This is a genomic window from Natronorubrum texcoconense (assembly GCF_900100335.1).
In the GTDB taxonomy this organism is placed as follows: Archaea; Halobacteriota; Halobacteria; order Halobacteriales; family Natrialbaceae; genus Natronorubrum; species Natronorubrum texcoconense.
On sequence record NZ_FNFE01000001.1, the window covers coordinates 339,090 to 396,170 of the forward strand.

Genomic DNA, 57,081 nt, shown 5'->3' on the forward strand with positions numbered 1-57,081 from the left:
CGCCGTCGCTCAGCGCCTCCATTCGATCGGTGTCCGGGCCCCCGAGCGTCCGTACCATACGTGGATGTCTACTCGAGGCGACGAATACGCTGTCCCGCTTCGCTCGCAGTGAGGGTTCGATCACGGTGGAGGCTCAGACGCGAGGGCTCGGGTTCGCTGCCGATCGACGGCCGGTCGGTGGTCGCGCCCCGCTCGAGATCACTCAGATCTTCACCCGGCACGTGACCCAGAAGCTGAGGCGCGTGACGCAGAATCTAACCTATTAAATGCACACGGGCGGAAGGGCGAGTATGCAGGTCAAGTCCCGACACCACCTCCGGAGTGACGCCGTCTCGGACGTAGAGACCACGCTCGAGGAGCAACTCGGCGTCTCGCCCGACGGTGACGCCTACGAACGCGTCGAGTTCGAGGAGACCGACTGGGAGGTCGTCCTCATCGACGGCGAGCCACAGGTCGCCTACTTCGACGACGAGCCGTTTCTGACGGTTCGAGGGGCGAACGTCTACGAGCCCGAGAAGCAACTGGTGACGGTCGATTCCGGCGCCATCTCGTTCGTCAGCGACGGCGCGGACGTGATGCGCCCGGGGATTACGGAGGCCACGGACGACATCGAACCCGACGATCTGGTCGTCATCGCCGAGGAGTCCCACGGAAAAGTGCTGGCGGTCGGTCGCGCTCGCGTCGCGGGCTCGGATATGGTCGGAAGCGAGGGGAAGGTCATCGACTCGCTGCACCACGTCGGCGACGATCTCTACGAGTTCAGCGGCTAGTCATCGATCGCGGATTTCTTCGTGGAGTCGTCGGTTGCTCTTTCGGACTGAATCAAAACCGAGCCACTTGCTCGTCTATTGTCCCGGTCTCGGTATCGTAGTGAGTACCGTAACGGGAGTGTCCTGCTCGTACTGGCGGCGATGATTTCCACGTCCTCCCCAGCCGATTTCTGCTCACGGGTGCGAAGCACCCGTTTGCATGGTTCGCGGGACCTTTGGTCCCGCGCTAACGCTCGTTCGCTCCACTCACTCACTCATCCACAGGAAGACGCTTTGCGTCTTCCAAGCCGTCACTCGCTACCGCTCGCGACGACCTCGCACGAATTGTGTGTCACGTCTCGCTCGCCGCTCGCCGCGACACAGCGCGCGCCACAGCACGTGGCGAAGACGGCAGGGCGTGAGCCGTTCGGTAACACGGAAGCGATACCCCGACTCGAGCGCCCACTCACTCGCCGACTTCGGCCAGCGAATCCGACTCGAAGACGTCGCTGTAGCGCTCGAGGGTGTCCTCGTAGCCGGTCATCGCGAGGTCGTACGTCTCGCGCAGGTCGTCGATCGGCGTCTCGGTCGCGTCGACTCGCAGATCGTTGTACGGCGGCTCCCACTCGTGGGATTCCGTCGAATCGACGACCACAGCGGCGCTCTGAACCGCCAGCCCCTCGCGTTTGTCGCCACCTTCGAGGTCGCCCGCGGCGAGCGCGTCGATCAACCGCTTCGCGAGCGGCTCGGTTTCGGCGTCCGCCACGACGGCACCGGGTCCGGTCGACCGATCCGTCGTCTCGTGGACGGCGTTCGCTTCGTAGTCCGCCGCGGTCGCCTCGAGGACGTCCTCCCCGGTCAGCATGTTTCCCGCGACGGTGAACGTCTCGCGTTCGAGGTGGCCGAACCAGTCGACGCACTCCTCGCCGGAGAAGGCGAAGGTGCCCTCGCTATCGACGCCGTGGAGCTGGCGCTGCGGCGCGCCGTCGTCGGCGTTGAGTAGGGCCTCGAGCGCGTCGTCGACCGCTAGCCCGTCCTCGACGTACTCGAGTCCGCGTTCGCCCAGCTCGACGTTGACGAGGCTCTGGGTCGCGATCGCGCCGCGTTCGCTGACGAACGGACAGAGGGTGCCGACGCCGGGCAAGCGCGTCGTGACGGCGACGCCGAATCGCCGGTGAGAGTCGCCGTCGTCGGTCTCGTACGCCTCGCGGACGCAGATGCTGAAGGTCATCGATCGACGGTTGGTCTCAACGGACGAAAAATCTCCCGTCCGTCGAGCAGTGCACGACCGAATGCCACGAACTCGCGTCTGCCGGTCGCTTCGGTCCGGCACTCGCTGATTTGCCGTCCGCTCGAGACCGTGTCTGACGTAAGAACTATACTGACGGCGGCGGTGGGTTACGCCAATGGGACTTATGAGCAAAATTCTCGGCGGCGGCGGTTCCCGAGCGGCCGAGGATTACGTCGAACTGGATCTCGACGATGTATCGGCGGACTCGGCCGACGCAGCGATGCAGGTACACATCGCCGAAGTCAGCGGCCAGGCCGACGCCATCGACATCAAAGATACCGTCTACGACGGCGACATCGTTATCGCGGACATCACGCGTCTGCGAACCAACGACAGCACGGTCGAACACATCGTCGACGAACTCCGGCAGGTCGCCCAGGAGGTCGACGGCGACATCGTCCGGAAGGGTGACGATCAGATGATCATCACGCCGACCGGCGTCCGAATCAGCCGCGAAAAGCTGGGCCAGCGGGCCTGAACAAGCCGTCGATCGTCCGTTCGGATTCTCCGCTCTGTGAGTCGCGGGCCAGACTGCCGAGGCTCGAGTTCACCAGTACGAGGAGTGGTGCTGATCCGGAGCGCGGCCGAAATTCGGTATCGACGCCGGTCAGTTACCCTGCCGGGCGTTGTTTTCACCCGGCGGGAATTCCGGTGTCGGGTTATTACGTGCGGCGTGTAACTCGTTCGCATGACTGGATTCCGAGCAACGGTCGTCGTCCGGGAGCCCGCGGACTGTCCGATCGCGGACGTTTCAGCGACCACCGACGATCCGATCACGAGCGTCACGCGCTCTCGAGTCGCGACCGACGGGACGGTCGTCGAGGAGTTCGGCGTTACGGCCGGCTCGTCCGTCGAGACGGTCGATACGAGCACGCAGGCCGAGTTGACGTCCGTCCAAGCTACCGATCGAGAGGAGATCTACCGATTCGAACGCGAGTCGGCCGCCGACTGCGCCTGTGAGGTCATCGAACGCACTGGCACGCCGCTCTCGTCGGTCCGAGCCCAGAACGGCTCGCTCCTGTTGACGTTCCGAACCCTCGAACTCGAAGAGATCGCAAACATCGTCGACAGCCTCCGTGCCCGGTTCGACGGTGTCCTCGTCGAGGAACTCACGCAGGACCACGAGGACGACTCCTCGGACCGGGTGATCGTCGATCGAGACCTGCTCACGACGCGCCAGCGAGAGATCCTCGAGACGGCCCACGAACTGGGCTACTTCGAGTACCCGAAGGGGGCGAACGCGACGGACGTCGCCGAAGAGCTCGGCATCGCGCGATCGACGTTCACCGAGCATCTGGCGGCCGCACAGACGAAGCTTCTCGACGCGCTTCTCGAGGAGTGACCGCCGCCGATTTCCGGGGTCGATTGACAGGCGCGTACCGGTCGTTAGCCGCCTTCGTCTCCCGATCGGTTAGTTCGCGACGATCACGGGCCGATCCGCTTCGAGGATCACCGACTGCGTCACGCTCCCGAAGACCGCCTTTCCGACGGGCGACCGCTTCCGCGTTCCGAGCACGATCGCATCGGCACCCTCGTCCTGTGCGATCTGACGGATCCCTTCGGCAGGTTGGCCGACCATGACCTGTCTGATCGTTTCGACACCCGCGTCCTCGAGTCGTCGTTCGACGGCGTCGACCGAGTCAGGAACGTCCTGTAGTTCGGAAAGCGACTCGTTCACGTCGTCGATAACCGTCGCTCCGGCCTCGTCCGGCATCGTGTCGATCTCCTCGATGATGTGGAGGACCGTGACCGAGATCTCGTCAGTGTCGCCGGGCAGTGACAGCACCGCGTCAACTTGTTCGTTCGCCCGGTCGTCGTTTTCGTCGACCGGTAGGAGTACGTTGTACATAGTTCACACACTCTCTCGAAGCACAATATACGTGATGGGTAGATAGTCGGTAGTGAGAACTGGAGTCGGTCCCGGCGACCCGGCCAACCGACCCTGTTCAACCGCGGTCGACGCGGAGGAGGACGAGCGCGACCGTCGCCCCTACCGCAGCGATTACCGCGAGGACGACGAACAGCGCCTGTGCGGAAGCGTACGTGAGGACCCCGCCTGCGACCGCGGCGCCGAGCGCGCCGATCCCGAAGATCGCGAGGAACGTGTAGCCGAAGGAGAGCCCCCGCGTCCCGGGCGGCGAGTGTTTCGCCACCGCCGCCTGCTGAAGCGGCTGGATCGTAAAGAGGACGATCCCGAGCAGGAGCGAGACGGCGACGAACGTGCCGGTCGTCGCGGTGGCCGGGACGAACAGGAGCGCGAGGAGACAGAGCGTCCCGAGAACGTAGCTCAGCGCCCGTTCGATCGTCATCCGGTCGGCCAGATAGCCGCCGAGGTACTGCCCGAAGACGCCGAAGACGAGAATACCGACGTAGAAGTACCGCGCGAGGTCGAACTCCTCGGCGTACGGGCCGTCGGGATCGACCAGTTCGACGGTGACGAGCGGTTCGAGGAAGCTACTCAACAGATCCGGCAGGAAGGTCAGAAACGCCCGGTAGTAGAGCCCGCTGGCCATCACGATGACGATGACGAGCCCGAACGTGAGCGTTGCGAGCGTGCGACTGTCGTTGACGATGGATTCGATCGAAACCTGGCCCTTCGTGTCGCTTCCGGGTTCTTCGCCGCCGTCAGTCGTCGCCGGTGTGTCTGCCTTCGCGGGTGCCACGTTGACGAACAGGCCGAGGGCGAACAGGGCGAGCGCCGGCACCGCGAGTGCGACGGCGACGACGCGCCAGTCGAACCAGAGCAGCAGTACGACGGTCGCCAGCGGGCCGAGCGCGATGCCGAGATTGCCGCCGATCCCGTGGTAGCCGAGCGCGATGCCGGTTCGCTCGACGCGGGTCGAGAGCAGCGCCAGCCCGGCGGGGTGGTAGACGCTGGCCATGACGCCCCAGCCGGCGATCGCGAACGCCAGCATGAGGATCGATCCCGACAGCCCGACCAGCACGAACGAGGCGGCCATCCCGGCGAGACACGCCATGATGAGCGGTTTCGATCCGTACCGATCGACGAGGACGCCGCCCGGTAACGCACCGACGCCGAACAGCCCGTATCCGACCGTGACGATCAGTCCGAGCGTCGCCGCGGTCGTCGAAAACTCCGCGAGCCAGACCGTCATCAGGATCGGGATCGACAGCTCGTAGGTGTGTACGAGTCCGTGTGCCGCCGAAGTAAACAGTACGATTCGACGATCAGAGTCGTCCATTCTTTCGACTCCATTCTTCGCGGGTGGGTTAAGCGGTGGAGATGTCTGCCGAGTTTGCCGATATGTCTCGTGGTACCATTTGACATTTTCGGATCGGAACCAGCCGTCGACCGAACGGACCTCGCGGTTCGGCGGTCGTGTGCGTCCGCAGCACGGACGATTCTCACGGCGGTTACCGTCCCCTCCACAGCCTGCGGCGTCACCACCCCCTCTACAGACCGTCGGGTAAGTTAGCGTGTTCAGTTCGTCCCCGTTCGTTCCGCGCGATGACGGCGGGTCGACGCTGCCGATCACAGCCGCGGAGAGCCGTCGGCTGAAACGACAGGAAACGACTATCTCCCGCCCATTGACTGGTAACAGCGAACAAACGACAATACTTTTCCATCAGGGTGCGAAATCTCCACTATGGCTGACGATCTCAAGAAAGGGCTGGAGGGAGTCCTTGTTGCAGAGTCCGGACTCAGCTCGATCGACGGTGACGAAGGTCGACTGATCTATCGAGGGTACCCGATCGAGGATCTCGCCCGCGGAGCGAGTTACGAGGAAGTCGTCTATCTCCTCTGGCACGGTCACCTCCCGAACGCGGACGAGCTCGAGGAGTTCACCACGGCGCTCGACGAGGAGCGCGACGTCTCCGAGGACGTCCTCGAGACGATGAAACGCCTCGCGGCAGCCGACGAGCAGCCGATGGCCGCACTCCGGACTGCGGTCTCGATGTTCTCGGCGTCCGAACCCGAAGACGACGCCGAACCCGAGGATCTCGAGGCGACGCTCCGAAAGGGTCGTCGCATCACGGCCAAGATCCCGACCGCGCTCGCGGCGTTCGAGCGCTATCGGCTGGACGAAGAGCCGATCGATCCCCACCCTGACCTGGGACTCGCCGCGAACTTCCTCTACATGTTGACCGGCGAGGAGCCGAGCGACACCCACGCCGAAACGTTCGATCAGGCGCTCATCTTACACGCAGACCACGGCCTGAACGCCTCCACGTTCACGTCGATGGTGATCGGTTCGACGATGGCCGACATCTACAGCGCCGTGACCGGCGGTGTGAGCGCCCTCTCCGGCCCGCTTCACGGCGGTGCGAATCAGGACGTCATGGAAGTCCTCTTCGAGATCGACGAGAGCGACCTCGACCACCGCGCGTGGGTCGAGCAAGCGAACGAGGAGGGGCGGCGCATCCCCGGCTTCGGCCACCGCGTCTACAACGTCAAGGACCCGCGTGCCAAGATTCTCCAGGAGCGCAGCGAGGAGCTCGCAAAAGAAGGCGACGACAAGTGGTACAACTACACCACGACCATCGAGCAGTACCTCTCCGAGGAACAGGGGCTCGCCGAGAAGGGGATCGCCCCGAACGTCGACTTCTACTCCGGCTCCGTCTACTACCAGCTCGGCATCCCGATCGACATGTACACGCCTATCTTCGCCATGAGCCGCGCCGGCGGCTGGGTCGGTCACGTCCTCGAGTACCAGGAGGACAACCGACTCATCCGCCCGCTCTCGCGGTACACCGGGCCGGAGGATCAGGAGTTCGTCCCGCTCGAGGACCGATAACGACGCGTCGCCGTTCGACTCGATTTTCGACGCTTGGTGTCCGGTCACCAGCGGTCGCACCGTTCGTCGCTCGTCGACGAGCTTAGCGCTCGGAGAGCTCCGAGACCAACAGCGAGACGCCGATCAGCGAAGCCAGCAGGACGACGAGGTTGAACGCGGCGCGCATCAGCGGCTGGTACTTCGGATCGACCCAGAGATCGATCGCGTCGGTGGCGCTGCCGTAGAACTGGATCAACGCGAAGACGGCGAGCAGCGAACAGACGCCGAGTGCACCCCAGGCGAGATATCGTTTGATTCGCTCTGAATCCGGATCGAGCACCGCATCGGTACCGGCTGCTGATTCGGGGCCCGGCGTGCGTGCAGCCGTCTGCTGGTCGGGCTGGTCGGTCACCTGTTCGGCGTCCGTCTCGAGCGGCGTCTCGGGTTTCGTCGGTGTATCAGTCATTGGAACCTCCGTGCGAATGCGATCGTCGCGAGAAGCGCGGCGACGGCGATTGCCGCGCCGAAGCCGGGCGTTCCGTCGTTGTCCTGGTCGCGGTCGTCGTTGTCCCGGTCGTCGTGACCGTCGTCTGCGACGTCCGCGTCGTCCGCTCCGACGCCGGAGCCGCCGGTGAACTCGCTCACTTCGAGTCCGCCGTCGCCGTCCGTCTCGTCGACCGACAGCGACCCCTCGCCGAGGTTGGCGACGGCGCGGTCCGTCTCGACGATGGTGCCGTCCCGCCAGAGCACCGCGTCGAGGTAGTAGTCGTACTCCGTTGGGACCTCGAGATCGACCGTCGGCGATGCGGTTTCGCCGGGATCGACCGTCGACAGATCGACGGTCGCGGAGTCGGCGACGACTTCGGAGCCGGACTGGCGGGCTTTCACCTCGAGTTCGAGGTCGTCCTCGGCGTCGTCGCCGGTGTTCGTGAGGTAGCTCGCGACCTCGAGCGTCGCTCGGTCGTCGGTCGTCGACTCGATGGCGTACTCGATCGCGGGCACGTCCGCGAAGCTCCCGCCGCCGAAGCGGTGGAACTCGACGTCGGTGTCGGCGTATGCGGGCGTCAACGCGTCGACACCCTCGATCGAGTGGCTGGCCGACTCGAGTCGCGCGCCGTCCCGGTAGACGAACGTCTCGATCTCGTAGCTACTCTCCCGCGGAACGGCGACCGAATCCGTGACCACGGTTTCCGATCGGTCGCTCGAACCCTCGCCCAGCACGTCGACCTCGCGTTCGGTCGTGTTCTCGACGAGTCCGCTGTTCGTGTCGGTCACGCGATGGACCACGGTGACGTTGTCGACCGGATCACCCCGATGCTCGAGGTGGCTGTCGACGGCGATCGTGGCGGTTCCGCCGGTCACGTGCTCGGAACTGATCGTGATCTCCGCCAGCGATACGTCACCGTCGGTTTCCACCTCGGTAGCCGCCTCGGAGGCCTCCGGGTCGGACACTGCGCCGGTAAGCGCGAGCGTCGAGAGCGCTCCGATCACGACCACGAGCGCGGCGATAGCCAACACGTACTCGCGGTTCATGACAGCGGCTTTCGATCAATTGTATAAGTGCTTTGTGTGGTCAGCGAGCGAACAATATCGGCGTCATTGAACGTGAGACTCCACTCGTTCAGACGACAGTTCCGGGCCGACGAACGGCTTCCGAGCGCGGCGTCGAGCGCCACGAACAAGGGCGAAGAGCCCGAACGTTCGGTCGTGCAGGTCTTCGTCTACGGAACGCTGACCGATTCGGAGCAGGTCGAGTCGCTCCTCGGCGACGGCCCCGGAACGTACGAGAGCCTCGGCCCGGCGACGCTCGAGGGGTTCCACCGCGTCGACGGCGCGTACCCGACACTGCTTCCGGGTGGCACCGTCGACGGTGAGTTGCTCGCGGTCGACGACCGCGCGCTCGAGCGACTCGATCGGTACGAGGGCGTCGACCGGGGGCTGTACGTTCGGGTTACGGTACCGAGAGCGGACGGCGGATCGGCCCAACTCTACGTCGGCGACCCGGACAAACTCGGCGTCGCGGTCGACGGCGTGTGGACTGACGACCGTCCGTTCGCCGATGCCGTTCGAGCGTATATTGTGCGAGAAGATACCGTGGTACTAAATCACGAATGACGGTCGGCAGACGAACGTCTGACACTGTCGCTTTCGCCGCTCTGTCTGGCGATTTCACTTTCACTGCGGAGCCATGAGCTTTATATGCACTGCGTTCTCTTCTTTACTCGCACGTCACACGCCGTGCATTCCCTGTATTCCCTGTCGTGTTGCCAGTACGGCAGCACATTCGTGTCGGGATCGACGCGAGGCTGGTTCGACCGGCCGACCGATCCCCGACAGTCTTACAACACACGCCGAGTAGTCGAGCGTATGCTCGAACTCGCCGATATTCTCGAGGCACACGAGCGGGTCCGCGAAACGTCCAGACACACGCCGCTCGAGCACTCGCACACCTATTCGTCGATGACCGGCGCCGACGTCCGGCTGAAACTGGAGAACTTCCAGCGGACGGGTGCGTTCAAGATCCGCGGGGCGACCAACCGGATCGCGACGCTCTCGGAAGAACAGAAAGACGCCGGCGTCGTCACCGCGAGCGCGGGCAACCACGCCCAAGGCGTCGCGCTCGCGGCCACGCGGTCGGGCGTCGACGCGAAGATCGTCATGCCCGAACACGCGCCGATCTCGAAGGTCAAGGCGACGAAGAACTACGGCGCGGAGATCGTCCTCTCGGGTCGAGACTACAACGAGGCCGCCGAGCGCGCCCACGAGATCGAACGCGAGGAGGGCCGTACCTACGTCCACGCCTTCGACGACGAGGACATCATGGCCGGACAGGGCACCATCGGACTCGAAATCCTGGAGGATTGTCCGGACGTCGATACGGTCGTCGTCCCCATCGGGGGCGGCGGCCTCATCAGCGGCATCGCGACCGCGATCAAGGAGCAGAAACCCGACACGCGCGTGATCGGCGTGCAGGCCGACGGGGCCTCGAGCGCCGCCGCCTCGCTCGAGAAGGGCGAACGGATCGCCCTCGACGGCGTCGACACCATCGCGGACGGGATCGCGACCCGCAGCGTCGGCGAACGGACCTTTCCGCACATCCAGAAGTACGTCGACGAGGTCGTCACCGTCTCGGATCCCGAGATTGCCGTGGCGCTGGTCTACCTCCTCGAGCGCTCGAAGACCCTCGTCGAGGGCGCGGGTGCGGTGCCGCTGGCCGCGGTGCTCTTCGAAGCGTTCGACTACGACGAGGACGAGGTCATCGTTCCAGCCCTCTGTGGCGGCAACATAGATCTGAACACGCTGACCAACGTCGTCGTCCGCGGACTCGTCGAGACCGGTCGGTATCTGAAGATCCGAACCGTGCTGAAGGATCGTCCCGGCGCGCTCGAGGACCTGCTCGAGATCTTCACCGCCCACCGCGCGAACATCTACGCCATCCACCACGACCGCACCTCCCGTGACGTCGAGATGAGCGATACGGAAGTCGAGATCGAACTCGAGATGCGCGGTCCCGACCACGTCGACGCCTTCCTCGCCGCGCTGCGGGACGCGGGGTACGAAGTCGATATTCTAGCCTAACTCGAGCGGGTGCGTCACTCGACGTGGAGCGCCGGCGCAGTCTCAGTGGTCACGCGGTCGGCAGCGTAAACGAGAACGTCGTTCCGTCCTCGGGCGTCGACTCCACCCAGATCTCGCCGCCGTGGCGTTCGACGATGCGCCGGCAGAGCGCGAGGCCGATACCTGTCCCGCTGTGTTCCTCGTAGGTGTGCAGCCGCTGGAACACCTCGAAAATCCGATCGGTATCGTCCGGATCGATCCCGACGCCCTCGTCGCGAACTGAGACGATCCAGTCACACCCCGCTCGCTCCGCGGTAATTTCGATCCGCGGCGGCTCGTCACCGCTGTACTCGATGGCGTTTTGCAGGAGATTCTGGAAGAGTTGACGCAACTGGCTCGCGTCGCCGTCGACGCGCGGGAGTTCGTCGGTCGAGATCTCGGCGTCGGTCTCCTCGATCCGCATCTGTAGGTCCTCGCGGACGTCTTCGAGCACGGCGTCCAACTCGACCGGCTCGAACGGATCGCCCTGCGTGTCGACCCGCGAGTACTCGAGGAGTGCGTCGATCATCTCGCGCATTCGCTCGGCCCCGTCGACCGCGAACTCGAGGAACTCCTCGCCGTCGTCGTCGAAGGCGTCACTGTATCGCTGCTCGAGCAACTGGAGATAGCTCGTGACCATGCGAAGCGGCTCCTGGAGATCGTGGGAGGCGGCGTACGCGAACTGCTCGAGGCGGTCGTTCGACTCCTCGAGCTTTCGCTGATACGCTCGGCGGTCGGTGATGTCGGTCAGCGTCACCACCGCACGACTCACGTTCCCGCGCTCGTCTCGGACCGGTTTGCCGTGTTCCATGATGATCCGCCGTTCACCGTCGAAGGCCTCGATCTCGTAGATGTTTGGCTCCCTGACCTCCTCGCCCTGAAGCACCTGGTACATCGTCCAGTCTTCGGGGCCGACGGGCTCACCCGAACCCGCCCACGTCGCCGAGAACTTGCCGTACTCCTCGACGGACTCCGAATCGAAGACGTCACCGCCCCAGATACTCTTCGCCGTCTCGTTCGCTCTGCGCAGCGAGCCGTCCGCGTTCGCAACCACGGCACCGACGGGTAAGACCTGAAACAGCGTCTCGAGCTGCCGCGATTGTTTTTCGAGCTCGAGTTCCGCTCGCTTCCGTTCGGTGATATCGGTGAGTGCGCCCGGGAATTTGACGGCGTTTCCGTCCTCGTCACGCTCGACGTGGCCCCTGGCGACGACCCACCGGAGTTCGCCGTCGGCGTTCCAGACGCGATACTCGAGTTCGCACTCGTCGCAGTGGTCGACCGTCTCTTCGATCTCCCTCGCGACTCGGTCTCGGTCGTCCTCGTGGACCGACGACAGGAACCGATCGAGCGGGACACCCTCCCGAGCGGCGTCGGGATCGACGTCGAACGTGTTGGCGAACGATTCGCCGGTAACGAACTTATCGTCGGGGATGTGCCACTCCCAGGTCCCGATGGCTCCGGCCTCGGTCGCCGCCTCGAGCTGTGTCTTTGCATCCGTCAGGTACTGCTCGCGCGCTTTTTGCTCGGTGATGTCCTGGGCCATCGTCATCCCGGCGAAGATATCACCCTGTTCGTCGGTGATCGGCACCGCGTGGATAACCCACGCCCGGCCCGCGTACTCGAGTTCCACCGAGGCTTCTTCGCCTGCGAGCGCCGACTGAAACACCGGCTCGAGATCGGCGACGGCGTCGTCGGGCCAGACCTCGTGAAACGGTTTCCCGTCGAGATCCTGGGGGTCGAGAGGGATCCGGTCGAACCCCTTCCCGGCTGCCAGCGTGTACTCGAGATCGTGATCGAACAACGTGACGAGTCCGTTCGGGAAGTACTCCGCGAGCGTCCGGTACCGTCGCTCGGACTCCTCGAGCGCCTGTTCGCGCTCCTTTCGCTCGGTGATGTCCCGAACGATCCCCACTGCACGAACCGGCGTTCCCTCGTCGTCGAAGGAGAACTCGCCCTGGGCTGCGATCCACCGTTTCTCGCCGTCGGCTCGAACGATCCGACACTCGAACTCCCACGTACCGGTCTCTTTGGCGGCCTCGAACCGCTCTCTCACCCGCTCACGGTCGCCCGAATGGACGTGATCGAGAAAGATCTCCAATCCCCAGTCTTCGACCGGGGACTCGTACCCGAAGATCCGGTCGTGCTGTGGCGACCTGACCGGCGACTCCTCGGACTGCAGATCGAGTTCCCACGTGCCCATGCCGCCGGCCTCGAGTGCGAGTCGGAGTCGCTCCTCGCTCTCTCGTAAGTCCCGCAGTAATTCGATGCGGTCGGATTCGCGCTCCTTGCGGTCGGTAACATCCCGAAAGTAGACCGAAACGCCGGTTTTGGAGGGGTAGAGGTTCGCCTCGACCCAGAAATCGAGCGTGTCGTAGTAGAGTTCGTAGCTGGTCGCCTCCTGTGCGTCCATCGCCGTCTGGAACGCGTCCCAGACCTCGTCGATCTCCGCGGCGGACGGAAACACGTCCCAGAGACAGTTGCCGAGCAGTTCCGACTCGGTGCGTTGGAGGAGCTCTTCGGCACGCTCGTTGACGTGCGTGAAGCGAAACTCCTCGTCGAGCGCGTAGAAGGCGTCGCTCACCCGACCGAGGATCTCCTCGAGTTCGCGTTCGGCCTGCTGTCGCTCGGTTACGTCTTCGAACACGAAAACGCCGCCGTCGATCTCGTCGGTTTCGTCCCGCTGTGGCGCGCCGTCGACCGACAGCCACACGCGCTCGCCGGAGGGGCGGCGAAGCCCGATAATCCGGTCGGCAATTTCCTCACCCCGATCGATAACGCAATCGAACGGCGTCTCGTCGGTCTCGAGTGGGTCTCCGGCGTCGTCGACGAGGTCCCAAGAAGAGCCATCGGCAGAGCGTCCGGCGAGGTCGTCGAGCGGCCGTCCGAGAAGTTCCGCGGCGCGTTCGTTTGCAAACGTCAGTTCTCCCTCGGCGTTTACCACTGCAATCCCGTCGCCAACCGCGGTTATCAGTGCCCGACACCGTTGGTGGGTCTCGGTGTCGTCCCCCTCCCAGAAGGTCCAGTTGTGTTCCCCTACTCGCTCACTCATACAGCCGAAAAAGCCATCGAGTCGCATAAGCCCCGCGGCGGTTGTCGGAGCCACCGCGAATCGCTGCACACCTGACTGGACGACTGCGGTATGATCGCTGTGTCACTCGTTTCCACTGTCACTTCCGTCTCTACTGGACACCGATTTCGCCTTCCTTTAAGCCTCTCCGCCCAGAGTAGTAGCGTATGAAACGCATCATCAAGACCGACGACGCACCCGCTGCGGTCGGCGCGTACAGTCAGGCGACCAGCAACGGCTCGCTGCTATTCACCGCCGGCCAGATCCCGCTGACGACCGAAGGGGAACTGCTCGCGGACGAGTCCATCGAGGCCCAGACCGAGCAAGCCCTCTACAACCTCGACGGCGTCCTCGACGAGGCCGGGGCGACGTCCGCGGACGTCCTCAAGGTCACCGTCTTCCTCGACGACATCGACGACTTCGAGGCGATGAACGAGACCTACGCCGACTACTTCGACGACGAGCCGCCGGCCCGCAGCGCCGTCGAGGTCGCCGCCCTGCCCAAGGGCGTCGGCGTCGAAATCGAAGCCGTGGCGAGCCTCGAGTGAGGTGACTCGAGGCGTGTTCGGAGTCGATCGCCGCGTCGTCTCCGCCCTGCTCTGGGGTGCCGTCGGCTTCATGGCCTTTCTGGTGCTCGTCCAGGGCTACGCCCTGTTCGTCGAGTCGCTGGTCTCGATCACCCAGGGCGCGTTTGTGGCGGTGATCGTTGGGAGCGGGACAGCGATCGGTGCGTACCTGCTCGAGCACCGAGTCGCCGCGTGGTCGGCGCGTCGCGTGTCGCGTGAAACCGAGTCACACGGCAGCGACGGTAAAAGTAAGAGTTAAACGACGGACCCGGTTAGGTTGACTCGAGCCAGGATGGCCGAACGGTAAGGCGCACGCCTGGAAAGCGTGTTCCCTTTGGGATTCAGGGTTCAAATCCCTGTCCTGGCGTTTTTCTCGGAAGAAAATACACAAGTGTAAACTAGGGAATTTTATTAGATATTCTATCAGGCTCCTCGAGCCTGATTGAAGCTACTCGGTTCCCATCCGTGACGAGAACATTGCCGATTCCGTCTTCATTTTATATCGGTTCTCTACCGAAGCCCATTGACTCTGAGAACTGTCAATTAAAATCGGTTAACTAATGTAGTTCTAATATCAACTCCTTTCCGTGGCAGGTGACTACCTGAGACGGACTGCAATCACCCGCCCTATCCTTACTCCTGAGCAACAGCGAGCGCTTGATGAGACACTTGACGAATGGCAATACGCTTGTAACATCAGTACTCGCATCGGCTGGACAGTTGGGGAGACACGGAAAATGCAACTGCAACAACTCGCGTATGACGAAATACGTGAACAAACGCGTCTCGGAAGCCAACACGCGATTCTCGCTACGCACAAAGCTGCAGCCGCACTCTCCGGCATCGAAGAGATCGACGACTTGGACGAGGATTACAAGACGTCTCGGCCGACCTTCACGAGCGATACCCTCGTATACGACGCGCGGTCGATGACGCTGTTTTCCGATGGTTCCGTCTCGCTAGCGACACTCACCGAACGGATTCGCTGTGATCTCGCGCTTCCCGACGATGAAACGGGTTATCAGCGACAGTATCTCGAGGACAACGAGTGGGAACTAACCGAATCGACGATATCGAAGCGGGATGGTGACTGGTATTTACATCTGGGTTTCCGTAAGCCAAAGCCCGAACCGACGACCGGGAGGCAGGACGACACCGGGGACAGGACAGTTCTCGGTGTCGATCTCGGTATCGTCAACATCGCCACTACCAGTACGGCATACTTTGCTTCGGGGAGGGAACTGCGCCATAGACATCGCGAGTTTGAACGAATACGCTCCAACCTTCAAGAAGTCGGAACGCAGTCAGCACATCGCACCATTCAGCGGATAGGTGGACGAGAGACACGATACGTGCGTGAAACGTTGCATCACGTCGCCAACGATATTCTTGAGGAAGCAGTAACCCACGACTGCGATCATATTGTATTCGAAAATCTCAAACATATTCGGGAGCGTGCACCCCCTGTCAAAGAGTTCCATCAGTGGGCACACCGCCAACTCGTTGACCTGGTCGAGTACAAAGCAACGGCTGCGGGAATTCGTGTCGAGTTCGTTTCACCAGAGAACACGAGCCGGCAGTGTCCGGAATGTGGATATACGAGCGAAAAGAACCGCATTCGACAGGCAGCGTTCGAGTGTCGGGAGTGTGGAACTACTGCCAATGCTGATTACGTCGGTGCAAAGAACGTCGGATTACGGTTCGTCCGTCGAGGCCTACAGTCGTCTCGGCGGACGGGCGACGGTCAACTCGCCCTAAAGTCAGGAACGGTGAGGCCGAACCAAGGTTTCGTACCGACCCCGCTATCGGGATAACGGCCGAGTTCACTGACAAGCCCCGTGTCCTGTGCGGGGCAGTTGATATCCCAGTCTTGGCGTTTTCCGAACGATGATCTACACGCGTCATGAGCAGTGGGAAACTGCAGCGATTTGCTTCCACACTACAGTGACGGAACATCACCTGCTATCACGGAAATGAACCGGCTACCGCCTGATCTCTGCCGGCAAATCGGTCGTGATCCACCGATCCTCGTTCTCCGGGTTCCGAATCTCTAGCAGGCCGTCTTTGCATAGCAGCATCTCGTATCGATCGGTCATCGTGCTCTCGTCTAACGCTCCGACGGAACCGAGTATGGTAACAGGCAGCCTACCATCCCGCCCGTCGCGGGTACGCCCTCGATACTACTCGAGTAGCCGCCGAATACCGACTGACCGACTACCGGACAACCATATATCCGCCGCGGTCGACTACGTGAGTATGTGCGGTCGCTACACACTGATGATCGAGCGGGCGGCCCTCGAGGAGCGATTCGACGCCCGATTCGCGGATTCGAGCGAGGAGTTCACGCCGCGGTACAACATGTCCCCGGGCCAGCGGCTTCCGGTGATCACGAACGACGCGCCCGAGACGATCCAGACGCTCGAGTGGGGACTGGTGCCGTCGTGGGCCGACGACGACAAAAACGGACTCATCAACGCCCGCGCGGAGACGGTCGACGAGAAACCGAGTTTTCGGGCGGCGTACGAACGACGCCGGTGCATCGTTCCCGCGGACGGCTTCTACGAGTGGGTCGACACTGAGAACGGAAAACAGCCCTACAGAGTCGCTTTCGACGACGACCGCGTCTTCGCGATGGCCGGACTCTGGGAGCGCTGGGAGCGCGACGACGAGACGACGCAGGCGGGCCTCGACGCCTTCGGCGGCGGCGTCGCGGACGACGATAGCGAGGACGGCCCGCTCGAGACGTTCACCATCGTCACGACGGAGCCGAACGACCTCGTCTCGGATCTCCATCACCGGATGGCGGTCATCCTCGAGCCCGGTCACGAACGCGAGTGGTTGACGAGTGACGATCCGAAATCGCTTCTCGAGCCCTATCCGGCCGACGAACTCCGCGCGTATCCGGTCTCGCGTGCGGTCAACGATCCGTCCGCGGACGAGGCGTCGCTGGTCGAACCGGTCGAGTCCTAGGTATCGAGCTCTCGAGCGGCGGCAGGACTCCCTCGAACTGCGAGCGATGCTCGATGCGGTATAAATGTGGCGGATACGGTCGTCGTCTCGAGCGACGAGCTGATTGGTAACGTATGTCAAATACGGGTGCACGCCCCCTCGCCATCCGGTGGTTTTCTCGCCTTACGTTCGGCGGCCGCTGACCATCACGAATGACGAAAAACACCAATTTTATATAGAAGGACAAACAATGAATCAGCTGACTATGAGCCAGCGAATGCAGCAAGGGCAGCCGATGATCGTGATGAGCGAGGATTCCCAGCGCGTAAAGGACAAGGACGCGCAGGATTACAACATCAGCGCGGCCCGTGCGGTCGCCGAGGCTGTTCGCTCGACGCTCGGTCCGAAAGGGATGGACAAGATGCTCGTCGACTCGATGGGATCGGTAACGATCACCAACGACGGCGTCACCATCCTCCAGGAGATGGACATCGACAACCCGACGGCCGAGATGATCATCGAGGTCGCCGAGACACAGGAAGACGAGGCTGGCGACGGCACCACGACGGCTGTCGCGATCGCCGGAGAACTCCTCAAGAACGCCGAGGACCTTCTCGAGCAGGACATCCACCCGACGGCCATCATCAAGGGCTTCCACATGGCCGCGGAGCAGGCTCGTGACGAGATCGACGACATTGCAACCGAGATAGACACCAGCGACGAGGAACTCCTCCGGAAGACCGCCGAAACCTCGATGACCGGCAAGGGCACCGAGGTCAACAAGGAGCACCTCGCCCAGCTGATCGTCGACGCCGTCCGTCAGGTCACCGTCGAGACCGAAGAGGGCGACAACGTCGTCGACCTCGAGTTCCTCAACATCGAGACCCAGACCGGCCGCGCAGTCGGCGAATCCGACCTCCTCGTCGGTGGCATCATCGACAAGGACCCCGTCCACGACAACATGCCCACCGAGGCGACGGACGCCGACATCCTGCTGCTGAACGAGCCGATCGAGGTCGAGGAGACCGACGTCGACACCGAAGTCTCCGTTACCGACCCCGACCAGCTCCAGAAGTTCCTCGACCGCGAGGAGAAACAGCTCAAGGACAAGGTCCAGCGCATCGTCGACACCGGCGCCGACGTCGTCTTCTGCCAGAAGGGCATCGACGACCTCGCCCAGCACTACCTCGCCAAGGAAGGCATCCTCGCTGTCCGCCGCGCCAAGAAGTCCGACCTCGAGTTCCTCTCGGAGGTCGTCAACGCGAACGTCGTCTCCGACCTCGAGAGCGTCACCGAGGACGACCTCGGCTTCGGCGACGTCACCCGCGACGACGATGACGAACTGTTCTACGTCGAGGGCGACGACGCACACGGCGTCACCCTCCTGCTTCGCGGCTCGACCGACCACGTCGTCGACGAACTCGAGCGCGGCGTCAACGACGCACTCGACGTCGTCGCACAGACCGTCTCCGACGGCCGCGTGCTCGCCGGCGGCGGTGCGACCGAAGTCGAACTCGCCTCGCGACTGCGCGACTACGCCGACTCCGTCTCCGGCCGCGAACAGCTCGCCGTCGAGGCCTTCGCCGACTCGCTCGAGCTCGTCCCGCGCGTGCTCGCCGAGAACGCGGGTCTCGACTCCATCGACACGCTCGTCGACCTGCGTGCGGCACACGACGACGGTGACGTCACGGCCGGCCTGAACGTCTTTTCGGGCGACGTCGAGGACACCTTTGAGGCCGGTGTCGTCGAACCGGCCCACGCCAAGGAGCAGGCCGTCACCTCCGCTTCCGAAGCAGCCAACCTCGTGCTCAAAATCGACGACATCATCTCCGCTGGTGACCTGTCGACCGACAAGGGCGGCGACGAGGAAGGCGGCGCGCCCGGCGGCGGCATGGGCGGCATGGGCGGCGGTATGGGCGGCATGATGTAGGCGAGGTTCGGAACGAGCGAAGCGAGTGAGAACCTCGTAAAAACGAGCGGGGAGCGCGAGCGACCCGCGAAGTCGAACTAAATTTTTCTGCAGGCCGTTTTCCCCGGATCTCGGCAAAACTCAGTACAAAAGCACCGGAAGGCGCGGAGCGCCTTCCGAGCTCTCGTTCACTGCATTCACGAGAACACTCCTCCTTCCGTTTCGTTCGCGTTGCTCACTCCACATCAGTCGTCGGCCCGAGCACGGCGCTCCGCTCCGCGCCGTGCTCGGTGAACGGCGTCACTCGGGTTCTTCGAACCGCTCGTTCGCCGATAGAAGTTATCGAACGCCACTCAGGTACCGTTTCGCTCTGTGGTACATTCCACAGATTCGGCGCCGGTCCCAGTTCTACTTTCTGGCAAGCCGGTGATCTTTTGTGCTGGACCTCGAACGGCCCCCATGACCTATCAAACGACTATCGGCTGGTCGCTGTTCTCCTCCGGCATCGTCACGCTCATCCTGAAACTCATGCCCGGCGATTCGCTCTGGTGGGGGCTCTTGCTCCTCGCGCTCGGCGCAATGATTCTCTACATTCGGTAGGCGTCGGGCGAGACGATTTCGTTCGGGGCGACCGAACTCGCTCGCGGGAACGCCGATTCCTCAACCAGTCAATAACACGAACATTCTTTAGATCGCAATATGACTCTCGAGTATGAAACGGATCTGGATCGGGGTTGCGCTGGTCGTTGCGATCGTGTTACTCGGGGGCTGTGCGGCGTCCGAGGAGACGGCCGAGTTCTCCGTGTCGATCGACGACAGTGCTGACGAAACGCTCGTGAACACGTCCTACGAGGCGACGGCGACCGTTTCCAACGACGGTGATGCCGACGGTGAGCGCTCTGTCGACTTCGTCGTGGATGGTGAAACGATCGCGACGGAAAACGTGAGTCTCGAGCCAAACGAGACGGGATCCGTCACCTTCGAGCACACGTTCGAGGAGCCCGGCGAGTACGAGGTGGCGATCGGCGAGGCCGAAACGTCCGTGACCGTCCTCGAGAGTCCGCTGTCGGACGTCGCCGAGGCGATGGCCGACCTCGAGACGTACGAGACCCAAGAGCGAACGGTGATGGATCTGACGACGCAGTCGGCGTACGGACAGGACGCCGAGCTACTGATGGACGGAACGGCGACCGGACAGTACGATCTGGCGGCCGAAACGGCCGCCATCGACTGGGAGGTCGATATAAACTACCTCGGGTTCGAGTTCCACACGCTCGAAGCGGAGTGGTACGAGGACGGAACGCTCTACACCAGAGAGCGAGACCGATCGGACACCGAGTACGAGTACGAGACAGAGTCCACGACGTTCGACGACGTCGCCATCGACTACGCGTTCCCACTGGCGGCGGTCGACGACGACCCCGTCGAGGTGAACAACGGAACGGTCGTCTACAACGCCACGATTGAGGATTTCGACCGACTCGAGGCGCTCCTCGACGACGATGACGTGACGCCGGGAGAGCAGGACGAGGAGTCGGACGAGATGGAAGATGCTATCGAACGGGTCACCATCGAACTCGGAATCGATCTCTCGACCGCGCGTATCGACTACATGTCCGCGACCTACGATATCGACGGGATGGAGTTCGACGATATGACCGGTGACGGCGAAATCACCATGGATGCCGAATTCGTCGCATTCGACGAGTCCGTCGACACGACGGTCCCGACCGAGGTCGTCGACGCAACTGCAGATCGATAGTCGAGCGTCGATTGCTATGTTCCGGTAATCGAGTCCTGAACGCGTCGGCCAGCAGGTTCGGAGCGGTTCGGACTCCGCTCGCGAAAACCGAGGCAGATTTCTGTTTCGAACCGAAACACGTCCACCAGTGAGTTCCCACGACGACGAGACCCCATTCGACGTCTACCGCGAGGACGTCGACCGCCCGCTCTCGAGGCTCTTCCGCGAGTACGCACCCGGCCGGTTAGGCTGGTTTTCAGTTGGCATGCTCGCGAACTTCGTCGCCCGAATGGCGAGTCTCGTGCCGCCGCTGTTGCTCGGTGTGGCGATCGACGCCGTCTTTATCGGTGAGAGTCCGTACGCGCTCCCGCTGGTCCCCGACGCCTGGCTGCCGACCGAAACGATGGATCAGTTCTGGTTCACCATCGCCGCGATCGCGATCTCGTTTCTCGTCGTGGCACTTTTCACCTGGATCTACGGCGTCACCGCCAACCTGTTCGCCCACGACGTGATGCACGCGGTGCGGGTCGACTGTTTTCAGAAGATGCAACGGCTGGACACGGCCTTCTTCGACGAGAAACAGACCGGCGAGGTCATGGCCGTCCTCAACAACGACACGCAGAACCTCGAGATGTTCCTCGACAACGCGCTGATGAACTCGGCGCGGCTGCTCGTGATGGTCGGGGGGATTACGGCCGTGCTCTTCTACCTCAACTGGCAGTTGGCGTTCGTGACGCTCTTTGCGGTGCCGGCGATGGTCCTCTTTACCCTCTGGTTCATGCGGGTCGTCGAACCGCGGTACGTTCGCCAGCGCTCCGCGGTCGGTCGGATGAACACCCGCCTCGAGAACGCCATCTCGGGCATCGGGCTCACCAAGACGACCTCGAGCGAGTCCTACGAGACCGAGCGCGTCCGCGACTCCTCGCGAAATCTCTTCGAGCGGACGATGGCTGTGTTGAAGCTGAGCTACCTCTACCGGCCGGGGATGGAACTGCTCGCGGGTCTCGCGTTCGCCGCGACCTTCCTCGTCGGCGGGCTCTGGCTCGCGACCGACACCGCCCCGGGACCGCTCACCGGCACCCTTTCGGTCGGCGATTTCGTCGTCTTTCTGATGCTCACCCAGCGGATCGTCGACCCGCTCGCGGAGGTCTCGAACATCGTCGACCAGTATCAGAACGCCAAGGCCTCGAGCGAGCGCGTCTTCGGGCTGATGGACATCCCCGTCCACGTCGACGATCCGGAGGATCCCGTCGACATCGTCCCCGTCGAGGGTCGCGTCACCTACGACGACGTGACGTTTAGCTACGACGACACCGCGGCCCGCCGAAACGCGACGGCCACCGAGACGGCGTTCGAGGAGACCGTCCTCGAGAACATCTCCTTCGAGGCCGCCCCGGGCGAGACGGTCGCGTTCGTCGGGCCGACCGGCGCCGGAAAATCGACGGTTCTCAAGTTACTGCTCCGACTGTACGACGCCCAGGAGGGAACGGTCCGAATCGACGGCCACGACGTCCGTGAGGTTGCGCTCGCGGACCTCCGCTCGGCCGTCGGCTACGTCAGCCAGGACACGTTCCTCTTCGACGGCACCATCGCGGACAACGTCCGCTACGGGCACTTCGAGGCCGACGACGAGACGGTCCGTGAGGCCGCCGAAGCGGCCCAGGCCCACGAGTTCATCGTCGACCTACCCGAGGGGTACGACACCCGCGTCGGCGAGCGCGGCGTCAAGCTTTCCGGCGGGCAGCGCCAGCGGATCGCGCTCGCTCGAGCGGTGCTCGCGGACCCCGAGATCCTCATTTTGGACGAGGCGACCAGCGCCGTCGACACGAAGACGGAGCTCCAGATCCAGCGGTCGATCGATCGCCTCACCGAGGATCGCACGACGCTGACGATCGCCCACCGACTCTCGACGGTCAAAGACGCGGATACGATCCTCGTCCTCGAGGACGGCGAAATCGTCGAGCGAGGAACGCACGAGGGCCTCCTGGCGGCACAGGATCGGTACGCGACGCTGTGGGCGGCACAGGCCGGCGATCGAGAGTCGGCGGCCGAGACGCTCATTGACGGCGACGACTGATCGTCGCTCTCGTCGGCTCGTCAGATGTGTTTTCTCACAGCGATCGTCACTGACCGCACGATACCGCAGAAAACAGTCGGCTATTGGGTGGCGAACGCGCTCAGGCGTCGTCGATGTCGAGTTCGAACTGCTCGTTCTCGGAGACGGCGTTCAGGACGACGCTCGTGTTCGAAGCCTTGATATCGGGGTCGGTGAGCAGCGCCTTGATCTGGTCGTTCATGCCGTCGGTGTCTTTGAACTTGCCGATGGCGATCACGTCGTAGTCGCCGGTAACCTCGTAGACGCTGGTCATCTGACGGTGATCTCGCAGGGTGTCGGTGACGTCGGGCAGCGCGTTTCCTTCGACCTGCAGCTGGATGACGGCCGTAACGTCGTAACCGACCGCATCGTAGTCGACCCGCGGCGTGTAGCCTTCGATAACCCCCTCCTCCTCGAGATCAGAGAGGTGGTTCGAAACGGTAGTGACGGAGACGTCGAGTTCCTCGGCGAGACTCCGGAGGCTCGCCCGGCCGTCGCCGAGAAGTGCATTCACTAGTTTTGCATCGAGATTTTCGTACGTCATCACATCCACCCTCTCACTGTAGCCTTTAGAACTTTACGAATATGCAGTTTCCTGCGGAGGAGAGAAGATTTGCTTGGAGCAGTAGGGTTTTAGTAGCAGAGTTACTTGGGTAGAACGACGAGAAGATGACAAGCGGAAACATCACTGAATCCGAACAGGCCGTATTAGACGAGATCGAAGCGGAAGGCGTCGACTTCCTTCGTCTCCAGTTTACTGACATTCTCGGCACCGTAAAGAACGTCTCCGTCCCGGCACGCCAGGCCGAGAAGGCGTTTACCGACGGAATCTACTTCGATGGCTCCTCGATCGAGGGCTTCGTGCGCATCCAAGAATCGGACATGCGTCTGGTTCCGGACCCCGATACGTTCGCTATCCTCCCGTGGCGCCAGAAGGAGGAGAGCGCCGCGGCCCGAATGATCTGTGACGTGTATAACACGTCGACCGGCGAACCGTTCGAGGGCGACCCACGACGCGTGCTCAAGAACGCGCTGGACCGCGCCGACGAGATGGGCTACGACGTCAACGCCGCGCCGGAACCGGAGTTCTTCCTCTTCGAGGAGGACGAAGAGGGCCGCGCGACGACCAAAACCGGCGACCAGGGCGGCTACTTCGACCTCGCCCCGAAAGATCTCGCCAGCGACGTCCGCCGCGACATCATTTACGGTCTCGAGAGCATGGGCTTCGAGATCGAAGCCAGCCACCACGAAGTCGCCAAGGGACAACACGAGATCAACTTCGAGTACGACGACGCGCTGACGACGGCGGACAACGTCGGCACCTTCCGCACCGTCGTTCGGGCGATCGCCGCACAGCACGACCAGCACGCGACGTTCATGCCGAAACCGATCCCGAAGATCAACGGCTCGGGAATGCACACACACCTCTCTCTGTTCAAAGACGGCGAGAACGCGTTCCACGACGACGACGACGAGTTCAACCTGAGCGACACCGCTCACTCGTTCCTCGCGGGCGTCCTCGAGCACGCGCCCGCAATTACGGCTATCGCGAACCCCACGGTCAACAGCTACAAACGCCTCGTCCCCGGCTACGAGGCGCCCGTCTACGTCGCCTGGTCCGACCGCAACCGCTCGGCCCTGATCCGCAAACCGGCGGCCCGCGTCCCGGCCGCTTCGCGCGTCGAACTGCGCTCGCCGGACCCGTCGTGTAACCCCTACCTCGCAATCGCCGTCATGATCCACGCCGGTCTCGACGGCATCGAACAGGGGCTCGAGGCGCCCGACCCGGTTCGGGAGAACATCTACGAGTTCGACGAGGAAAAGCGCGAAGAGTACGGTATCGATACCCTCCCGGCGAACCTCGGCGAGGCGGTCGACGCCCTCGAGGAAGACGAAGCGATCTACAACGCACTCGGCGAACACATCGCGTCGAAGTTCGTCGAAGCCAAGCGCCAGGAGTTCGAGGAGTACCTCGTCGACGTCTCCGACTGGGAACTCGACCGCTACCTCGAGACGTTCTAAGCGTCTACGGCCGACGGCGGTCGACGCCGTTACGCACTCACTGGTGGTTTCTCTTTCCGCTTTTCCGTTCGGTGTTCTGGAGCAGTTTCGCTCGTTTCGATTGTCGTCTGGCTCTATTGGTCGACTCTGTCACACGGTCTCGTGCCCGAACTCGAGACCGTCGACCGACCGTCAACTGGTGAATTCCGTCTGGACTCGCGAGACGGCGGTTCGGCTGACCAGCCGTGGCAATCCGACGACGAGCAGGCCGCCTACGAGACCGATGGCCAGCCAGACGAGGAGGCTCTCGACGACGAGCAACACGAGTGCAACGAGTGCGAGTGCGGCGATGCCGACCGTCGCGTGAATCCCGACCTGCAGCGTCATCGACCACGGCTCCCGCGACGGCGTCGCGTACTGCCAGGCGAGCAGACACCCGAGACAGCCACCGAACAGCGCCATCGTATCCGGTCGGCCGCTGGTCCAGAAGGCCGCGAGCGCGAGCACCGCGGCGATCGTCACCGTCGCACTCGCCGCAGCGTGGTCGCCGCGTCGGGCGCGTACTCGATGCCGAACCGTCAGCACGAACAACAGGTAGCAGATGCCAGCGACCGTCCCGACGAGGACGTCGATCGGAAAGTGGACGCCCGCTCCGACTCGAGCGAATCCGACGAGGACCACCATTGTGGCGGCCCCGAAACGTCGCTGTCGTTGCGTTCCGATGTCGGACTCGAGGGCGAACATCGTCCAGATTACCGTGGCAGCGACCGCGTGGCCGCTCGGAAAACTCGTCGAAGAGACCTCGACGGCTGGTGCGTAGAGCAGTGCGATCACCGTCGGCAGGGATTCGGGGGCGATGGCGGGGCCGACGTCCGGCCGCGGCGTCTCGAAGATTCCCTTCAGTCCGAGCATGACAGCGTAGCCGCCGATGACGATCCCCAGCCACGAGGCGAACCGATGCCGATCCCGAAACCAGCAGGCCAGTACGACAGCGGGCGCGACGAACCAGACGCTCCCGAGATAGGAGAGGAAGGCGAACAGAAACGCCGCCCACTCCGGGAACGTCTCTCGAACGAGTTCGACCTGCGCCGACTCGAACCACATCGGTACTGTCATTTGACAAACTAGATGTTATACGTGTCGGTTTGTAATATAGTCAACAAGTGCGGCACTGTAAAACGGGAGATCGCCGATCGACAGACAACGGTTAACGGTCGGCGTGGCTGTATCTATCGAAGAAGGAACCGGTATGCGTCGATCAGGTCGCGTTAGGCTTCTGCCTGTTGGATCCACTCCTCGGCGTCGCTGGTCGAGACCTCGGCAGCCTCGGAAACGGACTCAGCGTCGGCGCGCACGAGGTCGTCGATCGTCGCGATACCGGCGTCCGAGAGCTGTTCGCGGGTTTCGGCGTCGATACCCTCGATCGACTCGAGCGTGTGCTCCGCGTCGGTGTCGATCTTCGTCTGCGCCTCGGGCTGCTGGCTCCGGAGCTGCTGGGTGACCTCTTCGGCCTGCTCTTCGAGTTGCTGCTGGAACTGCTCGACCTGTTCGGCCTGGCGCTCGAGCAGGTCCGCGACGTCGCCGGTCTGGCGCTCGAGTTGGTCCTCGAGTTCGTCCTGAAGCTGCTGGGTCTGTTCGAGTTGCTCGTGGAGCTGTCCCGAAAGTTCGCTTACGTTCTCGACCGTCTGATCCTCGATCGAGTGGGACATCTCGAGGAGCTGTTCGGTTTGTTCGTCGAGCGCTTCGACGAACTCGCTGGAGAATTCGGTCGCGGAATCGACGTCTCGCTCGAGTTCCTGTTCGATGGCGTCGTAGAACTCGGCGTGGGTCGATTTTAGCTGTGCAAACGTCTCATCGATGGTTCGGTGGGCGTCCGAGGGCTCGTCGCTCGGGAACAGCGCGGCCGTCGTATTGACGTAGCCGTGGGTGGCCGCTTGGGCGAGCTCGAGCTGCTGGCGCTGGAGTGACTCCTGACCTTTGAGGCCGGTGAGCGCCATCATGTCGACGGTGCGCTGGGTGGCCAGTCCCTGCTTGAACAGCTGCTGGCTCTGTTTAACTGCGGTTCGCTGCACGTCGAACATCGCTCGAATGGGGGATTGTGATTGACTCATGTTCTCGAGTGGAGATGGGCTCCGACTGGGGATAAGTGGCGGGCTTGCATACCCTCGAATGTATCTGAACGGTATTAGATGGAAAATCCAAACTGTCGCAGACTCCGCACTCTGTTGGCGCGAGCTTCACTCGATACTGACTGTCAGGACGATTCTGATTGAGTATTATGAGCTGAATCGTCGTTCAATCGCCTATGGTCGATAGCCGGACCTACGAGTTCGAGGGGGACCAACCGACGATCGACGACGCGTCAGTGAGTCGAGAGGCGACGCTGGTCGGCGACGTGCGGATCGAGAGCGGAGCGAGCGTCTGGCCGGGCGTCGTGCTTCGTGGCGATATCGGTCCCGTCCGCGTCGGTCGGCAGTCACACGTCGGCGACAACGCCACCATCCACGCCTCGGCGCTGAGCGCGAACGGAGTGAGCGCGATGTTCGGGTGATCACCGTTCTCCGTTACTCGAGGAGCGCGTCATGGTCGGACACGGGGCCGTCCTCAACGAGGCGACCGTCGAAGCGCGTGCGCTGGTGGGGTTCAACGCGACGGTCAACACCGGGGTAACGATCGGGGCGGGCAGCGTCGTCGCCGCCGGCACGGTAGTCCCCGACGAGTACGACATCCCGCCGGAGTCGTTCGCTCGCGGGGCTCCCGCCAGGATCTCGCCGCTCGAGGAGACGGGAATCGACGCGGAGGCGATCTTCGAGGACTTCGCATCGGGCGAGTACACGAATCTCGCCGGGCGACACGAGGAACTGTTCGAGTGAGCGACGTAACGGAATGCGCACTAGCGAGACGCTCGGGGAATTTCCCGGACGGAGCCGACGAGCGGACGCTGAAAAGACGACGAGCGGGGACCGACGCGCGGCGACGCGCTCGCTACTCGCTGACCGGAATGCCGGCGCTATCCTCGGCGTCGATTCGAATCGGGTCGTCCTGCCAATCGATGTCGAGCCGCCGTCGCGAGAGGTACGGCGAGAGCGTCGACATCGAGACGAGTCCGCAGTAGGTCTCCCCCTCGACGACGGGCAGGTGTTTCACGCCGTCCGTCCGCATCGTTTCGGCGGCGGTCGTGATCGATTCGCTCGGTGAGATCGTCGTCACGGGTGCGGACATGATGGTCTCGACCGGATGGGATTCGAGTGTTTCGGCCACGAACGCGACGATATCCGATTCGGTGACGATGCCCGCGACGACTTCGTCCTCGAGGACGACCAGCGCCGGGACGTCCGGATCGCGCAGTCGCTGGGCGGCCTCGCTCACGGGCGTCTCCGGCCGGAGCGTTCGAGCGGAACGAGTCAGCACGTGTTCGATTGGTACGTCGATCATCGGTTGTCTAGTGGTACCGATCCACACTACATAATCGCTGTGGACATACGCCCTAGATTCCCTAATATGGTTGCTAAATGGTGATTAAAATCCAAATCAAGGGCACGAACGTCCACTGCTCGGCGAAACGGACGAGCACACGACTCCTGAACTCGTGCCGACGGTCAACCGGGCGTCCAGTCGTACTGACGCGACGGACCAACGCGGATTGAGACGTGGGAGGATGATTCGGGATCTCAGCTTCCGGTCCGACCCCGTATCGCCTCGCTGTCGAACGCAGCGACCCGTTGCAGTCAGGGCAGTTCGCGCGATACGGTGGCCGATCGTTGCACGGCACGATGGGGTTGTCCGTCACCGAACGACGCCGGACTCGAGGAGTAACTCGATTTCCTCCTCGTCGTACCCCGCGTCGGCGAGATACTGGCGCGTGTGTTCGCCCTGTGACGGAACGGCCTCGTCGGTCGCTTCCGACCCGGTGGCGTGGCGTGCGGGGTAGCCGATCCGGGGCGGCGCGTCGTCCGATCGCTCCAAAAGCCCTCGGTCCTTAAACTGGGGATGATCGACCATCTCGGCGGGCGAGTAGACGCCCGCGAACGCCGCGTCGACGTCCGCGAGCTGGGTTTCCCACTCGTCTCGCGTGCGCTCGCGGAAGAGGTCGCGGAGTTCGTCCTCGAGCGCGGCCAGCACGTCCGGATCCTCGGATCCGTGTTCGTCGACGAGATCGGTTCGGCCGACGGCCTCACAGAAGGCGTCCCAGAACTGCGGCTCGAGGGCGGCCAGCGTCACCCACGTTCCGTCGGCCGTTTCGTAGCTGTCGTACCACGGGACGCCACCCGTCAGCGACGTCGCGCCGGGCCGCGGTTCCGCGGGGTCGCCCGTGAGAGCCTGGTAGGCGACGGGTTGGGCGAACGACGCCACGACGTCGGCCATCGCGATGTCGATGTATTCGCCGCCGCTATTGCCGAGTTCGCGCGCGAGCACCGCCTCGACGACGGCGAACGCGGTGAACAGACCGCCGGCCATATCGCCGATGGGGTAGCCGGGCATCTGCGGTTTTTCGTCCGACGACTCTCGAGTCATGTCGAGCAGGCCGGCTAGCGCGACGTAGTTGAGGTCGTGGCCGGCGCGATCCGCCCAGGGACCCTCCTGTCCGTACCCCGTGAGCGAGCAGTAGATCAGTTCGTCGTTGTACTCGGTGAGCGTCTCGTAGTCGACCCCCAGTCGGTCGACGACGCCGGGGCGAAAGCCCTCGAGGACGACGTCGGCGTCCTCGACGAGCCGGTAGAACGCGTCTCGGCCGTCCTCGCTTTTCAGGTCGATCGCGACGCTACGCTTGCCCCGATTCACCATATCGAAGATGACGCCGAAGCCGCGAGCCGTCTCCGGACCCATGAAGCGAGCGTAGTCGCCCGCGCCGGTGTCCTCTATCTTCACGACTTCGGCACCCGAATCGGCCAGGAGCTGCGTCGCGTACGGACCGGGCAACAGCCGCGAGAGATCGAGCACGCGAACGCCGTCGAGTCTCATAGCCGAGTTCTCGATGTACCGATACTTTATCGTATGGGCTGGGTTCGACCACCGACCGACGGTGCGCGTGTCGTTCTCTCCCAAAGAATTACCTCCGTCGGCGGAATACGCAGCGATCTATGGACTTCGGACTGCAGGACAGAACCGCCGTCGTCACCGGCGGTGCCGGACGAATCGGAAGCGCCGACTGTCGACTACTCGCGAACGAAGGGGCGGACGTCGTCGTCCTCGACGTCGACGCCGACGGGGCGAGCGAGGTCGCCGACGAGATCGACGAGACGGCGGATGCGGGCGACGCGATGGCCCTCGAGTGCGATCTGACCGATGCGGACGACGTCCAGCACTCGATGGCCGCGGTGCGCGACGAGTTCGGCGGCGTCGATATCCTTGTCAACAACGCCGCGATGGTCGACGCCCGCTCGCGCGTCGGCGACTACGACGACGACGTCTGGAACCGCGACGTCGAGATCAATCTGACCGGAACGTACAACATCAGCAAGGAAGTCTTCCCGGAGATGTGCGAGCGCGGCTGGGGACGGGTCGTCAACATGTCCTCGATGGCCGGCTGGTACGGCGGGTTCGGCCAACTCTCCTACTCGGCCACGAAGGCCGCGATGATCGGGTTAGGGAGAACGATGGCGCTCGAGGGCGCCCAGTCGGGCGTCACGTCGAACGTCATCGCGCCCAATATCGTCGTCGGCGACTGGGCCGACATGGACCCCGACGAACTCCGCGAGAACGTCGACGAGTACTACGCGCGAATCGCCGAAGCGACCCCGATGCGCCACCTCGGGACCGAAGAGGACGTCGCCAACATGGTCACCTACCTCTGTTCGGAGCAGGCCTCCTACGTGACCGGTCAGGTGATCGGCGTTACGGGCGGCGTCGACCTCTTTAGTTTCTGAGATTACTGTTTTGTTTTTATTACTTATGGCTGTGGGCACGGTGGATTTGTGCAAGGTTCTTCTTCCGGTATCTCATCCTGGTAAAGGACGAGAACATTTCCATTTTCGTCACTATTCATTTGCTCTTGACTAACGCTCCCTGTAGCAGATATCGAAACAGATGGTGGAATTCCGATACTAAGACTTGGCGAAAACCCAACGAGTTGGTATGCGTGAGTGTAGCGCGCATAAACGGCTCGCTCGCTTTCTGGGAACGACCCTTGAGGTTCCAATATTACACTTATTGACCCTCCATATCGATTAGCGGTATAGGTTGTAGTATCGTCATCCCAACAATCGAAATCGTCACGAATAGAATTTTCCCAGTTTGTATAGGTCTCTTCATCATCGAATCGGAATCCTGCAGTTCCCTCTGAAGCAGATGATTCGTTCTCGTCGAATTCAGTGCGAGTTGTTGTAATAATATCATTATTGTAATTATTAGTAGCAAGCTTCCAATGATTATCTGGGCTTTTATAAAATAACCCTGCACCATCTCTAGGGGAAGCGCCATAGCTTACGCGATCAGGCCCACAAGACCCCCAATCTAGATTATGCATAATAAACTCAAAATTATAATTAACTGTTAGGGTGAACGTGTGCATGTCAGAATTATAGTCTTTGATTCCTGTGAAGTTGAATTCTATCCCACCCGAAGATGGGTCCTCTATTGATTCAGGATTTATTTTTGTGTCCTTATCGCTATCAACTCCACTTCCTAAATTCAATTCATCCACCTTGACCTCTTTTGAGTGGGATGTATACCCTTTCTCTTTTAGGAATTGTTTAGCTATACCTTCACCATCTTTCTCTTGAATTTCCATATATTCTTTTATATCATCTCTAATTCTCATGATGTCCTTATTGGATGTTGAAGCGTTTGCGTTCCCAGTGATTCCGGCTACTGATGCTATTCCCACACTAGTCGATTTGAGTAGTTGTCTACGGTTCACACATGAAAATTGAACTATAGTACGATAAATTTACCAATTAGAAATTACAAATTATATAAAACTCCCACACATATATTTATGTATTGGTATGGTACTATATGCGAATGCAAACTTTACCTATATTTAAATATCAAATATCCAAACTAAATGTATTAATATATTATCGATTAAAATCTTAACTCTAACCACTATAAGGGAAAATTTTTATTCGATACTATCCTATCCCACTACATGGAGAAAATACATATTAGTCTTATTGGACTACACATCTCGTTAGTAGGTGGGTTACTGACAATCGAAGAGCACCTGAGCGGTGTAGAGCAAAGTGCCATCCCATTTCTGATGATTTTGGGCGGGCTACTCTTAACGCTTGGAACGCTTCTTGGATACGTATCTTTTAATAGAAACGGTGGGGCTCAATAGGTCTTTCTATAGTGATAACTGAAATGATTTACTCACAGATCGCATAGCAGTCGTTCGATCAGGTGTGCATTGACTTTCAGCGGCTACTACATAGATAGTCGTTGCAGCAACACTTACCCGGCGAGTGAGATGTCGACGGACCGGTGAACGCGTCCCTGATTGAACCACTGAACTGCTACTGGCCGATCACTCCGTAATTCCCATCGACTTCGCGATCGTGTTGAGCTGAATCTCGTCGGTGCCCTCGACGATCCGCAGGATCCGCGCCTGGTGGAGCAGATCCATGTACGGGTTCTCTTCTGCAAGGCCGTTCGCGCCGTTGACCTGCACCGCGGCATCGGCGACCTCCCACATGACGTTCGTGGCGAACCACTTCAGCACGGACGAGTCCATCACCGTCCGCTTGTCCTGGGCCATCTTCCAGGCCAGTTTGAGCCCCGCCGCGTCCGCGGCGTACGTCTTCGCCTTCCCGCGAGCGAGTTTCGCCGAGACCTGCTGGAAGTTGCCGATCGACCGACCAAACGCCTCGCGCTCGGTGACGTACTCGGCGACCTCCTCGAGCAAGAACTCGCTGTAGCCGACGGCTTCAGCGCCCAATTCGAGCCGACCGAGCGAGAGGAAGTCCATCGCCGCGTAGAAGGCCCCGTCGACCTCGCCGAGTACGCGGTTTTCGGGAATCCGGACGTCGTCCAGAACGATCTCGGCCTGCGAGCCGACGGAGCCGACGGCGTTGTTGAACGAGCCGAGTTCGTACTCCTCGCGTTCAACGATGAAACACGTAATTCCGCCGTAGCGACCCGCCTCCTCCTGTGGCGTCGTCCGCGCGAAGAGTTGGACGAAGTCCGCGTACGGCGCGTTGGTGATCCACTGTTTTCGGCCGTTTAATACCCATTCGTCGCCCTCCTTTCTGGCCGTCGTCTCCATGTTCGGCGAGTCCGAGCCCGCGCCGGGTTCGGTCTGGGCGAACGCCGTCGACTTCTCGGCGCGGACGGTCGGCTCGAGGTAGCGCTCCACCTGCTCACCTTCGGCCTGCAACAGGAGCGGCTTCGGTCCCTCGGGGCCGGCGAGGACGTAGCGAGCCATCCCGGGACCGTAGGAGGCGAGGTGCTTTTTCGCCCGGTACCAGGTGACCGGCGAGACGTCCTCGCCGCCAACGCCCTCGGGAAGGTTCATCGCGTAGAAGCCGGCCTCCGCGGAGCGACGGCGAATTTCGTCGCGGGCCTCGAGCAACTCGTCGGTCCACCGGCCGTCCTCGCGGTGGCCCTTTCGCGGGTTCGTATAGACGTCACCCAACTCGTCGACGATCGGCTCGACTTCCTGGGCGACGAACTCGTCGAGGCTGTCGAGGATCAGTCCCGTCTCGTCGTCGACGGCGAAGCTCACGCCACCACTGCCGTTCGTTGACATACCACAACGACCGTGCGATCGGACTTAACGTTCAGCCTCCTCCCCGTCGTCTGCCTCGAGCACGATATCGAACCGATCCCGCAGCCGTTTCTTGTCGAACTTGCCCGTCGAAGTCTTCGGAATCTCCTCGATGAACTCGTAGGCGTCGGGGAGCCACCAGTCCGGGAACGTCTCGGCGAGGTGGCTCTCGAGGTCGTCCTCGGTGAGATCGGCTCCCGAAGTCGGGACGACGATGGCGAGGGGCCGTTCCTGCCAGCGTTCGTGCTCGACCGCGACGACCGTCGCCTCCGCGACGCGCTCGTGGGCCATCAGTTCGTTCTCGAGTTGCACCGAGGAGATCCACTCGCCGCCGGACTTGATCATGTCTTTATCGCGGTCGACGACGTCGACGTAGCCCAGCTCGTTCCGCACGGCGACGTCTCCCGTCCGAAGATAGCCGTCCTCCGTAAACGCGTGTTCGTTCTCCTCGGGACGGTTGTGATAGTGGTCGGTTACCCAGGGACTGCGGACCTCGAGTTCGCCCATCGTCTCGCCGTCCCGCGGGACCTCCTCCCCGTCATCACCGATCACGCGAACCTGCATTCCGGGCACGGGAAAGCCCGCCATCGCGCGGTACTCGTACTGCTCGTCGGCCGGGAGCTCCGCGACTTCCTTTCGGAGCGTGCTGAGCGTGCCTAGCGGCGACGTCTCGGTCATTCCCCAGCCCTGGAGGATCGGCGCGTCGTACTCCTCGTCGTAGCGGCGGATGAGCGACTCCGGAGGTGCGGAGCCGCCGACCGTCAGCCGGTCGATGTTGGAGATGTCGACCTCCGGGTTCTCGTCGAGGTATTCGGCCATCTCGAGCCAGATCGTCGGGACGGCGGCCGAGAACGTCACCTCCTCCTCGTCGATCAGGTGGGCGATCGACTCGGGATCGGTGTGGATCGAGGGGAACACCTGCTTCGCGCCGACGAACGTCGCGCCGTAGGGAATGCCCCAGCCGTTGGCGTGGAACATCGGGACGACGGGGAGCACGGTGTCCCGTTCACCGATCGCGTTGGCGTCGACGTGGCCGCCCATGACGCTGTGGAGGTACATCGCTCGATGGGTGTAGGGCACGCCCTTCGGGAGGCCCGTCGTCCCCGAGGTGTGGCACATGCCGTACTCCGTGTCCTCGTCGATATCCGGCCACTCGTACTCTGTCCGGTGGTCTGCGAGCAGCGACTCGTAGTCGGTCACCGGCTCGAGGTCGGTCTCCGGAATATCCCTCTCGCTTCCGAGGACGACATACTGATCGACGCTGTCGAGGTCGTCGGCGTTCGCCTCGACCTTCTCGACGAACGCCGGATCGACGAAGAGCACCTCGTCTTCGGCGTCGTCGATCGTGTGGACGAAGTGGTGGTCGGGCAGGCGCATGTTGCACATGTGGATCGACCGCCCGGAGCAGGCCGGCCCGAAGTAGAGTTCGAAGTGCCGGTAGTGGTTCGTCGCGACCACGCCGACTCGCGCGCCCGCCTCGAGTCCTAGTTCGTCGAGCGCGTGCGCGAGCTGACAGATCCGCTCGTACGCGTCGGCGTACGTGTACCGGTGTGTACTCCCGTCGGGGAGTTTCGTCACCAGCTCCCGGTCGGGGAACAGGTCGACCGCACGCTCGAGAAGCTTGTCAAGTGTTAACTGGACACCCATCATGACTGGGGCAAATATTACGGTCAGACAGTTAACTGTTCGGCCGCCCCTCGGGGACGCGGTGCGCCCGGAACACCATCCTGTCAGACGGACCAATGGAGTTATTACGAGAACCGTGGTGTGTCGTTTCGTGTCATACCACGGCGTTTATGAGTGTGCGAAGCACTCGTTCGCACGACTCGCGGGACCTCCGGTCCCGTGCTGGCGCAAAAACATCTTCAGAAATCGGAGATTTCTGATGGGCCCGAAAGCGTAGAGCGCTTTCAGAATTCGATGAAAAACACCGAGGGACCGTTGGTCCCTCGAGCCCCTGCGCTCGCTTCTCTCTCCTTATCTGTTGTACTCCTCGGAGTACGTCATCGATCCGCGCTGGAGCGAGACGGTGGCGCACGCTCCAGATCGAGTTCGCGCATACTCTCCGTCCGTAGTTCGTCGGAATCGTACTCTCCGTTCAGGAGTGCTTCGAGGCTGTCGGCGAGCTGGTCGGCGGCGAGAAGGTCCGGAACGATGACGTACGTGGCCCCTCGCTCGATGAGCTCGGCGGCCATCGGCAGCTCCCTGGTCCGGACGATGACGTCGACGGTATCGGCATACGACAGGAAATACTCCGTGAGGGATTTCGATTCGGCCGTAGAGATGACCAGGCGCGCCTCCTCGAGGTTGGACACGTCCGCCGTTTCCGGCTCGATCGCGTCGCCGAACACGTAGGCGTCGCAGTCGGTCCGGAGATCGGGCAGTGCCTGCGGGTTGTTTTCGATCACGACGTAGGACTGATCGAGTTCCTCACAGAACGCGACGAGCCGTCGGCCCTGCCGGCCGTACCCAACGATGACGACGTGGTCGGAGATGTCGTCGGGGACAGAGTTCCAGTCGTCGACGTCGTGATACGGCTGACCGAGCCAACCGCGACCGGCCACGAACCCGTAGATCTCGTCGTCGTACGTGTGGGTGAGGTTCGAGAGGATCATCGACACCGCGGCCGCGAGGATGATCGCCTCGAACACCGGCTCGATCAGCAGTCCGAGAACGAGCGCCTCGATGGCCACGATGACACTGAACTCGCCGACGTGATCCAGGTCGAGCCCCGTCAGTGTCGCTGATCGCCTGTCGTATCCGGTGTACACGAGCAGGGCACCGGTGACGATCGGCTTGATCACGACCGTCAGGACCACGAGCCCGAGGGCGAGCGTGGCAACGGGGACGAAGGGATCGAGAGGGAGCGTCACCAACGCCCCGACGGTCGCAAAGAAGATCGCGACGAAGAACTCCTGGATCGAGGTCAACCCGTTGAACACCTCCGAGTATTCGACGGGCTTATCCCTGACTGCGATCCCGGCGGCGAACGCGCCGACGACGATCGATGTCTCGAGGAACTCCGCCGTAGCGAGGAAGCCGATCAACAGCGCCACGATGCTGATGAGCATCGCCTCGTCGGACCCTCTGGCGAGTCGGTCGATGATTCCGAAGAGATACCGGTTGATGACAATCGCCGCGGCGATGAGCATGACCCCGTATCCAAGCTGCGTCGCGACCGGATCCAGTGCGAATGCACCAGCGCTGACGACGAGCAGCAGGATCACCGCCAGGAGGTCGTTGAACGAATCGATCTCGCTCGAGAGGTAGTCGTGAACGATGTCGGACTGTGATCTGGTAAACAGCGTGGTCCCGACGATCGACGACGAGAGCGCGGCCGCGATCCCGACGAAAAGCGCCTGTTCGACCGTCAGTGGCTCGTCGAGCCCCACGTCGGCGAGCGCCTCGAGTTCTAGCGTGACGCCGACTACGATTGCAAAGAGGATTCCGAGCGCACCGAGGACGACCGCCTGAACGATGGCGACAATTTCGGTGTTTGAGACGACCGTCCGGACGCGTTCGGTGTGGATCTGCACGCTGAACGTGAAGACGAGAAACGCGATCCCAAGCCGGGCGAGTTCGAGCATGATCTCTTCCTCGATGACATCCAGCTGTCCGACGAGCAACCCGGCCAGGATCAGCGACGGGATCAGCGAGAGTCCCAGCCCCTTCGCGACCAGCAACAGCGGCCCGACGACGACGAAGAGGATCGCCAGTGCGGTGAGTAACGCGACGTCAGTCATCGTCACCACCCGGACGATCCGTGACGTCGGGGAACAGCTGCCCGCTTCGCAACAACTCCATGTCGGCGGCGATCTCCCGGTCGAAGGTCGGTCTGTCCTCGAAGTATGACTCGAGGTACTGGATGAACTGTGCAACACCGAGCTGTGGGGCCAAAATGACGTATTGAGCGCCGAGTTCGTACAGCCGTTCTGCCTCTTTGGCAGTCTTGGCCTCGACGAACACGGTCGTCTCCGCCGTCGTCTCCCCGAGCAGGATCTCGTTGATTTCCAGCTGATCCGACGACGAGAACACGAAGTCGGCGTATTTTACGCCGGCGTCCTTGCGAATCTTCTCGTACCGGAAGTCGCCGAACAGGACATCGTACCCGGCGTCTTCGATCGCTTCGATGTGCTCGACGTTCCGGTCGACGACTACGATCTCGTCGTACTGATCCTCGAGAATCCGCAACGCCCTGCGTGCGATTTCGTCGTAGCCGACCACGACGACGTGGTCTCGATACTCCGTATCGGCCGGTTCGACGGGATCGGACTGTTCCCACCGCGAGAGGTACGGTTCCACTCGCTCGAACAGCTCTCGGTTGTACTGGATGAAGTACACCGAGACGCTCATCGTCATGAGCGCGAGGAGAGTGATGAAGCCGAGCTCCGCTTGCCCGATGAACGGAGGATCGCTCTCGGCCGCAGCGACGGCGATGACGATCCCGAACTCGCTAACCTGGATCATCCCGACGCTGCCGAGGAACGACGTCTCGAGGTCGAACTGCTGCCAGTTGAAAAGCGTAAAGAACACGACGAACTTGACGACCATCAACACCGCAGCGACGACGACGGCTTCCTGCCAGTACGCGAGGAGATCGCTGGCCTCGAAGTCGAGGGCGACCGAGACGAAAAACACCATCACGAACAGGTCCGTCAGCGGGTTGACCCGGCCCTGGAGATCCTTGCTGTAGGGCAGTTGGGCGATCGCAAGGCCGGCGAGGAACGCCCCCATCTCGACGGAGAGGTACGCGTCGACCCCGAACGGTGCGAGGAGGACGTCGATCTGGTCGGAGACGAGAACGAACAGGAAGAGCCACGAAATGGCGACGAGAAAAAACAGGGTCGTGTCGTCGGCGATCCGTCTAAAAAGTGGCGGAAGCACGTATTTGGACGCCGTGATCGCCACAACTGCAGTAACTGTAACGAGCACCATCACGATAGCGAGCGTCGCCGCGATGTCGGCGGCGCCTTCGGGTCGGCCTGCGGCCAGCACTGCGAGAATGATAACGACGACGATGTCCTGGGCGAGGAGCACACCGACGTCGATCTTGCCGTGTAGCGACGTCGCTTCGCCCTTATCGTTAAGCATCTTGATGACCACGGCGGTAGAGCTGTACATTACCGCCAGCCCGATGATCACCGCTACCTCGAAGGAAAACGGGAGGGTGACCGCGAGACCGAACCCGACGAGTCCGATCGCAGCCATCTGTGGAACGGATATCTTTACGATTGGGGCGATGAGATGTCGGATCTCGTCGAAACGCATCTTGATTCCGAGCAAGAACAGCAAGAATGCGAGGCCGAGTTCGGCCATCGTCTCGGTGATGACGCTCGGTTCCACGAGTCCGAGTCCAACCGGACCGATCACGACGCCGGTAAGGATGTATCCGATGATCGTCGGCTGACCCAGCCGAACCGCGAGGACCCCGACGAACGCAGCAGCGACGAGGATAAAGGCTACTTCGCTCGCGAGGCCGACATCTACCATCTCCTAGTTCACCTGTGTGGACTCTTTGAGTCCGTAATGCGAAAAACCCTCTGCGGGATTAGTAAACGGGGGTTTACGAACGGCAACTGAAGAACAACGGAGTACTCATCCTCTCGATTCAGCAGTTCATTCTCAACAGTAATTCGGTAGTTCGATCACGTTCTGCTGCCCACGTACCTTTTTCCGCCTCGGGATTCCTCGCTGCGCGAGGAACCGCTCGTCTGCTCACGGGCGCGAAGCGCCCGTTCGCACGGCTCGCGGGACCTATGGTCCCGCGCTGGGCGCAAAAATCTACGCTAAAAACACCGGGGAACTTCGTTCCCCGAGCCCTCGTTCACTTCGTTCACGAGGAGGCCGCTCACTCGCTTCGCTCGTTCGCGGGTGCTACGCTTGTGCTCAGACCGCAGCGGTAACGCCTTCGCCTGTACTGAACGGTAAATCCGTGTGCGAGCGCACCGATTCGACGACCGCTCATCGACCTTCCGTCGCTAACCGAACTGGACTCGAGCGGAGTTCGCTGTCAATCGTCGCCCTCGAGACGCACCAACTCGTCGACGTCGGGGATGTCGGCTGCGGCGTCCGTGATCTGGCGCATCCGATCGGTGTGTTTGTCGACGGCGTAGGCTGCCAGCTCCCCGTCCTGCAGACCGACGCGCTCCTCACCGGGGTCGGGCTGGAATCGGTCGTCCTCGGTAATGCCCTGTACGAGCGGCAGCAGTTCGTTGACCGTCCCCTCGATCAGTTCGGGATCGACGCCCTCCTCGCGGATGAGCGTCTTGAGCTGATTCATGCCGAACCCGACGTGGCGGCCCTCGTCGCTTCTGATCTTCGTAAAGCCCTCGACCAGTCCCGGCAGATACGGCAGTTCCTCGAACTCGCCGCCGTAGGAGGTTTGCATCCCGTAGTAGCCCGTCTGGGCGAGGATCCCCTCGACGGTGAGGTGGTAGTGGCAGTACGCCTTCGCGCGGTTCTCGGGGATGTCGTCCTCGAGCAGTCGATCCTGCGCTTTCTTGTTCCGGTCGAACAGTTCGATGTAGGGGTCGTTGAACCACTTCTCGTCGCGGGGGTTCGACCGTTCCCAGCCGAGTTCGTCTTCCACCGTCCAGATCACCTCGCGCCAGTAGCGGTCGAAGAAGTCGGCGTGTTTGGCCTCCTCGTAGAGCTGGGTCGTCAGGAACAGCTGGTCGTCGATGTCCTCGAGCACCGTCGCCAGCGGCGCGAGATCCTCGGTGACGGCGTCCTCACCCGCACCGAACTTGGCGATGCCGTTCAGCGTTCGGTCCCACGCCTGGGCGTCGTAGTCCTCGGCGCCCTCGATGTACTCGAGGAGGTTTTTCACATCTTGCTCGAGGTCGATCTCGCCGGGATCCCAGTGCCGTTCGACGGCGTTCCGGTAGTATCGGTTCGATCGTGACTCCCGATCCATCAGCTCGGACGGTGTGTAGTCCGTTGCCATGACCCAAACTAGTCGGCGCGGCTACTAAAACTGCTCTTCATCAGACGGTGAAAGAACCGGTCGTCGGTATCCCGCACTGGCGTCGTCCTCGCCCGAAGCGGCAGTCCGCGAACTACGCTCGCTGCGGTGCCGAGCCGATCTCGAAGATCTCCGCGTAGAGGCTCTCGGCCAGCGCGTCGATGTTCTCTTCGGCCTCGCTGGCGGCCATCGTGTCGCCGACGCCCTGCCACTCGACGGACAGCTGGGCGACCGGGACCAGTGCGATCCCGCCGACGGTGATATCGCCGTCGGGGGTGTGAACCGTCCACTCCGTTCGCATGCCGTCCGACGAGCGAGTGACGTCGTCGATTCGACCGCCGGCCGCGGCCCACCGTTCGACGAGCCCGTCGGTGATCCGGCGCAGCTTTCGTTCGCCGAGGACGTGGACGGCGACGCCCGCAGCCACGAGCGCGACGAACGCGACGAGCGCTACCGGTAACCCGCCGTACGGGACGTTCACCGACGCCGCGAGTCCCGCGGTGACGACAACGAGTCCGAGAACCCGCGCGTCGACCGCACTAGGGATCGTTCCGCTCCAGCCGGCTGTCCGGCTCTGGCTCTGAGTCGGCTGCTCGAGTTGCATCTCGTCTATGTCTGTCGAGGACGCCCGGGTAGTCGTTGGCCTGTCCCAGTGTTCGCTTTATAGGCGAGCTGTCAGTTTCATTCGTAATCGAGTAATTCTTCGTCGCCGTGACGTTCGCGCAACGCGTCGAGATCCGCTCGCTGTTCCTCGAGTCGCGGCGTCGGGTCCGCGTACACGTACTGAAACATCTCGCGAGGGTCGACGTCCGAATCGGCGTCCTCCGCGCGGTCGATCAGGCGCTCGAGGGTCGCGTCGATTTCGGACTCGATCGACTCGATTTGCTCGTCGTCGAGCAGGTCGCGACTGCGCAGGTACGCTTCGAACCGATCGATCGGGTCCCGGTCGCGCCAGCGCTCGACCTCCTCGTCGTCCCGGTAGACCGACGGATCGTCGGCCGTCGTGTGCGCGCCGTAGCGGTACTGAACGGCTTCGATCAGGGTCGGTCGCATCCGGTCGCCGTCGCCGTCTGCCTGGAGTGCCTTTTCCCGTGCGGCTTTCGTGACCACGTAGCTCGCCAGCGGATCCATCCCGTCGACCTGCACCCCTGCGAAGCCGTAGGCGTCGGCCTTCTGCGCTAAGGTGGCGCTGGCCGTCTGGCGCTCTCGCGGGACCGAAATCGCCCACTGGTTGTTGTTACAGAAGAAGACCGTGGGCGTATCGAAGACGCCGGCGAAGTTCATCGCTTCGTGGAAGTCGCCTTCCGACGTCGACCCGTCGCCGAAGTGGACGAGGCTCACGCGCTCGTCGTCGTTCAGTTTCGCGGCCCACGACCAGCCGACCGCCTGGGGGAGGTGGGCGCCGATCGAGATGTTCAGCGGGAAGACGTTGATCTCGTCGATCGCCGCGTTGCCATCTTCGTGGCCCATCCAGTACAGCAGGTACTCCCAGGGTAGCTCCCGGGAGACGAGCGCGCCGTGTTCCCGATACTGGTAGGAGATCATATCGTCGTCCGTGAGCGCGTAGGTCGACCCGATCTGTGAGCCCTCCTGGCCGGCCAGCGAGGAGTACGTCCCCATTCGGCCCTGTCGCTGGAGGCTGATCATTCGCTCGTCGAACCGCCGTGAAAAGCGCATATCGCGGTACATTCCGAGCAGCGTCTCGTCCTCGAGCTCCGGCTCGAGGTCCGGTGCGACGATGGCCCCGTCGCTATCGAGCACCCGAATCCGATCGTCCGGCGCTCGCTCGAGAACGGCGTGCTCGAGGGCGTCTTCTGACATGCCTGCACCGTGGGGTTCGGACTACATAACGGTACTCGTGCCGGAACTGCAGTCGGAACCCGACGGGACCGGGTCACCGACGGGACCGGGTCACCGACGGAACCGTGGCGAAAAACGCTATGTGCTGGCCCCGGTACGGCTGCGTATGACCTGGACGGTGATGCCGACGTTCGAGGACTACACGCAGGCACGAGCGGCGTTCGAGTGGGATCTTCCCGATGCGTTCAACCCTGCCGTCGACTTCCTCCGGAAACACGACGACACGAGTCGGACGGCGCTCCGCTACGAGGATCCCGACAGCGGTCTCGAGACGTACTCCTTCGACGATCTCGACGATCGCTCCGATCGGCTCGCGGCCGCGCTCGCCGGCCTCGGCGTCGAAGCGGGCGACCGCGTCGGCGCCGTCGTTCCGCAGAAGCCGGAGAATCCGATCACCCATCTGGCGAACTGGAAGCTCGGTGCCGTCTCCGTCCCGCTAACCGTGCTCTTCGGGCGCGACGCACTGCAGTATCGGCTCTCCGATAGCGAGGCCACTGCCGTCGTCGTCGATCCGAGCGTCCGCGAAACCGTCGAGGAGATTCGAGACGAGTGTCCCGACCTCGAGCACGTGATCGAACTCGGAACCGACGACTCGGTCTCGGGGAACGCCCGCGCCTTCGACGACCTGCTCGCGGCCCACGATCCTGGTCTCGAGGTCTACGACGCGACCCCGGCGACGCCGTCGGCGATCATGTACACGAGCGGGTCGACGGGACCGCCGAAGGGCGTCCGCCACAGTCACGCTCTCTGGCTCGGCCGGGCCGCGGCGGCGTACAACTACTTTGATCAGGGGCTCGAGCCGGGTGAGACCACTCTCTGGACGCCGGCCGACTGGGCCTGGGGGGCCGCGCTGGGCGGCACGCTCTTCGCCGCCTGGCACCACGGCTGTACGATCGTCGGCTGGCCGCGCGACGGGTTCGATCCCGAAGCGGCCTACGACCTCATGGCACGACACGACGTGGACAAGGCGTTCATGCCGCCCACTGCGCTCCGGATGCTGATGTCGGTCGACGATCCCGAAGACCGGTTCGATCTCTCGCTCGAGACGTTCGCCTCGGCGGGCGAACCCCTCACGTCCGAAGTCGTCGATTGGGTCGACGCCACCTTCGAGAGCGTCTCGGTCAACGAGTTCTACGGCCAGACCGAACTCAACCTCGTCGTCGGCAACTCGGACGCCTGGTTCGACACTCGGCCTGGGAGCATGGGGAAGCCGTTCCCCGGCTACGAGGTTCGCGTGCTCGACCCCGACGGCGACGAAGAACTCGAGACCGGCGAGGTGGGCGAACTCGCGGTGAAACCGGGGGACCGACGCGTCTTCTTCGACGAGTACTGGAAGCTGCCGGAGAAGACGGCCGAGAAGCAGACCGATTCGGGCTGGTTCAGGACCGGCGACCTCGTGAAGCGCGACGCAGACGGCTACCTGTGGTTCGTCTCCCGCACCGACGACGTGATCCTCACGAGCGGCTACCGCGTCGGCCCGATGGAAGTCGAGGAGGCCATCCTCCACCACCCCGACGCCGAACAGGCGGGTGTCGTCGGCGTCCCGGACGAGACCCGCGGCGAGGCGATCAAAGCCTACGTCCAGCCCGCGACTGCCGACTACGACCCGGCCCAACTGCGCGAGGAGATTCGCGACCTCGTTCGGGAGCGCCTCGCGGAGTACGAGTACCCACAACACATCGAGTTCGTCGAGGAGCTTCCGACGACGACCACCGGCAAGATCCAGCGTCGATCGCTCCGAAATGGCGGGACCCCCTCGGACGGGACCGACGACTGATACGGTTTGCTGTAGGTTTACCGACTCGAGACTCCTCGCGGAGCGTATCGAGACGGCTGATTCCCCGGAACCGACAGTCAAAGTCGGTTTTATGAGTCCACTGTGTGAACGTTACCCCATGCACCGCGTGCTACTCCCCGTCGACACGAACGAGAGTCGGGCGATCAAACAGGCGACGTACGTCGCCTCGCTGCCGGACGCAGCGCAATCGGTCGAAGCGCACATCCTGTTCATCTTCGACGAGGACAGCGCGGACCTGCCAAAGGAGTTCGAGCAGTACAAATCGGCCTCGAGAATCAGTTCCGTCCGACGCGCAGCGGAGCGACTCGAGGAGGCCTCGGTCGACGTCACCGTCCTCGACAAAAGCGGCGGGGCGGAGGGCGGGGACATCCTCGAGACGGCCCGAGAGTACGACGTCGACTCGATCGTCCTCGGCGGCCGGAAACGCTCGCCGGTCGGCAAGGCGGTGTTCGGCAGCGTCACGCAGTCGGTCATCCTCGAGACCGATCGCCCGGTCGTCGTGACGGGCGGCGGGCGGGACTGAGTCGGTTCGGGGCCGGTCTTTCGATCGATTCTACGGATTTCTGATCGTTCGAGTCGCGAGCGGCCGCGCTCCGCTCGAGTTTAAGCGCGGATTCGACCTGCCTTCAGCCGATGGCGCCGCGTCGTCTGCCGATTTGTTATTGCGTCCAGTGGTTTACGCCCGGTCTCTCTCGCCGTTCGACGGACCGGGTAGCGGGGCTGTGACGGCGTCTCGAGCCGAATCGCGGGAGCATCTCCGTCTCACCTGCCCGTTTGCTGACTCTTATCCGTTCGACGGTCGATGTGTGTGCATGGCACTCGAGAAACCGGATCTCTCCGGCCAGACGGCGTTCATCACGGGAACGACCCGCGGCATCGGCAAGTCGATCGCGCTCGCCCTCGCGGAGCAGGGCTGCAACATCGTTTCGACCGGGAAAACGAGCGAGGAAGACGACGATTACGAGGACCGCGACCTCGAGGGGTCGATCGAGCAGACGGCTCGCGAGGCGGAGGAGCGGGGCGTCGACGCGCTGTCGATCAAGCTCGACGTCCGCGACGAGGCGGCGGTCGAGGCTGCGGCCGACCACGCGATCGACGAGTTCGGGGAGGTCAACATCGTCATCAACAACGCGAGCGCGATCCAGCTCGCGTCCGTCGAGGACCTCCCGCCCAAGCGGTTCGACCTCATGACCGATGTCAACGTTCGGGGGACGTACCTCACCTCGAGAGCCTTCGCCGACCACCTCCGCGAGGTCGAGAACGCCTGGCTGCTCACGAACTCGCCGCCGGTCGGCATCGACCGCTCCCCCGGATCGGGCCCGTACGCGTGGTCGAAACTTGGCATGTCGTTCGTCACGCTCACGCTGGCGAGCGAGCTCGGCGGCGACGACGTCGGCTGTAATACGTTCTGGCCCGTGACGGCGATCGACACCCGCGCGACGCGGTACTTCGGGATGGGGACGGAAGACGACTGGCGAACGCCAGAAATCGTCAGTGACACGGTGCTCGAGATCCTCGGTCGCGACCCGGCCGAGTTCACCGGAAACGCCGTTTACGACGAGGAACTGCTTCGAGAAGCGGGTGTGGACGATTTCTCGCAGTACAATCTGACCGAGGGCGATCCGGCGCCCGGATCGGCGCAGTTGTTCGATCCGGAGTACTCCCGGCCGGAGTGAGTTTCGGCTGTCGCCCGCACGGCGGGGCCGACCGAACGTTCACGACCCGGTTACTAGCGGCGTAGAACTGGCGGAACGACTATTTTTGGCCACGTGGGAGTACTACACATCATGTACGATCAAATACTCGTCCCCACGGACGGGAGTAAGCCGGCAGCGGCCGCAGTCGAAGAGGGAATCGAACTCGCTCGGCAAAACGACGCCGCGATCCACGCGCTGTACGTGGTCGAACCGATTCCGCTCGGTCAATTCTCCGCCGGTTCCGGCCCAGCCTCCTCGGAGTGGGGCGATGTCGTGGAGGAACAGCGAACCGAAGGGGACGCGGCCACGACCGACGTTGCCGACCGCGCGAGCGAGTACGACCTCGTGGTCGTTCAAGCGATCGAGCACGGCAAGCCACACGTACAGATCCTCGAGTACGTCGACGAGCACGATATCGATGCGATCGTCATGGGAACGCACGGCCGTGCTGGGGTCGACCGACTCGTTCTCGGAAGCGTCACCGAAAAAGTCGTCCGAAAGAGCGAGGTTCCAGTCCTTACCGTCCGAGAGTAAATCGTTTTAGTTGCCACTAATTCACGTGAACGTCACGCTGCCGGCGCGAGTGCGGCCGGCGGCTCACTCGAGGAACTCCCGCCCGTCTCTTCGACGACGTATCGCTGGCCCAGCATCGGATCGAGCAAGCTGTCGACCTCGCCGCGGTCGTCCCGGAGGATCGGCGCGTCGGGGTCGGGTTCGCCCAGGTGGTTGTCGATCTGGTCCGCGAGGTCGACGCTCAGTTCGCGGTCGTCGTTGCGCTCGAGGAGGTCGGCCTCGGAGAATCCGGTCTCCTCGTTCGTCGCCACGATTTGGATGTTCTGGATGGCACTCGAGTCAGACGTGCGGTAGGCGTATGTGTCGGGGAAAACCTCGTCCATCGTCCCCTGCTGGGCGTGATAGAACTCGGCGGCCGGCCCGTTCGGTGCGGCGATGACGTTTGCGTGGAAGATGCCGTCGTCGGTCAGTCGGTCGCTCACGAGGTCCATGAACTCCACGGTGGTCAGGTGGAACGGGACCTGATCCTGCTTGTAGGCGTCGAGGACGATCAGGTCGTAGGTTTCGTCGGTGCTCTGGAGGAACTGCCGCCCGTCGTAGACGTGTGAGGTCATGTTCTCGTCGTGCTCGAGGCCGAAGTAGTCCTCCGCGGCTCCGGTGACTTCGGGATCGATCTCGACCACGTCGATGTCGACGTCGTACTGTTCCTCGAAATCCTGCGGGCCGGTGTAGCCCCCGCCCCCGATGAACAGCACGTTGTCGACGTCCTCGACGTCGTCGGTCATGAGCATCGGCAAGTGAAAGTAGGTCGTGTACTCGAAGACGTGTCGGTCGGGATCCTCGAGGTCCACCGCGCTGTGTCGCGCGCCGTCTAAGTACATCGTTCGTTCGTCGCCGTCGTCGACGATCTCGAGTTCCTGATGGGCCGTCTGGGTCTGGTAGACGACGTCGCCGCGGTGATCGATGGCGACCGGCCCGGCACCGGTCGCGGCGACCAGCAGGAGGAGGACGACGACGCTCGTGAGGACGGGTTTCCGCGGGAGCGTGGGGAGATTGAGTACGAACGCCGTGCCGACGAGCATGAGGCCGAACAGGAGGCCGATGCCGTCGATACTCAGCCCCGGAATGAGGATGAACGTGGTCGCTCCCGAGCCGAGGATGCTGCCGATCGTCCCCAGCGCGTAGACGTGTCCCGACGCTTCGCCGGTTCCCTGCTTCTGTGAGAGTTCCGCGGCGTAGGGGCTGATGAATCCGAGCAGGTACGTCGGCGGGCCGAAGAGGATGATCGCCGCCGGGAGCGCGGCGTATCGCGGGGGCAACGCGAGCGTCGCGGTGTACCGCAGGAGGAAGTCGCTCGCGTAGATCACGACCGCGACGTACACTGCCGTCCCGAGCAACAGCCACGACATCTCCCGGTTCGTCGCGGTGCTGGCTCGCTTCCCGCCCTGCCAGTAGCCGATGCTCAACGCGGCGAGGACGACCGTCAGGATCCCGCCGACGGTGTAGATGTGGCTGCCGAACTGGGGGGCGATGAGTCGGACGGCCAAAATCTCGAGACCCATGCTGGTGACCCCCGAGACGAAGACGGCGAGTTCGGGTTTCGTGGGTCGATAGTTCGCGGCGGTCCGCACGTCCATTACCCGATCTGAATGGGCCCCGCCGTGAGTAGTTGTCGTCTCGGTAGCGGTCCGGGACGCTTTCCGGGGTCTACTACGGCCGCGTGATAACGTGCGTGAGCACGAACACCGCAACCGCGACGACGGCGACGGTCACGACGCCGAACTCGAGGGCCCCGACGAGGTCCGCACCCCAGACGAACATGGCGGCGAACAGCGTCGACAGCACCGCGTTCAGCGGGACCAGTACGCGCGGGTCACCCTCCGAGGACTCGAGTCCCTCCTTCAACCCGTCCGGTTCGGCGTCGGGGTCTGTCATGGCTGAATACGCGAACGTCGCCCACTTATCCGTTTCCCTGTCGGAGTCGGCCGTCGCACACTCGGCGACACGGGCATTTATATCGATTCCCACGAAGGTGGCCGGTATGCGCGAGGTGACGGTCTCTCGAGTCGTCAACGCGTCGCCGGTCGTGGTGGCCCGGTGGCTCGATCCGCCGACGATCGTCGAGGCGGAGGGCAGTTTCACCGTCGAGACGATCGACGAGCACGGGGACGCGACGATCGTCGTCGCCAGCGGCCCCGGCATGCAACTGCCGCTGCGGTTCGAGGAGCGCGATGAATCGATCTACTACACGCAGGAGGGCGACCAGGGGCCGTTCTCCCACATGGAAACGTGGATCGACCTCGAGGACGTGCCCGACGGCACGCAAATTACGATTCGGTCGTCGGTCTCGCTCGCCGCACCGCTTCCGTTCGGTGATCGGCTGGCCGCCTGGAAACGGAAGGGCGAACTGAAACGAGCGCTCGACGCGCTCGTCGAGGAGTTTGGCGACGTCGAGTAAGTCGCAGTCGTGAAATCGATCCGGGGCTCTCGTAGCACTACCGAAACCGGTCAGGGCTCTCGGAGGACGACACCGTCGCCGTCGTCCGCCTCGCTCGGGAACGGGTTCTCGAGATCGGTCTCCTCGCCCCACTCCTCGTCCGTGACGAGACAGTCTTCGAGCATCGCCCCGATCCGTTTCTCGTCGGTGTCGGTGCCGATGAAGACCAGTTCCGTCCGTCTGTCACCGTGCTCATCGTGCCACTCGAGATCGGGTCGGTTGGATCGGTAGAGGTCCCGCTGCACCTCCGGGAGGGCGGCGATCCACGGGCCGTTGGTGCTCGCGCGAACTGACGGGCCCGCGTGGGAGACGTCTATTTTGACGTCTCGTCCGGCGATCCAGACGACTCCCTTCGAGCGAACGATCCCGTCGGGAAGCTCCCGGAGGAACGACGCGAACCGTTCGGGGTGGAACGGCCGCCGCGCGCGAAAGACGACGGAGTCGACGCCGTAGACCTCGTCGGGATGGCGGTGGTCGTGATCGTGATCGTGCCCGTCGTCGCTGTGGTTGTGGTCGTGTTCGTCGTGTCCATCGCCGTGGTCGTGGCTGTGGCCGTGTTCATCCTCGCCGCGCTCGTCGTCACCATCTTCGCCCTCGTCCGCCAGCGCGCGCTGCCAGCCGGCAATCTCTCCCATCCGATCCGGATCGAAGAGCCCGATGCCGAGTACGCGGCCGGGATCGACGGCACTGAACTCCGTGCGGACGATCTCGGCCTCGGGCTGGAGCGCGTGAACGAGCGTCTCGGCCTCCTCGAGTTCTTCGGGCGTACAGAGGTCGGCCTTGTTGCACAGAACGAGGTTCGCGACCTCGAGTTGCTCGATCATGAGATCCGAGAGCGGGCGCGTTTCGTCCTCCTCGTCGCCCGCGACGTTCCCCTGCCGTTCGGGCACCTCGTCGCCGGCGAAGCAGTCGAGAAACCGCCGGGTGTCGAGGACGGTCACGAGCGCGTCGATCTCGTAGCTGGCTGCCACTCGAGAGGTGGTCGTAAAGAGCCTGGCAACCGGTTCGGGCTCCGAGATCCCCGAGGATTCGACGAGCAGGTGATCGAAGTCGCGCTCGCGGGCGAGTCGCACGACGGCGGTTTCGAGGTCGTCCTGTAGTTCACAGCAGATACAGCCGTTCGAGAGCTCCGCGACGCCGTCCTCGAGGTCGAGGTCGGAGCCGTCGGCGACCAGTTCGGCGTCGACGTTGACCTCGCCCATATCGTTGACGAGTACGGCGAGGTCGCGTTCGCCCGCGTTCTTCAGCAGGTGATTGAGGAGCGTCGTCTTGCCCGCGCCGAGATTTCCCGAGAGCACGGTGACGGGAATGCCGCCGGATTCGGATGACATACCGGTGAGGTTGTAACTCGAGGGTCAAGAAGCGTCGTGTTGCGGCCGACACGGCTCGCGGACGGGGTGTTCGACGCGACAGCTTTTTGCCTTCGGGCCCGAGCATGACCGACGATGACACTCGCCGATCGGATCGCGTCGTTCCGGGAGACACTCGAGGAGTGGCTCCGCGGACTCTTTCACGGGATGTTCACGCACCCGGCCTACGAGAAGATCGAGGCCGAAGCCGAAGACACGGAGGATGCGTTCATGTTGGCGTGTTTCCCCGACGCCTTCGGCATTCCGAGTCCCGTCTCCTACTACACGGCCGAACTGCTACCCTACCTCGAGGACGAGTATCAGGCCTGGGAACGGCGCATGTGGGACCGCCAATCCGTGATCGAACGCAAGGGCCACCAGTACCACTTCTGATCGATGGCGACCTTCACTTTCTTCGGCGGCAAGGGCGGCGTCGGCAAGACGACCGTCTCGAGCGCCTACGCGCTCGAGTGCGTCGAGGCCGGACTCGAGACGCTCGTCGTTTCGACGGACCCGGCCCACAGCACGGCCGACGTCTTCGACCAGGAGTTCAGTGACGAACCGCAGCCCGTCGAGGGCTACGACGGGCTCTCCGCGATGGAGATCGATCCGGAACAGGAGGTCCAGGATCACCTGATGGACCTGCGTCGACAGCTCGACTCGCAACTGTCGGCGGCGATGGTCAACGAGGTCGACATTCAACTCGAGATGGCCCACCAGACGCCGGGGGCCTACGAGGCCGCCCTCTTCGACCGGTTCGTCGAGGTCATGCGGAACGCAGACCCCTACGATCGGGTGGTGTTCGACACCTCGCCGACCGGGTCGACGCTCCGCCTGCTCGCTCTGCCGGAACTCCTCGAGCGCTGGATCGACCGGCTGATGGACAAACGCCGACGCAGCATCGACCTCTTCGAGAAAGCCGCGATCGGCAACCAGGAGCCCCGGCGAGTGATGGAGGGCGATCCGATCCTCGCGCGCCTGCAGGGGCGCAAAGAACGCTTCGAGTTCGCCGGCGAGGTGCTCCGCGAGGACGCCTCGTTCTACCTCGTCCTCAATCCCGACGAGCTCTCGATCCGGGAAACTGCTCGGTCGCTCGAGACGCTCTCGGAGGCCGAGTTGCCCGTTCGCGGCCTCGTCGTCAACCGGCTGACGCCCGAGCCGGAGCCCCACGAGGAGGGCCGCGGTGCGACCTACCTCCGCGACCGGGTCGAAACGGAGCGCGACCGTTTGGCGTATATCGAGCGGGAGTTCGACGCGCCAGTCGTCGCGACCATCGAGACGCGCGTCGCGGAAGTTCGGGGGAGTATCCTCGAGGACGTCGCCGGCGAACTCGAGATTTCGGTTGGTGATGACCGACCGCGGCCGAGCTAAGAAACTCGGTCGTTTTCACGATCGAACGGTTATCACGGAGCGGAGTGTCTGTTTGGTTTACAACAATCGCCGTTCTCGGGGGTATCTGGGCATATGATCAGGGCTAGAACAAACCACAATAAATTATATTTATAATGCTCCCGTTCAACACACGGTTAGGGAGACAATACCATGGCAGGTGTAATCTGGATCGTGGCACTGGTGCTGACGACGTTTACCGTCGCGTACATCGGGTACGGACGGTACCTCTCACAGTTCGTGGGGTTAGACGACAGTCGGGAGACGCCAGCACACAAGTACCAGGACGGACAGGAGTACGTCCCGGCGAAGAAGCCGGTACTACTGGGGCATCACTATTCGAGTATCGCGGGCGGCGCACCCGTCGTCGGGCCGATCACGGCCGCACTGGTCTGGGGCTGGGTGCCGGCCGTGCTGTGGGTGGCGATCGGGAACCCGCTGATGGGCGCGGTTCACGACTTCATCTCGCTGTCGAGCAGCCTTCGACACGAGGGGAAGTCGATCGGCTACATCATCGGCGAGTACGTCGGTGAACGGGGCAAAAACATGCTCCTGTGGTTCGCGTTCTTGCTGACGATCCTCGTCGTGGCAGTGTTCGCACTCGTCATCGGGGTCGTGTTGAACGCCTACCCGTCGGCGGCGACCGCGAGCCTGCTGTACATTACGCTCGCGTTCATTTTCGGAATCTGGCTGTACCAGATGGGACTGCCGTTCTCGGTCGGGACGGTCGTCTTCGTCGCGGGCGTCTTCGCGTCGGTCTGGGTCGGCATCCAGTACCCGCTCGCGATCGTCCCCGGCGAGTATCCCGAGGGCACGATCGTTCTGCTCGAGTCGACGGCGTTCTTCCCGGAACTGCTCGACAGCGCGAACATCGGTGCGTGGGTGCTGATAATACTCGTATACGGGGCCGCTGCGAGCGTCCTACCGGTGTGGATGCTGTTGCAGCCGCGTGACTACCTCTCGTCGTTCCTCCTGTACACGGGGGTCGGCGGGAGCCTGCTGGCGGTCATCGTCGGCACGTTCATCACCGGGATGGGCAGCGACGCGGTCCACCCCGATACCGGTAATCAACTGAGCTTCGACATTGCGACCGGGGCTTGGTACGGCTTCCTCGGCGAAGGCGGACCACTCGCCGAGATGCTGCCGCTCATGCCGTTGTTCCCGCTTCTGTTCCTCACCATCGCGTGCGGGACCATCAGCGGTTTCCACTCGCTGGTGTCCTCGGGAACGACCTCGAAGCAACTGAACAAGGAGACCGACGCCAAACTGATCGGCTACGGCGGGATGCTCGCGGAAGGGCTGCTCGCGGCAGTCGCTCTCTGTGCAGTGACGATCGTCGCGATTCCCGCTGCGGACGGCGGGATCGGTCTCGCGCTGCCGAACTTCGCGACCGGCGGCGGGGCGATCCTCACCGCGCTCGGCATTCCGTTCGAGTACGCCGCGCCGTTCATGGCGCTCGTGCTCGCGAGCTTCCTGTTGACGAGCATGGACACGGCCGTTCGACTGGGCCGGTACATGCTAGAGGAGATCGTCGGCACGCCGGAGACGCCGGTCGAGGAGTACGCATCCAACCGCTACATCAACACGACGGCCATCGCTGTCGCGGCGTTCTTCTTGCTCGGCAGCGGCCGATGGGAGGACCTCTGGACGCTGTTCGGCGGTGCGAACCAGCTGCTGGCGTCGCTGGCGCTGCTCTCGGGCACCGTCTGGCTGGCCAACTGGAGCAAATCCAAGCAGCTGATCTCGACCGGCGGTCCGATGCTGTTGATGGGCTTCATCACGGTTATCGGCCTCAGCTGGGTCGGGATCTACCAGATCCTCGCGGGTCGACTGCTCGGTATCACCGCCGAGGCGGAGACGGGACTGATCGGGCAGGTGTCGGCGGTCGCCCAGCTCGTGATCATCGTCGTCCTCATCTACCTCGCGCTGTCGCTGTTCAAGATCGGTTACGACAACATGCAGACGGCTCGAGAGACCGGTGACGGCGTTGCAGCCGACGTGAGTACGGACGACGACTGATCGCAACTCGGCGTTGCGATTTCGACTGCAATTTTGCTTTTTTGGCTCGAGTAAGAGCGACTGCGACCGCTCGTCGCGCGGATTCGGAGCGAAAAGAGACTCGCCGTGTCGGTCGCGACTACAGCTGTAACCGTCGGGAGATCAGATCGAGAATGCCCGGCTCCTCGCGTTCGATCGAGTCCCAGAGGCGAAAGGCGGTCGCGACGTCGGCGTTCTCGCTCGCGGCGAGGGCCTCGCTCTCGGGGGAGACGACGGCCAGGTTGATCTCGTAGTGGCCGTGGTAGCCGTACTTCAGCAGCGTTCTCCCGTCGAATCCCGTGACGCGGTCGCGGATCTCGTCGGGGATCGAGGGAGCGACCGCGACGAAGGTAAAGTCCGTCGAGAAGTGTTCCTCGTCGGGATCGATCCAGTCGTCGGCAAGTCGCTCGCCGAGGTCGACGAATCGGTCGAGCGTCCGGTCGTCGACGCGGTCGACCCGCCTGACGAACAGGTGTTCGGTGGACTCGTGTTCGGCCAGCGACAGCGCGGGGTGGAGGAAGTGTTTCTTGCTCGAGAGCGCCATCTGGCCGTACAGCGTGAACGCCTCGCCCTCGACCGCGTAGTCCTTCTCGAGGTCGTAGTTGTGCATGAGTCGGTCGCTCACCCGGTCGACGTACTCGTCGTCCCAGTCGGGGACGCCCTCGAGCGTCTCGCTCGGAGACGGCTCGGCGTCCGCATCCGGGGTCGTGGCCTCGAGCGGCTCTCCGGCGGTCTCGCCGTCGTCGGGGTCGCGTGTGCGATCACTCATATCGGTCACCGAGTTGATCCTCCGGGGCGTGCCAGCCGAGCGGTGGCGACTCGGCGCGTGGCCGGTCCATGTGGGCTGATGGCACGACGACTCCAAAAGTCCGTCGGCACCGTTGTGCGGTTGGATGTTCGCCCGTGCCAGCACTTAAGCCTCAGTATCGCCAACACGGGACCACTATGGCCAAAAACCGCGAAGCGTGTGGCCGTTGCTCGATGTCGGTCGCCACCGAGGTCGCGAACGCGGACCGGTCCGCCGAGGAGCGGGCCGATCGAGATCCGTACGGCGAGCACCGGATCGAGGTCGACGAAGACCAGTTGCGAACGTTCTCGCCGGGCGCGTGGCTCTCGGGCGTCTCGAGCCGTCTCGACGACGCCGCCCAGCGCGTGATCTGGGGACGGTAGTCCGAACCGGCGAGACGCGACGGTGACTCGAGCGGCTAGCACTCGTGCAGGCGGCCGACGCTCGCCGAAGCGCTAGCGGCGGAAAAGACGCTTTTTCTCGTCGTCCGGATCTCTCTCGAGGGCCTCAGTTCGTCGTGATGACCTCGATCACGTCCCGCGACTCGACCTCGTAATTCTTGCCGAGTTGCCGGTTCGATCGGCAGTCGATGGCGTGGAGGAAGCCGTCGCCGATATCGGAGTGGAGGCTGTACGCGAAGTCCTCCGCGGTCGAGTTCGGCGGGATCAGATAACAGTCGGGCAGCACCTCGCCGCGTTCGTTTCCGAGGCCGTTCGCGCCGCCGGGGAACACCGGCGTCACTTCGAGGACGTCGAACAGCGCGGTCTCGATGGCCGCCTGCACGCCGCTCGCGCCGTACTCGGAGAGGAAGTCGCGGATCTGCTCTAACCCCTGTTCTTGCTCGTCCGAAATGTCACCGACGATATCGAAGTCCTCGTCTCCGGGTCGGTAGTCGACGACGCCGGCCTTGTCTGCCGACTTCAGGGCCTTCTCGGCGTGAGCGCTGCAGGGGACGATCGTCAGGTGCTCGTACTCCGGATCGCTCGTGATCTCCTCGTAGTTGTCCTGGGCTTCGGGCGTGTCCATCTTGTTCGCCGCGATGACCATCGGCTTGGTCTCCTTGCGGATCTCGCGGGCGAGTTCGAGTTTGTCGTCGTCCTCCCACTCCTCGGGGTCGAAGCCGACGTCCGTGCGCCGAATGAGTCGCTTGATCTCGTCTTCGTTGGTCTTGAACGCGCTCATCTGGACGGCGAGTTCCTCCTCGATGGCGTCGTCTTCGGTCGTGTAGCCGGAGGCGTAGCGGTCGATCCCCTTCTCGAGGACGCCGAGATACCACTGGTCGAGTTCCTCCTCTAAGAACGCGATGTCCTTGCGCGGGTCGTGGCCCTCGGTGGGTTCGCCCTCGAGGTCGGTCTCGCCGGAGAAGTCGACGACGTGGACGAGCACGTCGGTTTCGTTCAAGTCCGAGAGGAACTGGTTCCCGAGACCGTTGCCCTCGTGAGCGCCGGGGATCAGCCCGGCGACGTCGACGAGTTTCGTCGGGACGAAGCGGGTGCCGTGGTCGCAGTAGCCGACGTTCGGGGTGCACTCCTCGTCGAACTCGGGAGCCGCACACTCGACGCGGACGTAGGCCTCGCCCACGCTGGGGTCGATGGTCGTGAAGGGGTAGGCGCCTTCGGGGACGTCGTTCATCGTCGCCGCATTGAAGAAGGAGGACTTGCCGACGGAGGGTTTGCCGACGAGTCCGATCCGGTAACTCGTACTCATTGTCCGTCCCACGAGCGGGGTCACTAAACGGGTTTCCTTCCGCTCTCGCCGTGTGATGGGTGTGCGTAGCACGGAAATAGGTTGGTCGCGCATCGCTCGAGACCGTCGCTCCCCGGCGCCGCCGTCGCACTGTTTGGTACTCTCCGTACTGGCCCGTCCCCGGTATTCGCTCCGTACTGGCCCGTCTCCGGTATTCGCTCCGTACTGGCCCGTCCCCGGTACCCGGTCAGAGCCGTTTCCGTCTCCAGTGCACGGTTAGAGCCGTTCGCGCTCGTCCGCATCTCGGCTGCGCCACCAGTGGACCAACAGGAAGACGCCGGTGACGAAGAGTCCGAGACTGAGCAGGTCGATTGCTGTGGCCACGGCGCCACTGAAGGCGGTGACGACTTGGAGGAGACTCCACGCCAGCCACATGAGCGCGCCACCGCCGGCCAGAGATAGTTCTCGTCGGGTGATCCGCTCGCGGTCGTATCGGTACAGTGCGACGCCGATCGCAACGATCCAGGCCGCAACGAAGACAGCACCGAGCGCCGCACTCGAGAGTCCGAGTGTCTCGGGAATGCTCATTGGTCTCGATTCGAGAACGTATCGACACGTGTTGAAGATGTCGGTGACGATGAACGACTGAACTGGTGTCGTTTTCGCAACCTCCCTACCGGCGTCTCCCAATCGTGGTACCACGACCCTCGCAACCCTTATCCGGGGACCGTCCCTACGTTTGGTTGTAATGGCAAACGGTAAGGTTGATTTCTTCAACGACACAGGCGGCTACGGTTTCATTGAGACGGACGATGCGGACGATGACGTTTTCTTCCACATGGAAGACGTTGGCGGTCCGGACCTCGAGGAAGGCACAGAGATCGAATTCGATATCGAACAGGCCCCCAAGGGTCCGCGCGCGACCAACGTCGAGCGTCTATAATATCGGTTTCACGTCGCCTTCGGGCGACGCTGACTACTACTTCATTTTTCGCACCGCTACACTCAAGCCACTGGTGACTCCGGCGCTCGAGCCGTGCTCCGGTGGTCAGCGCCGGCTGCGAGAGACGGATGCGAGCGGCGTTCGTTCATCGAC

The 57,081-nt window shown here is 62.9% G+C and carries 52 protein-coding genes, 1 tRNA gene and 1 pseudogene (1 of these 54 cut by a window edge); 28 read left to right on the plus strand and 26 right to left on the minus strand.

Annotated features, from left to right (window positions below):
• On the minus strand, nt 1-58 hold the beginning of the coding sequence (locus BLT08_RS01555; protein ID WP_090303042.1) for a TMEM175 family protein. 563 nt of this gene lie to the left of the window's left edge; only the first 58 of its 621 coding nucleotides appear in the window; it begins with the start codon at nt 56-58; its stop codon lies off the left edge, out of view.
• A 232-nt stretch (nt 59-290) separates the two neighbouring features.
• Between BLT08_RS01555 and BLT08_RS01565 the strand changes: the two genes are divergently transcribed.
• The gene (locus BLT08_RS01565; protein WP_090303044.1) at nt 291-770 is read left to right on the plus strand and encodes an RNA-binding protein; all 480 of its coding nucleotides are present in this window, start codon (nt 291-293) and stop codon (nt 768-770) included.
• 445 nt (nt 771-1,215) lie between these two features.
• On the opposite strand, the gene BLT08_RS01570 is transcribed toward BLT08_RS01565, so the two are convergent.
• Nucleotides 1,216-1,980 (minus strand): DUF1028 domain-containing protein, encoded by a 765-nt coding sequence (locus tag BLT08_RS01570; protein WP_090303045.1) that lies wholly within the window; start codon nt 1,978-1,980, stop codon nt 1,216-1,218.
• 175 nt (nt 1,981-2,155) lie between these two features.
• Between BLT08_RS01570 and BLT08_RS01575 the strand changes: the two genes are divergently transcribed.
• Nucleotides 2,156-2,518: a cell division protein SepF gene (locus tag BLT08_RS01575; RefSeq protein WP_006090017.1), complete on the plus strand. Its 363-nt coding sequence runs from the start codon at nt 2,156-2,158 to the stop codon at nt 2,516-2,518.
• A 210-nt stretch (nt 2,519-2,728) separates the two neighbouring features.
• Complete coding sequence (locus tag BLT08_RS01580) at nt 2,729-3,382, plus strand: helix-turn-helix domain-containing protein (RefSeq protein WP_090303046.1); 654 nt, start codon at nt 2,729-2,731, stop codon at nt 3,380-3,382.
• A gap of 69 nt (nt 3,383-3,451) precedes the next feature.
• Here BLT08_RS01580 and BLT08_RS01585 read toward each other — a convergent pair whose 3' ends face one another.
• Both BLT08_RS01585 and BLT08_RS01590 read right to left on the minus strand, forming a co-directional pair.
• Entirely contained in the window at nt 3,452-3,889 is a 438-nt protein-coding gene (locus BLT08_RS01585) for a universal stress protein (RefSeq protein WP_090303047.1), read from the minus strand.
• A 97-nt stretch (nt 3,890-3,986) separates the two neighbouring features.
• Nucleotides 3,987-5,243 (minus strand): MFS transporter, encoded by a 1,257-nt coding sequence (locus BLT08_RS01590; protein WP_090303048.1) that lies wholly within the window; start codon nt 5,241-5,243, stop codon nt 3,987-3,989.
• A 405-nt stretch (nt 5,244-5,648) separates the two neighbouring features.
• Between BLT08_RS01590 and citZ the strand changes: the two genes are divergently transcribed.
• A complete protein-coding gene (citZ, locus tag BLT08_RS01595; RefSeq protein WP_090303049.1) occupies nt 5,649-6,797 on the plus strand; it encodes a citrate synthase in 1,149 nt (382 codons plus the stop codon).
• Between the two features lie 82 nt (nt 6,798-6,879).
• Here the strand turns inward: citZ and BLT08_RS01600 are convergent, their stop codons facing one another.
• Together BLT08_RS01600 and BLT08_RS01605 are read right to left on the minus strand one after the other, a co-directional pair.
• Complete coding sequence (locus tag BLT08_RS01600; RefSeq protein ID WP_090303050.1) at nt 6,880-7,242, minus strand: DUF8060 family membrane protein; 363 nt, start codon at nt 7,240-7,242, stop codon at nt 6,880-6,882.
• Nucleotides 7,239-8,309, minus strand: coding sequence for a DUF7490 domain-containing protein (locus BLT08_RS01605; protein ID WP_090303051.1), 1,071 nt, complete (start codon nt 8,307-8,309; stop codon nt 7,239-7,241). Before BLT08_RS01605 ends, BLT08_RS01600 begins: the two co-directional genes overlap by 4 nt.
• 174 nt (nt 8,310-8,483) lie before the next feature.
• Between BLT08_RS01605 and BLT08_RS01610 the strand changes: the two genes are divergently transcribed.
• Entirely contained in the window at nt 8,484-8,891 is a 408-nt protein-coding gene (locus tag BLT08_RS01610; RefSeq protein WP_175529240.1) for a gamma-glutamylcyclotransferase family protein, read from the plus strand.
• 252 nt (nt 8,892-9,143) lie between these two features.
• The gene (ilvA, locus tag BLT08_RS01615) at nt 9,144-10,355 is read left to right on the plus strand and encodes a threonine ammonia-lyase (protein ID WP_090303052.1); all 1,212 of its coding nucleotides are present in this window, start codon (nt 9,144-9,146) and stop codon (nt 10,353-10,355) included.
• A gap of 49 nt (nt 10,356-10,404) precedes the next feature.
• Here the strand turns inward: ilvA and BLT08_RS01620 are convergent, their stop codons facing one another.
• The gene (locus tag BLT08_RS01620) at nt 10,405-13,422 is read right to left on the minus strand and encodes a PAS domain-containing sensor histidine kinase (RefSeq protein WP_090303900.1); all 3,018 of its coding nucleotides are present in this window, start codon (nt 13,420-13,422) and stop codon (nt 10,405-10,407) included.
• A gap of 185 nt (nt 13,423-13,607) precedes the next feature.
• Between BLT08_RS01620 and BLT08_RS01625 the strand changes: the two genes are divergently transcribed.
• The 9 genes from BLT08_RS01625 (at nt 13,608) to BLT08_RS01660 (ending at nt 22,682) form a co-directional block, all read left to right on the plus strand.
• Entirely contained in the window at nt 13,608-13,988 is a 381-nt protein-coding gene (locus BLT08_RS01625) for a Rid family detoxifying hydrolase (RefSeq protein WP_090303053.1), read from the plus strand.
• A gap of 70 nt (nt 13,989-14,058) precedes the next feature.
• Nucleotides 14,059-14,265 (plus strand): DUF7981 family protein, encoded by a 207-nt coding sequence (locus BLT08_RS01630; RefSeq protein WP_245724160.1) that lies wholly within the window; start codon nt 14,059-14,061, stop codon nt 14,263-14,265.
• Nucleotides 14,266-14,292: 27 nt separating this feature from the next.
• Nucleotides 14,293-14,373: transfer RNA gene (locus BLT08_RS01635), tRNA-Ser, on the plus strand.
• A gap of 220 nt (nt 14,374-14,593) precedes the next feature.
• Complete coding sequence (locus tag BLT08_RS01640) at nt 14,594-15,820, plus strand: RNA-guided endonuclease InsQ/TnpB family protein (RefSeq protein WP_090303054.1); 1,227 nt, start codon at nt 14,594-14,596, stop codon at nt 15,818-15,820.
• Nucleotides 15,821-16,262: 442 nt separating this feature from the next.
• Nucleotides 16,263-16,976: an SOS response-associated peptidase gene (locus BLT08_RS01645; protein WP_090303055.1), complete on the plus strand. Its 714-nt coding sequence runs from the start codon at nt 16,263-16,265 to the stop codon at nt 16,974-16,976.
• 244 nt (nt 16,977-17,220) lie between these two features.
• Nucleotides 17,221-18,885: a thermosome subunit beta gene (gene thsB, locus BLT08_RS01650; RefSeq protein ID WP_090303902.1), complete on the plus strand. Its 1,665-nt coding sequence runs from the start codon at nt 17,221-17,223 to the stop codon at nt 18,883-18,885.
• A 438-nt stretch (nt 18,886-19,323) separates the two neighbouring features.
• Nucleotides 19,324-19,464, plus strand: a complete 141-nt coding sequence (locus BLT08_RS22810) for a hypothetical protein (protein ID WP_175529210.1) — start codon at nt 19,324-19,326, stop codon at nt 19,462-19,464.
• A 112-nt stretch (nt 19,465-19,576) separates the two neighbouring features.
• Nucleotides 19,577-20,626: a CARDB domain-containing protein gene (locus BLT08_RS01655; protein WP_090303056.1), complete on the plus strand. Its 1,050-nt coding sequence runs from the start codon at nt 19,577-19,579 to the stop codon at nt 20,624-20,626.
• A 127-nt stretch (nt 20,627-20,753) separates the two neighbouring features.
• The gene (locus tag BLT08_RS01660) at nt 20,754-22,682 is read left to right on the plus strand and encodes an ABC transporter ATP-binding protein (protein WP_090303057.1); all 1,929 of its coding nucleotides are present in this window, start codon (nt 20,754-20,756) and stop codon (nt 22,680-22,682) included.
• A gap of 100 nt (nt 22,683-22,782) precedes the next feature.
• On the opposite strand, the gene lrp is transcribed toward BLT08_RS01660, so the two are convergent.
• Nucleotides 22,783-23,244: an HTH-type transcriptional regulator Lrp gene (lrp, locus tag BLT08_RS01665; RefSeq protein ID WP_090303058.1), complete on the minus strand. Its 462-nt coding sequence runs from the start codon at nt 23,242-23,244 to the stop codon at nt 22,783-22,785.
• Nucleotides 23,245-23,369: 125 nt separating this feature from the next.
• Between lrp and glnA the strand changes: the two genes are divergently transcribed.
• Nucleotides 23,370-24,722 (plus strand): type I glutamate--ammonia ligase, encoded by a 1,353-nt coding sequence (gene glnA, locus BLT08_RS01670; RefSeq protein WP_090303059.1) that lies wholly within the window; start codon nt 23,370-23,372, stop codon nt 24,720-24,722.
• 171 nt (nt 24,723-24,893) lie between these two features.
• Here glnA and BLT08_RS01675 read toward each other — a convergent pair whose 3' ends face one another.
• Together BLT08_RS01675 and BLT08_RS01680 are read right to left on the minus strand one after the other, a co-directional pair.
• Nucleotides 24,894-25,805 (minus strand): phosphatase PAP2 family protein, encoded by a 912-nt coding sequence (locus BLT08_RS01675; RefSeq protein ID WP_090303060.1) that lies wholly within the window; start codon nt 25,803-25,805, stop codon nt 24,894-24,896.
• A 164-nt stretch (nt 25,806-25,969) separates the two neighbouring features.
• Complete coding sequence (locus tag BLT08_RS01680; protein ID WP_090303061.1) at nt 25,970-26,782, minus strand: helix-hairpin-helix domain-containing protein; 813 nt, start codon at nt 26,780-26,782, stop codon at nt 25,970-25,972.
• 224 nt (nt 26,783-27,006) lie between these two features.
• Here BLT08_RS01680 and BLT08_RS01685 point away from each other — a divergent pair.
• Nucleotides 27,007-27,574 (plus strand): annotated as a pseudogene (locus tag BLT08_RS01685) (gamma carbonic anhydrase family protein).
• 112 nt (nt 27,575-27,686) lie between these two features.
• Here BLT08_RS01685 and BLT08_RS01690 read toward each other — a convergent pair.
• Nucleotides 27,687-28,136 carry a CBS domain-containing protein gene (locus tag BLT08_RS01690; RefSeq protein WP_090303062.1) on the minus strand — a complete coding sequence of 150 codons (450 nt, stop codon included), beginning with the start codon at nt 28,134-28,136 and terminating at the stop codon, nt 27,687-27,689.
• Between the two features lie 351 nt (nt 28,137-28,487).
• Nucleotides 28,488-29,663 carry a CaiB/BaiF CoA transferase family protein gene (locus BLT08_RS01695; protein ID WP_090303063.1) on the minus strand — a complete coding sequence of 392 codons (1,176 nt, stop codon included), beginning with the start codon at nt 29,661-29,663 and terminating at the stop codon, nt 28,488-28,490.
• 119 nt (nt 29,664-29,782) lie between these two features.
• Between BLT08_RS01695 and BLT08_RS01700 the strand changes: the two genes are divergently transcribed.
• The gene (locus BLT08_RS01700) at nt 29,783-30,568 is read left to right on the plus strand and encodes an SDR family NAD(P)-dependent oxidoreductase (RefSeq protein ID WP_090303064.1); all 786 of its coding nucleotides are present in this window, start codon (nt 29,783-29,785) and stop codon (nt 30,566-30,568) included.
• 23 nt (nt 30,569-30,591) lie between these two features.
• Here the strand turns inward: BLT08_RS01700 and BLT08_RS22415 are convergent, their stop codons facing one another.
• The 8 genes from BLT08_RS22415 to pdhA form a co-directional block, all read right to left on the minus strand.
• Nucleotides 30,592-31,560: a hypothetical protein gene (locus tag BLT08_RS22415; protein ID WP_139171253.1), complete on the minus strand. Its 969-nt coding sequence runs from the start codon at nt 31,558-31,560 to the stop codon at nt 30,592-30,594.
• A 609-nt stretch (nt 31,561-32,169) separates the two neighbouring features.
• Nucleotides 32,170-33,390, minus strand: a complete 1,221-nt coding sequence (locus tag BLT08_RS01715) for an acyl-CoA dehydrogenase family protein (RefSeq protein WP_090303067.1) — start codon at nt 33,388-33,390, stop codon at nt 32,170-32,172.
• A gap of 24 nt (nt 33,391-33,414) precedes the next feature.
• Nucleotides 33,415-35,058: a long-chain fatty acid--CoA ligase gene (locus tag BLT08_RS01720; protein WP_090303068.1), complete on the minus strand. Its 1,644-nt coding sequence runs from the start codon at nt 35,056-35,058 to the stop codon at nt 33,415-33,417.
• A 353-nt stretch (nt 35,059-35,411) separates the two neighbouring features.
• Complete coding sequence (locus BLT08_RS01725; RefSeq protein ID WP_090303069.1) at nt 35,412-37,151, minus strand: cation:proton antiporter; 1,740 nt, start codon at nt 37,149-37,151, stop codon at nt 35,412-35,414.
• Nucleotides 37,144-38,898, minus strand: a complete 1,755-nt coding sequence (locus BLT08_RS01730; RefSeq protein ID WP_090303070.1) for a cation:proton antiporter domain-containing protein — start codon at nt 38,896-38,898, stop codon at nt 37,144-37,146. Before BLT08_RS01730 ends, BLT08_RS01725 begins: the two co-directional genes overlap by 8 nt.
• 520 nt (nt 38,899-39,418) lie before the next feature.
• Nucleotides 39,419-40,354 carry a ferritin family protein gene (locus BLT08_RS01735; RefSeq protein WP_090303071.1) on the minus strand — a complete coding sequence of 312 codons (936 nt, stop codon included), beginning with the start codon at nt 40,352-40,354 and terminating at the stop codon, nt 39,419-39,421.
• Between the two features lie 112 nt (nt 40,355-40,466).
• Nucleotides 40,467-40,976: a hypothetical protein gene (locus BLT08_RS01740; RefSeq protein ID WP_090303072.1), complete on the minus strand. Its 510-nt coding sequence runs from the start codon at nt 40,974-40,976 to the stop codon at nt 40,467-40,469.
• A gap of 77 nt (nt 40,977-41,053) precedes the next feature.
• On the minus strand, nt 41,054-42,193 hold the full coding sequence (pdhA, locus tag BLT08_RS01745) for a pyruvate dehydrogenase (acetyl-transferring) E1 component subunit alpha (RefSeq protein ID WP_090303073.1): 1,140 nt from the start codon (nt 42,191-42,193) through the stop codon (nt 41,054-41,056).
• A gap of 145 nt (nt 42,194-42,338) precedes the next feature.
• Between pdhA and BLT08_RS01750 the strand changes: the two genes are divergently transcribed.
• The 4 genes from BLT08_RS01750 to BLT08_RS01765 all read left to right on the plus strand — a co-directional run bounded on the left by BLT08_RS01750 (nt 42,339) and on the right by BLT08_RS01765 (nt 46,261).
• On the plus strand, nt 42,339-44,009 hold the full coding sequence (locus BLT08_RS01750) for an acetate--CoA ligase (protein ID WP_090303074.1): 1,671 nt from the start codon (nt 42,339-42,341) through the stop codon (nt 44,007-44,009).
• A 118-nt stretch (nt 44,010-44,127) separates the two neighbouring features.
• Nucleotides 44,128-44,553, plus strand: a complete 426-nt coding sequence (locus BLT08_RS01755) for a universal stress protein (protein WP_090303075.1) — start codon at nt 44,128-44,130, stop codon at nt 44,551-44,553.
• Between the two features lie 289 nt (nt 44,554-44,842).
• The gene (locus BLT08_RS01760) at nt 44,843-45,706 is read left to right on the plus strand and encodes an SDR family oxidoreductase (protein WP_090303076.1); all 864 of its coding nucleotides are present in this window, start codon (nt 44,843-44,845) and stop codon (nt 45,704-45,706) included.
• Nucleotides 45,707-45,817: 111 nt separating this feature from the next.
• Complete coding sequence (locus tag BLT08_RS01765) at nt 45,818-46,261, plus strand: universal stress protein (protein ID WP_090303077.1); 444 nt, start codon at nt 45,818-45,820, stop codon at nt 46,259-46,261.
• Nucleotides 46,262-46,293: 32 nt separating this feature from the next.
• Here the strand turns inward: BLT08_RS01765 and BLT08_RS01770 are convergent, their stop codons facing one another.
• Complete coding sequence (locus tag BLT08_RS01770) at nt 46,294-47,877, minus strand: spermidine synthase (RefSeq protein WP_090303078.1); 1,584 nt, start codon at nt 47,875-47,877, stop codon at nt 46,294-46,296.
• A 73-nt stretch (nt 47,878-47,950) separates the two neighbouring features.
• The gene (locus BLT08_RS01775) at nt 47,951-48,175 is read right to left on the minus strand and encodes a DUF8107 family protein (protein WP_090303903.1); all 225 of its coding nucleotides are present in this window, start codon (nt 48,173-48,175) and stop codon (nt 47,951-47,953) included.
• 106 nt (nt 48,176-48,281) lie between these two features.
• Between BLT08_RS01775 and BLT08_RS01780 the strand changes: the two genes are divergently transcribed.
• The gene (locus tag BLT08_RS01780; RefSeq protein WP_090303079.1) at nt 48,282-48,698 is read left to right on the plus strand and encodes an SRPBCC family protein; all 417 of its coding nucleotides are present in this window, start codon (nt 48,282-48,284) and stop codon (nt 48,696-48,698) included.
• A gap of 50 nt (nt 48,699-48,748) precedes the next feature.
• Here BLT08_RS01780 and BLT08_RS01785 read toward each other — a convergent pair whose 3' ends face one another.
• Nucleotides 48,749-50,068, minus strand: a complete 1,320-nt coding sequence (locus BLT08_RS01785; RefSeq protein WP_090303080.1) for a CobW family GTP-binding protein — start codon at nt 50,066-50,068, stop codon at nt 48,749-48,751.
• Nucleotides 50,069-50,182: 114 nt separating this feature from the next.
• On the opposite strand from BLT08_RS01785, the gene BLT08_RS01790 reads away from it, so the two are divergent.
• The 3 genes from BLT08_RS01790 (at nt 50,183) to BLT08_RS01800 (ending at nt 53,494) form a co-directional block, all read left to right on the plus strand.
• Complete coding sequence (locus tag BLT08_RS01790; protein WP_006090117.1) at nt 50,183-50,479, plus strand: DUF7990 family protein; 297 nt, start codon at nt 50,183-50,185, stop codon at nt 50,477-50,479.
• 3 nt (nt 50,480-50,482) lie between these two features.
• A complete protein-coding gene (locus tag BLT08_RS01795) occupies nt 50,483-51,457 on the plus strand; it encodes an ArsA family ATPase (RefSeq protein WP_090303081.1) in 975 nt (324 codons plus the stop codon).
• A 171-nt stretch (nt 51,458-51,628) separates the two neighbouring features.
• Nucleotides 51,629-53,494, plus strand: coding sequence for a carbon starvation CstA family protein (locus BLT08_RS01800; RefSeq protein WP_090303082.1), 1,866 nt, complete (start codon nt 51,629-51,631; stop codon nt 53,492-53,494).
• Nucleotides 53,495-53,612: 118 nt separating this feature from the next.
• Here the strand turns inward: BLT08_RS01800 and BLT08_RS01805 are convergent, their stop codons facing one another.
• Nucleotides 53,613-54,281 carry a DUF8052 family protein gene (locus BLT08_RS01805; protein ID WP_090303083.1) on the minus strand — a complete coding sequence of 223 codons (669 nt, stop codon included), beginning with the start codon at nt 54,279-54,281 and terminating at the stop codon, nt 53,613-53,615.
• Between the two features lie 176 nt (nt 54,282-54,457).
• Between BLT08_RS01805 and BLT08_RS01810 the strand changes: the two genes are divergently transcribed.
• Nucleotides 54,458-54,682, plus strand: coding sequence for a DUF8007 family protein (locus tag BLT08_RS01810; protein WP_090303084.1), 225 nt, complete (start codon nt 54,458-54,460; stop codon nt 54,680-54,682).
• A gap of 124 nt (nt 54,683-54,806) precedes the next feature.
• On the opposite strand, the gene BLT08_RS01815 is transcribed toward BLT08_RS01810, so the two are convergent.
• Together BLT08_RS01815 and BLT08_RS01820 are read right to left on the minus strand one after the other, a co-directional pair.
• Entirely contained in the window at nt 54,807-56,006 is a 1,200-nt protein-coding gene (locus tag BLT08_RS01815) for a redox-regulated ATPase YchF (RefSeq protein ID WP_090303085.1), read from the minus strand.
• Nucleotides 56,007-56,261: 255 nt separating this feature from the next.
• On the minus strand, nt 56,262-56,573 hold the full coding sequence (locus BLT08_RS01820) for a hypothetical protein (protein WP_090303086.1): 312 nt from the start codon (nt 56,571-56,573) through the stop codon (nt 56,262-56,264).
• 160 nt (nt 56,574-56,733) lie between these two features.
• Between BLT08_RS01820 and BLT08_RS01825 the strand changes: the two genes are divergently transcribed.
• A complete protein-coding gene (locus BLT08_RS01825; protein ID WP_006090124.1) occupies nt 56,734-56,928 on the plus strand; it encodes a cold-shock protein in 195 nt (64 codons plus the stop codon).
• The last annotated feature ends 153 nt before the right edge of the window (nt 56,929-57,081 follow it).

Coding starts and splice junctions, on each gene's coding strand:
- BLT08_RS01630 (WP_245724160.1), top strand. CDS start 14,059: ATGGCCTTTCTGGTGCTCGTCCAGGGCTACGCCCTGTTCGTCGAGTCG.
- BLT08_RS01825 (WP_006090124.1), top strand. CDS start 56,734: ATGGCAAACGGTAAGGTTGATTTCTTCAACGACACAGGCGGCTACGGT.
- BLT08_RS01575 (WP_006090017.1), top strand. CDS start 2,156: ATGGGACTTATGAGCAAAATTCTCGGCGGCGGCGGTTCCCGAGCGGCC.
- BLT08_RS01690 (WP_090303062.1), bottom strand. CDS start 28,136: ATGATCGACGTACCAATCGAACACGTGCTGACTCGTTCCGCTCGAACG.
- BLT08_RS01675 (WP_090303060.1), bottom strand. CDS start 25,805: ATGTGGTTCGAGTCGGCGCAGGTCGAACTCGTTCGAGAGACGTTCCCG.
- BLT08_RS01585 (WP_090303047.1), bottom strand. CDS start 3,889: ATGTACAACGTACTCCTACCGGTCGACGAAAACGACGACCGGGCGAAC.
- BLT08_RS01820 (WP_090303086.1), bottom strand. CDS start 56,573: ATGAGCATTCCCGAGACACTCGGACTCTCGAGTGCGGCGCTCGGTGCT.
- BLT08_RS01775 (WP_090303903.1), bottom strand. CDS start 48,175: ATGACAGACCCCGACGCCGAACCGGACGGGTTGAAGGAGGGACTCGAG.
- BLT08_RS01805 (WP_090303083.1), bottom strand. CDS start 54,281: ATGAGTGATCGCACACGCGACCCCGACGACGGCGAGACCGCCGGAGAG.
- BLT08_RS01570 (WP_090303045.1), bottom strand. CDS start 1,980: ATGACCTTCAGCATCTGCGTCCGCGAGGCGTACGAGACCGACGACGGC.
- ilvA (WP_090303052.1), top strand. CDS start 9,144: ATGCTCGAACTCGCCGATATTCTCGAGGCACACGAGCGGGTCCGCGAA.
- BLT08_RS01700 (WP_090303064.1), top strand. CDS start 29,783: ATGGACTTCGGACTGCAGGACAGAACCGCCGTCGTCACCGGCGGTGCC.
- pdhA (WP_090303073.1), bottom strand. CDS start 42,193: ATGTCAGAAGACGCCCTCGAGCACGCCGTTCTCGAGCGAGCGCCGGAC.
- BLT08_RS01760 (WP_090303076.1), top strand. CDS start 44,843: ATGGCACTCGAGAAACCGGATCTCTCCGGCCAGACGGCGTTCATCACG.
- BLT08_RS01810 (WP_090303084.1), top strand. CDS start 54,458: ATGGCCAAAAACCGCGAAGCGTGTGGCCGTTGCTCGATGTCGGTCGCC.
- BLT08_RS01755 (WP_090303075.1), top strand. CDS start 44,128: ATGCACCGCGTGCTACTCCCCGTCGACACGAACGAGAGTCGGGCGATC.
- BLT08_RS01735 (WP_090303071.1), bottom strand. CDS start 40,354: ATGGCAACGGACTACACACCGTCCGAGCTGATGGATCGGGAGTCACGA.
- BLT08_RS01600 (WP_090303050.1), bottom strand. CDS start 7,242: ATGACTGATACACCGACGAAACCCGAGACGCCGCTCGAGACGGACGCC.
- BLT08_RS01780 (WP_090303079.1), top strand. CDS start 48,282: ATGCGCGAGGTGACGGTCTCTCGAGTCGTCAACGCGTCGCCGGTCGTG.
- BLT08_RS01725 (WP_090303069.1), bottom strand. CDS start 37,151: ATGACTGACGTCGCGTTACTCACCGCACTGGCGATCCTCTTCGTCGTC.
- BLT08_RS01770 (WP_090303078.1), bottom strand. CDS start 47,877: ATGGACGTGCGGACCGCCGCGAACTATCGACCCACGAAACCCGAACTC.
- BLT08_RS01590 (WP_090303048.1), bottom strand. CDS start 5,243: ATGGACGACTCTGATCGTCGAATCGTACTGTTTACTTCGGCGGCACAC.
- lrp (WP_090303058.1), bottom strand. CDS start 23,244: ATGACGTACGAAAATCTCGATGCAAAACTAGTGAATGCACTTCTCGGC.
- thsB (WP_090303902.1), top strand. CDS start 17,221: ATGAGCCAGCGAATGCAGCAAGGGCAGCCGATGATCGTGATGAGCGAG.
- BLT08_RS01815 (WP_090303085.1), bottom strand. CDS start 56,006: ATGAGTACGAGTTACCGGATCGGACTCGTCGGCAAACCCTCCGTCGGC.
- BLT08_RS01765 (WP_090303077.1), top strand. CDS start 45,818: ATGTACGATCAAATACTCGTCCCCACGGACGGGAGTAAGCCGGCAGCG.
- glnA (WP_090303059.1), top strand. CDS start 23,370: ATGACAAGCGGAAACATCACTGAATCCGAACAGGCCGTATTAGACGAG.
- BLT08_RS01795 (WP_090303081.1), top strand. CDS start 50,483: ATGGCGACCTTCACTTTCTTCGGCGGCAAGGGCGGCGTCGGCAAGACG.
- BLT08_RS01800 (WP_090303082.1), top strand. CDS start 51,629: ATGGCAGGTGTAATCTGGATCGTGGCACTGGTGCTGACGACGTTTACC.
- BLT08_RS01720 (WP_090303068.1), bottom strand. CDS start 35,058: ATGATGGGTGTCCAGTTAACACTTGACAAGCTTCTCGAGCGTGCGGTC.
- BLT08_RS01605 (WP_090303051.1), bottom strand. CDS start 8,309: ATGAACCGCGAGTACGTGTTGGCTATCGCCGCGCTCGTGGTCGTGATC.
- BLT08_RS01785 (WP_090303080.1), bottom strand. CDS start 50,068: ATGTCATCCGAATCCGGCGGCATTCCCGTCACCGTGCTCTCGGGAAAT.
- BLT08_RS01740 (WP_090303072.1), bottom strand. CDS start 40,976: ATGCAACTCGAGCAGCCGACTCAGAGCCAGAGCCGGACAGCCGGCTGG.
- BLT08_RS01790 (WP_006090117.1), top strand. CDS start 50,183: ATGACACTCGCCGATCGGATCGCGTCGTTCCGGGAGACACTCGAGGAG.
- BLT08_RS01620 (WP_090303900.1), bottom strand. CDS start 13,422: ATGAGTGAGCGAGTAGGGGAACACAACTGGACCTTCTGGGAGGGGGAC.
- BLT08_RS01695 (WP_090303063.1), bottom strand. CDS start 29,663: ATGAGACTCGACGGCGTTCGCGTGCTCGATCTCTCGCGGCTGTTGCCC.
- BLT08_RS01580 (WP_090303046.1), top strand. CDS start 2,729: ATGACTGGATTCCGAGCAACGGTCGTCGTCCGGGAGCCCGCGGACTGT.
- BLT08_RS01645 (WP_090303055.1), top strand. CDS start 16,263: ATGTGCGGTCGCTACACACTGATGATCGAGCGGGCGGCCCTCGAGGAG.
- BLT08_RS01715 (WP_090303067.1), bottom strand. CDS start 33,390: ATGTCAACGAACGGCAGTGGTGGCGTGAGCTTCGCCGTCGACGACGAG.
- BLT08_RS01655 (WP_090303056.1), top strand. CDS start 19,577: ATGAAACGGATCTGGATCGGGGTTGCGCTGGTCGTTGCGATCGTGTTA.
- BLT08_RS01730 (WP_090303070.1), bottom strand. CDS start 38,898: ATGGTAGATGTCGGCCTCGCGAGCGAAGTAGCCTTTATCCTCGTCGCT.
- citZ (WP_090303049.1), top strand. CDS start 5,649: ATGGCTGACGATCTCAAGAAAGGGCTGGAGGGAGTCCTTGTTGCAGAG.
- BLT08_RS22810 (WP_175529210.1), top strand. CDS start 19,324: ATGACCTATCAAACGACTATCGGCTGGTCGCTGTTCTCCTCCGGCATC.
- BLT08_RS01680 (WP_090303061.1), bottom strand. CDS start 26,782: ATGTTCGACGTGCAGCGAACCGCAGTTAAACAGAGCCAGCAGCTGTTC.
- BLT08_RS01625 (WP_090303053.1), top strand. CDS start 13,608: ATGAAACGCATCATCAAGACCGACGACGCACCCGCTGCGGTCGGCGCG.
- BLT08_RS01565 (WP_090303044.1), top strand. CDS start 291: ATGCAGGTCAAGTCCCGACACCACCTCCGGAGTGACGCCGTCTCGGAC.
- BLT08_RS01750 (WP_090303074.1), top strand. CDS start 42,339: ATGACCTGGACGGTGATGCCGACGTTCGAGGACTACACGCAGGCACGA.